The 57,671-nt window shown below is 63.6% G+C and carries 47 protein-coding genes and 1 other RNA gene (2 of these 48 running past the window's edge); 20 read left to right on the plus strand and 28 right to left on the minus strand.

The window, feature by feature from the left end; all coding sequences use genetic code 11:
- Positions 1-470 carry the 5' portion of a DUF2239 family protein gene (locus AC07O2_RS04905; RefSeq protein WP_495074610.1) on the minus strand. 190 nt of this gene lie to the left of the window's left edge, so only the first 470 of its 660 coding nucleotides appear in the window; its start codon is at positions 468-470; the stop codon falls past the left edge of the window.
- Between the two features lie 89 nt (positions 471-559).
- Entirely contained in the window at positions 560-2,974 is a 2,415-nt protein-coding gene (locus AC07O2_RS04910) for a DUF3772 domain-containing protein (protein ID WP_495074611.1), read from the minus strand.
- Between the two features lie 269 nt (positions 2,975-3,243).
- On the opposite strand from AC07O2_RS04910, the gene AC07O2_RS04915 reads away from it, so the two are divergent.
- Entirely contained in the window at positions 3,244-3,732 is a 489-nt protein-coding gene (locus AC07O2_RS04915; RefSeq protein WP_495074612.1) for a GNAT family N-acetyltransferase, read from the plus strand.
- Positions 3,733-3,741: 9 nt separating this feature from the next.
- On the opposite strand, the gene hrpA is transcribed toward AC07O2_RS04915, so the two are convergent.
- The gene (hrpA, locus tag AC07O2_RS04920; RefSeq protein WP_495074613.1) at positions 3,742-7,635 is read right to left on the minus strand and encodes an ATP-dependent RNA helicase HrpA; all 3,894 of its coding nucleotides are present in this window, start codon (positions 7,633-7,635) and stop codon (positions 3,742-3,744) included.
- 84 nt (positions 7,636-7,719) lie between these two features.
- On the opposite strand from hrpA, the gene AC07O2_RS04925 reads away from it, so the two are divergent.
- Positions 7,720-8,301, plus strand: coding sequence for a hypothetical protein (locus tag AC07O2_RS04925; RefSeq protein ID WP_495074614.1), 582 nt, complete (start codon positions 7,720-7,722; stop codon positions 8,299-8,301).
- Between the two features lie 10 nt (positions 8,302-8,311).
- On the opposite strand, the gene AC07O2_RS04930 is transcribed toward AC07O2_RS04925, so the two are convergent.
- Both AC07O2_RS04930 and AC07O2_RS04935 read right to left on the minus strand, forming a co-directional pair.
- On the minus strand, positions 8,312-8,713 hold the full coding sequence (locus AC07O2_RS04930; RefSeq protein WP_495074615.1) for a nuclear transport factor 2 family protein: 402 nt from the start codon (positions 8,711-8,713) through the stop codon (positions 8,312-8,314).
- 106 nt (positions 8,714-8,819) lie between these two features.
- Positions 8,820-10,064 (minus strand): winged helix-turn-helix domain-containing protein, encoded by a 1,245-nt coding sequence (locus tag AC07O2_RS04935; RefSeq protein ID WP_495074616.1) that lies wholly within the window; start codon positions 10,062-10,064, stop codon positions 8,820-8,822.
- A gap of 192 nt (positions 10,065-10,256) precedes the next feature.
- Between AC07O2_RS04935 and AC07O2_RS04940 the strand changes: the two genes are divergently transcribed.
- From AC07O2_RS04940 to AC07O2_RS04970, 7 genes are all read left to right on the plus strand, one after another.
- Positions 10,257-11,684: a sensor histidine kinase gene (locus AC07O2_RS04940; RefSeq protein ID WP_495074617.1), complete on the plus strand. Its 1,428-nt coding sequence runs from the start codon at positions 10,257-10,259 to the stop codon at positions 11,682-11,684.
- A complete protein-coding gene (locus tag AC07O2_RS04945) occupies positions 11,677-12,258 on the plus strand; it encodes a hypothetical protein (RefSeq protein ID WP_495074618.1) in 582 nt (193 codons plus the stop codon). The genes AC07O2_RS04940 and AC07O2_RS04945 overlap by 8 nt, the downstream gene beginning before the upstream one ends.
- Positions 12,255-13,655 carry a sigma 54-interacting transcriptional regulator gene (locus AC07O2_RS04950; protein WP_495074619.1) on the plus strand — a complete coding sequence of 467 codons (1,401 nt, stop codon included), beginning with the start codon at positions 12,255-12,257 and terminating at the stop codon, positions 13,653-13,655. The genes AC07O2_RS04945 and AC07O2_RS04950 overlap by 4 nt, the downstream gene beginning before the upstream one ends.
- Before the next feature lie 175 nt (positions 13,656-13,830).
- Positions 13,831-15,372 carry a glucan biosynthesis protein G gene (locus AC07O2_RS04955; protein WP_495074620.1) on the plus strand — a complete coding sequence of 514 codons (1,542 nt, stop codon included), beginning with the start codon at positions 13,831-13,833 and terminating at the stop codon, positions 15,370-15,372.
- The gene (gene mdoH / locus AC07O2_RS04960; RefSeq protein ID WP_495074621.1) at positions 15,369-17,501 is read left to right on the plus strand and encodes a glucans biosynthesis glucosyltransferase MdoH; all 2,133 of its coding nucleotides are present in this window, start codon (positions 15,369-15,371) and stop codon (positions 17,499-17,501) included. Before AC07O2_RS04955 ends, mdoH begins: the two co-directional genes overlap by 4 nt.
- A gap of 68 nt (positions 17,502-17,569) precedes the next feature.
- The gene (gene argA / locus AC07O2_RS04965; RefSeq protein ID WP_495074622.1) at positions 17,570-18,919 is read left to right on the plus strand and encodes an amino-acid N-acetyltransferase; all 1,350 of its coding nucleotides are present in this window, start codon (positions 17,570-17,572) and stop codon (positions 18,917-18,919) included.
- A gap of 208 nt (positions 18,920-19,127) precedes the next feature.
- Positions 19,128-21,503: a diguanylate cyclase domain-containing protein gene (locus AC07O2_RS04970; protein ID WP_495074623.1), complete on the plus strand. Its 2,376-nt coding sequence runs from the start codon at positions 19,128-19,130 to the stop codon at positions 21,501-21,503.
- On the opposite strand, the gene AC07O2_RS04975 is transcribed toward AC07O2_RS04970, so the two are convergent.
- The 6 genes from AC07O2_RS04975 to AC07O2_RS05000 form a co-directional block, all read right to left on the minus strand.
- Entirely contained in the window at positions 21,504-22,007 is a 504-nt protein-coding gene (locus tag AC07O2_RS04975) for a disulfide bond formation protein B (protein ID WP_495074624.1), read from the minus strand.
- 49 nt (positions 22,008-22,056) lie between these two features.
- Entirely contained in the window at positions 22,057-23,175 is a 1,119-nt protein-coding gene (locus AC07O2_RS04980; protein ID WP_495074625.1) for a sulfate/molybdate ABC transporter ATP-binding protein, read from the minus strand.
- Positions 23,176-23,187: 12 nt separating this feature from the next.
- Positions 23,188-24,105 carry a sulfate ABC transporter permease subunit CysW gene (cysW, locus tag AC07O2_RS04985; RefSeq protein WP_495074626.1) on the minus strand — a complete coding sequence of 306 codons (918 nt, stop codon included), beginning with the start codon at positions 24,103-24,105 and terminating at the stop codon, positions 23,188-23,190.
- A complete protein-coding gene (gene cysT, locus AC07O2_RS04990) occupies positions 24,102-24,953 on the minus strand; it encodes a sulfate ABC transporter permease subunit CysT (protein ID WP_495074627.1) in 852 nt (283 codons plus the stop codon). The genes cysW and cysT overlap by 4 nt, the downstream gene beginning before the upstream one ends.
- Positions 24,950-25,990 carry a sulfate ABC transporter substrate-binding protein gene (locus AC07O2_RS04995; protein ID WP_495074628.1) on the minus strand — a complete coding sequence of 347 codons (1,041 nt, stop codon included), beginning with the start codon at positions 25,988-25,990 and terminating at the stop codon, positions 24,950-24,952. Before AC07O2_RS04995 ends, cysT begins: the two co-directional genes overlap by 4 nt.
- A 128-nt stretch (positions 25,991-26,118) precedes the next feature.
- Entirely contained in the window at positions 26,119-26,313 is a 195-nt protein-coding gene (locus AC07O2_RS05000) for a hypothetical protein (protein WP_495074629.1), read from the minus strand.
- A 183-nt stretch (positions 26,314-26,496) separates the two neighbouring features.
- On the opposite strand from AC07O2_RS05000, the gene AC07O2_RS05005 reads away from it, so the two are divergent.
- The gene (locus AC07O2_RS05005) at positions 26,497-26,769 is read left to right on the plus strand and encodes an oxidative damage protection protein (protein WP_495074630.1); all 273 of its coding nucleotides are present in this window, start codon (positions 26,497-26,499) and stop codon (positions 26,767-26,769) included.
- A 2-nt stretch (positions 26,770-26,771) separates the two neighbouring features.
- Positions 26,772-28,580 (plus strand): bifunctional tRNA (5-methylaminomethyl-2-thiouridine)(34)-methyltransferase MnmC2/FAD-dependent 5-carboxymethylaminomethyl-2-thiouridine(34) oxidoreductase MnmC1, encoded by a 1,809-nt coding sequence (gene mnmC, locus AC07O2_RS05010; RefSeq protein ID WP_495074631.1) that lies wholly within the window; start codon positions 26,772-26,774, stop codon positions 28,578-28,580.
- A gap of 117 nt (positions 28,581-28,697) precedes the next feature.
- On the opposite strand, the gene AC07O2_RS05015 is transcribed toward mnmC, so the two are convergent.
- Entirely contained in the window at positions 28,698-29,483 is a 786-nt protein-coding gene (locus tag AC07O2_RS05015) for an SDR family oxidoreductase (RefSeq protein WP_495074632.1), read from the minus strand.
- A gap of 145 nt (positions 29,484-29,628) precedes the next feature.
- Here AC07O2_RS05015 and AC07O2_RS05020 point away from each other — a divergent pair, with 145 nt between their 5' ends.
- The gene (locus tag AC07O2_RS05020) at positions 29,629-31,326 is read left to right on the plus strand and encodes an electron transfer flavoprotein-ubiquinone oxidoreductase (RefSeq protein WP_495074633.1); all 1,698 of its coding nucleotides are present in this window, start codon (positions 29,629-29,631) and stop codon (positions 31,324-31,326) included.
- A gap of 82 nt (positions 31,327-31,408) precedes the next feature.
- The gene (locus AC07O2_RS05025) at positions 31,409-32,407 is read left to right on the plus strand and encodes an alpha/beta hydrolase family protein (protein ID WP_495074634.1); all 999 of its coding nucleotides are present in this window, start codon (positions 31,409-31,411) and stop codon (positions 32,405-32,407) included.
- Between the two features lie 106 nt (positions 32,408-32,513).
- Here AC07O2_RS05025 and AC07O2_RS05030 read toward each other — a convergent pair whose 3' ends face one another.
- From AC07O2_RS05030 to AC07O2_RS05060, 7 genes are all read right to left on the minus strand, one after another.
- Entirely contained in the window at positions 32,514-33,440 is a 927-nt protein-coding gene (locus AC07O2_RS05030; RefSeq protein WP_495074731.1) for a branched-chain amino acid ABC transporter permease, read from the minus strand.
- 75 nt (positions 33,441-33,515) lie between these two features.
- A complete protein-coding gene (locus tag AC07O2_RS05035) occupies positions 33,516-34,400 on the minus strand; it encodes a branched-chain amino acid ABC transporter permease (RefSeq protein ID WP_495074635.1) in 885 nt (294 codons plus the stop codon).
- Between the two features lie 63 nt (positions 34,401-34,463).
- Positions 34,464-35,690 (minus strand): ABC transporter substrate-binding protein, encoded by a 1,227-nt coding sequence (locus AC07O2_RS05040; protein ID WP_495074636.1) that lies wholly within the window; start codon positions 35,688-35,690, stop codon positions 34,464-34,466.
- Positions 35,691-35,731: 41 nt separating this feature from the next.
- Positions 35,732-36,448: an ABC transporter ATP-binding protein gene (locus AC07O2_RS05045; protein ID WP_495074637.1), complete on the minus strand. Its 717-nt coding sequence runs from the start codon at positions 36,446-36,448 to the stop codon at positions 35,732-35,734.
- On the minus strand, positions 36,445-37,197 hold the full coding sequence (locus tag AC07O2_RS05050) for an ABC transporter ATP-binding protein (protein ID WP_495074638.1): 753 nt from the start codon (positions 37,195-37,197) through the stop codon (positions 36,445-36,447). The genes AC07O2_RS05045 and AC07O2_RS05050 overlap by 4 nt, the downstream gene beginning before the upstream one ends.
- 71 nt (positions 37,198-37,268) lie before the next feature.
- Positions 37,269-38,918: an acyl-CoA synthetase gene (locus AC07O2_RS05055; RefSeq protein ID WP_495074639.1), complete on the minus strand. Its 1,650-nt coding sequence runs from the start codon at positions 38,916-38,918 to the stop codon at positions 37,269-37,271.
- A 179-nt stretch (positions 38,919-39,097) separates the two neighbouring features.
- Entirely contained in the window at positions 39,098-39,967 is an 870-nt protein-coding gene (locus AC07O2_RS05060; RefSeq protein WP_495074640.1) for a LysR substrate-binding domain-containing protein, read from the minus strand.
- 105 nt (positions 39,968-40,072) lie between these two features.
- Between AC07O2_RS05060 and AC07O2_RS05065 the strand changes: the two genes are divergently transcribed.
- Positions 40,073-40,789: a haloacid dehalogenase type II gene (locus AC07O2_RS05065; protein WP_495074641.1), complete on the plus strand. Its 717-nt coding sequence runs from the start codon at positions 40,073-40,075 to the stop codon at positions 40,787-40,789.
- Positions 40,790-40,848: 59 nt separating this feature from the next.
- On the opposite strand, the gene AC07O2_RS05070 is transcribed toward AC07O2_RS05065, so the two are convergent.
- The 4 genes from AC07O2_RS05070 to AC07O2_RS05085 all read right to left on the minus strand — a co-directional run bounded on the left by AC07O2_RS05070 (position 40,849) and on the right by AC07O2_RS05085 (position 44,744).
- Positions 40,849-41,976, minus strand: coding sequence for an extracellular catalytic domain type 1 short-chain-length polyhydroxyalkanoate depolymerase (locus AC07O2_RS05070; protein WP_495074642.1), 1,128 nt, complete (start codon positions 41,974-41,976; stop codon positions 40,849-40,851).
- Between the two features lie 9 nt (positions 41,977-41,985).
- The gene (gene sbcB / locus AC07O2_RS05075) at positions 41,986-43,443 is read right to left on the minus strand and encodes an exodeoxyribonuclease I (RefSeq protein ID WP_495074643.1); all 1,458 of its coding nucleotides are present in this window, start codon (positions 43,441-43,443) and stop codon (positions 41,986-41,988) included.
- A gap of 7 nt (positions 43,444-43,450) precedes the next feature.
- Positions 43,451-43,900 carry a ribonuclease HI gene (gene rnhA, locus AC07O2_RS05080; protein WP_495074644.1) on the minus strand — a complete coding sequence of 150 codons (450 nt, stop codon included), beginning with the start codon at positions 43,898-43,900 and terminating at the stop codon, positions 43,451-43,453.
- A gap of 61 nt (positions 43,901-43,961) precedes the next feature.
- A complete protein-coding gene (locus tag AC07O2_RS05085; protein ID WP_495074645.1) occupies positions 43,962-44,744 on the minus strand; it encodes a methyltransferase domain-containing protein in 783 nt (260 codons plus the stop codon).
- Here AC07O2_RS05085 and gloB point away from each other — a divergent pair.
- Complete coding sequence (gene gloB / locus AC07O2_RS05090) at positions 44,743-45,510, plus strand: hydroxyacylglutathione hydrolase (protein ID WP_495074646.1); 768 nt, start codon at positions 44,743-44,745, stop codon at positions 45,508-45,510. The two genes, AC07O2_RS05085 and gloB, sit on opposite strands and share 2 nt — an antisense overlap.
- Complete coding sequence (locus tag AC07O2_RS05095; protein ID WP_495074647.1) at positions 45,510-47,057, plus strand: transglycosylase SLT domain-containing protein; 1,548 nt, start codon at positions 45,510-45,512, stop codon at positions 47,055-47,057. The genes gloB and AC07O2_RS05095 overlap by 1 nt, the downstream gene beginning before the upstream one ends.
- 24 nt (positions 47,058-47,081) lie before the next feature.
- Here the strand turns inward: AC07O2_RS05095 and AC07O2_RS05100 are convergent, their stop codons facing one another.
- The 4 genes from AC07O2_RS05100 to dnaX all read right to left on the minus strand — a co-directional run bounded on the left by AC07O2_RS05100 (position 47,082) and on the right by dnaX (position 51,499).
- A complete protein-coding gene (locus tag AC07O2_RS05100) occupies positions 47,082-48,128 on the minus strand; it encodes an ABC transporter substrate-binding protein (protein WP_495074648.1) in 1,047 nt (348 codons plus the stop codon).
- A 361-nt stretch (positions 48,129-48,489) separates the two neighbouring features.
- Positions 48,490-49,080, minus strand: coding sequence for a recombination mediator RecR (gene recR, locus AC07O2_RS05105; RefSeq protein ID WP_495074649.1), 591 nt, complete (start codon positions 49,078-49,080; stop codon positions 48,490-48,492).
- A gap of 78 nt (positions 49,081-49,158) precedes the next feature.
- Positions 49,159-49,491, minus strand: a complete 333-nt coding sequence (locus AC07O2_RS05110) for a YbaB/EbfC family nucleoid-associated protein (RefSeq protein ID WP_315204821.1) — start codon at positions 49,489-49,491, stop codon at positions 49,159-49,161.
- Positions 49,492-49,669: 178 nt separating this feature from the next.
- On the minus strand, positions 49,670-51,499 hold the full coding sequence (gene dnaX / locus AC07O2_RS05115; protein ID WP_495074650.1) for a DNA polymerase III subunit gamma/tau: 1,830 nt from the start codon (positions 51,497-51,499) through the stop codon (positions 49,670-49,672).
- Between the two features lie 119 nt (positions 51,500-51,618).
- Here dnaX and ffs point away from each other — a divergent pair.
- Positions 51,619-51,715: signal recognition particle sRNA small type (gene ffs, locus AC07O2_RS05120), an RNA gene on the plus strand.
- A 46-nt stretch (positions 51,716-51,761) separates the two neighbouring features.
- Here ffs and AC07O2_RS05125 read toward each other — a convergent pair.
- Positions 51,762-52,205: a VOC family protein gene (locus AC07O2_RS05125; protein WP_495074651.1), complete on the minus strand. Its 444-nt coding sequence runs from the start codon at positions 52,203-52,205 to the stop codon at positions 51,762-51,764.
- A gap of 220 nt (positions 52,206-52,425) precedes the next feature.
- Here AC07O2_RS05125 and AC07O2_RS05130 point away from each other — a divergent pair, with 220 nt between their 5' ends.
- The 3 genes from AC07O2_RS05130 to AC07O2_RS05140 all read left to right on the plus strand — a co-directional run.
- Entirely contained in the window at positions 52,426-53,967 is a 1,542-nt protein-coding gene (locus AC07O2_RS05130) for an MdtA/MuxA family multidrug efflux RND transporter periplasmic adaptor subunit (RefSeq protein WP_495074652.1), read from the plus strand.
- Between the two features lie 12 nt (positions 53,968-53,979).
- Complete coding sequence (locus AC07O2_RS05135) at positions 53,980-57,129, plus strand: MdtB/MuxB family multidrug efflux RND transporter permease subunit (protein ID WP_495074653.1); 3,150 nt, start codon at positions 53,980-53,982, stop codon at positions 57,127-57,129.
- Positions 57,130-57,235: 106 nt separating this feature from the next.
- Positions 57,236-57,671 carry the start of a multidrug efflux RND transporter permease subunit gene (locus tag AC07O2_RS05140; RefSeq protein WP_495074654.1) on the plus strand. It continues 2,672 nt past the right edge of the window, so only the first 436 of its 3,108 coding nucleotides appear in the window; its start codon is at positions 57,236-57,238; its stop codon lies beyond the right edge, outside the window.

Genomic DNA, 57,671 nt, shown 5'->3' on the forward strand with positions numbered 1-57,671 from the left:
ACGGCGCTGCAGCGGGTCACCTCGTCCTTGCGCTCGGACGCAAGCCGCGCCACTTCCACCAGCTTGCGCAGCGCCACCGAGGCACCACCAGGCTGGGTGGCCAACCATTCCCAATGGCGGGGCAGCAGGGTCACCTCGCGCGCCACCACGCCCAGCTTGGGCCGACCCGGCCCGCGCGGCGCCCGGCCGGAGGCACTGTCTTCCGCCGGCAGCGGCGCAGGCTCGGCCATGGCATCCACCGCCTGTGCCTGCTGCACCAACTGCACCGCGAACTCCTCCACCGTGCCACGCCAGTCCAGCTCCAGCACTTCGCTGGTGGCGTCGTCAAACACCCAAACCGACGCAGGGGTGGCACTGTCAGCGCCGGCGTCCACCGCCATCTTGGCGCGCATGGCCACATCGCGCAGCGCCCCCGCTGCAATGCAGTTGCCGCCTTCGAAGGCGGTGCAAGAAGTATCCAACCAAGCCATATTTTTACCCGGATTTAATCAATCCGCGGATTCTACCCGGATTTAATACCCAGGTAATTTATACCCGGGTAAAAAATTGCAAACCCGGCTTACGCGGGCTTTTCAACCGGCACGACCGGATGGGTCGGCTGGATCGACTGCATGGGCACATCGCGCAACACCATGGTGGACGGGTTGGACAACGGCAGCCCGGCTGCGCGCAACTCCTTCAGCACCACCAGCAACACGTCGCTGCGCACGCTGTATGAACGCCGAGGCGACGGCACATAGGCTGTGGCGTTGAACATCAGCTTGCCATTGCTGTCTATGCCCTCCAGCGCCACGCTGGGCGCAGGCGTGGGCTGCACCTCGGGGTGGTTGGTGAAAGCCGCCAACAACACGTCCTGCACGCGCTGCACATCGGTATCCAGCGGCATGGGCAGCTTGATCTGTACCAGACCCAGCGGGCTGGCGTGGGTGATGTTGCGTACCGTCTTGGTGATGAACTCCGAGTTCGGCACGATCACCGTGGAGCGGTCGCTCATCTGGATCTCGGTGGCGCGCACATTGATGCGGCGGATATCGCCTTCCACCGTGCCCAGCACCACCCAGTCACCCACCTTCACCGGCCGCTCGGCCAGCAGAATCAGGCCGGAAACAAAGTTCTGCACCACCGCCTGCAGGCCAAAACCGATACCCACCGACAAGGCACTGGCCACCCAGGCCACCCGCTCCAGCCCAATGCCCACGGCCGACATGGCCATGGCCACCACCGTCACGCTGCCGGCATAGCCAAACAGGGTGCTGGCCGACATCTGCATGCCCGCGTCCAGCGTGGTGGTGGGCAGGAAATGGTCTTTCAGCCAGCGCTTGAGCGTACGCACACCCAACAGCCCGCCCACCACGACCGCCAGGGCCAGCAGCACCGCCGTAGGCCGCAGCTGGATTTCACCAATCGCCAGGCCGTCGCCCAGCGCCGAGGCACGGTGCATCAGCTCGGGCGGCCCATCACCAAACGGCGACAGCACCAGCAGCAAGGCCACCAGCGCCACCGTGGCACGCACCACGCCAGACAGCAGCACGGCCGCCTGGTCGCGCAGGCGCCAGACTTCGGGCTCGGGTGTTTCCACCGGGGCCGATGCCAGCCAGCCCATACACATATCGTCCACCAACATCATCAGCAAATAGGCCGTGCCCGAGACGATGGTGCACCAGGCCACCTGGCGCAATACAAAGCTGCCCAGCGCCACATAGCCCAGCAGCAAGCCCACCACGCTGGTCGCCAGCACCAGCCAGAGCAGAAATGCCAAGCTGCTCAGCCACAGCGGCCGGGCCGGCACCTGGTCGGCGCCCGGCCCTTCGAGCTGGCGGCGCAGCCGCTCGCCACGCATCACCGCCATCACCATGCTCAGGCCCAAGGCCAAGGCCAGAATGCAGTTCAGGGCGACGGCGGTAGCCAGGCTGGCATTCACCAGGCTGTAGAGCTGCTCGGCCAGCCAGCCCGCCGTGGTCACCAGCGCCAGCACCAACGGAAACCGGCGCAGGCCAACCGCCACCGTATCCGGCATGGCCGACAAGCGCCAAGTGGGCCGGTTGGGCGACAGCAAGGCCTGGCCCAGGCCTGCCACGTAGCCGCCAAAACAGGCCAGGCCCACGCTGCGCACCAGCAAGGCATGGGGCAGCTCGGACAGATCGCTATTCCACTCCAGCCCGGTGCGTACCACCAAGGCCACCAGCCCCCAGGACAGCACCGACAGCAGCACCCGCAGCACGGCATACAGCGAGCGACGCAAGCGCCCACCCGGCACCTTGTGGCTGACCAGGTACAGCACCGCCACCTCCAGCCGATTCCGCACCAGCGCCAGCACGGCCAAGGCAGCCGCCATGCCCAGCCACACGCCCACGGTGGCAGCCCGCAAGGCCTTCACCAGTTCGCCCACCAGATCGGCAGAGCGGCCTGCATCGGACACGAAGTTGTCGCGCAGTTCGTTCCAGAACGGCGGCGCCAGGATGGACGCCGTGCGCTGACCCAGCTGGGCCTGGAACTGCGCGCGCCGCTGCGCGGAAATCTGCGACGCCAGTTGCTCGCTCTCCACCACCAGCAGGCGCGCCAGCTTGAGCTGCGCATCCAGCGCATTGCGGCTCTTGTCCAGCTCGCTACGCATGGAGCTGATGTCGCTGGCCTCTTTTTTGTCGGCCGGCGCGGCGCCCAGCTCGCTCAGCCGGGCCTGCACGCTATCCAGCTGCGGCGCCAGTTCGTCTGCGGCTTTTTGCGCTTGCGCCTCGGCTGCTATGGCAGTGCTGCGCCAGGCCATCAGATCGGTCTCGGCATCCGCATCGGGCAGGTTCTTCTGCATGGTCTCGATCTGCTGGCGCAGCTTGTCCAGCGAGTCGTCCAGCGCCCCCGGCTGCGCCCAGGCCGGCACGCCAACACAGGCCAGGCATAGCAGCATGCTGGCAAAAACCTTGGATAAAAACTGGCCTCTTACGCTCATCGGTATTGGTTTGTCTGCTATGAATTTCATAAATTTATGGGCTGGCTGGCGAGCCCCCCGGTACACCGCGGTACTTCCTGGGGGTATCCGCCCGGCCTGCAGCTGCAGCACCGTCGGAGCTACAGGTAAAGCAGTGACGGTACCATTGATGCACCCACCCCCAGTAATGCCGCCGGCGAATTCAAACCGCCGAGCTGCGGAATTGCCGGCACGCTCTCGCAGGAGACTCGCCACCTGGCCTGCGGGATATCTGAGGCGAACCTCGCGCCTGGGCCACCACCCGCCACACACTGAAAACCATGCACTCTTCCAAGCTGACCATTCGAGCCGCACAGGCCAGCGACGTTCCCCACATCCTCGCAATGATCCACGAGATGGCGGAATTCGAGCATCTGACCCATCTGCTGAATGCGTCTGAAGAACAATTGAAGAACGATCTGTTCGGCCCCCAGCCAGCCGCCGAATGCGCAGTCGCCACGGTGGACGCGCAGCCCGTAGGCTACGCCTTGTTTTTCCACAACTACTCCACCTTTCTGACGCGCAGAGGCCTGTACCTGGAAGACCTGTACGTCAAGGCCGACGCGCGCAGCCTGGGCGTGGGCAAGGCCCTGCTGAAGCACCTGGCCAAGCTGGCCTGCGAGCGCCAGTGCGCACGTTTCGAATGGAGCGTGCTGGACTGGAACACCGCGGCCATCCAGTTCTATGAAAAGCTGGGTGCCAGCGTGCTGCCCGACTGGCGCACCTGCCGCGTCACAGGCGACGCGCTGCAGGCCATGGCACAGGACTAAAACGGCCTCTCAAGCCCCCAGCTGCGCCCAGGCCTTGTCCAGCCGCTTGGCACTGACTGGCTGCGGGGTCTTCAGTTCTTGCGCGAAGAAGCTGACGCGCAGCTCCTCCAGCAGCCAGCGGAACTCCTGCATGCGCGCATCCGCCACGCCCTTGCGCTCGGCCACCAGGCGCCAGTAGCGCTGCTCTTGCGGGCGCAGCTCGGCCAGGCGGGCGGCGTCGCGGGCCGGGTCGGCGCGGTATTTGTCCAGCCGTGCGGTGATGGCCTTCAGGTAGCGGGCGTAGTGCTGCAGCGGGCCCCAGGACGTGTTCGCCAGGAAGCGCTTGGGCATCAGCCGCGCCAGCTGCTGGGCGGCGTCGGCGGTGGCGTCGGGCGCGTTCTTCGTGTCCTTGATCTTGCGGGCCGCCGTGGCGTATTCGGTCAAGATCGTCAGCGACAGGCGCGCCACTTCGTTGGCGATCAGTGTCAGGCGACCCCGGCCTTCGTCGATGCGGCGCTTGAAGTCGAATTCGTCGGTGGGCAGCGGGTCGAGCAGAAAGGCCCGGTCCAGCGCCACGTCGATGATCTGGGCGCGCAGCTCCTCAATGGTTCCTCCGCCCGAGCCGTCGGCATTCTTGCCCACCTGCATGAAGACCACGGCCATTTTCTGCAGGTCGGGAATGTTCTTTTCCAGGTACTTCAGCGCGTCCTTGATCTGCAGCGAGAACAGGCGGCGCAGGCCGGCGCGGTGCTTGGCGGCAGCCACTTCGGGCTCGTCGAAGACCTCGATGGTCACCGCATCACCCGCATCGATGAGGCCGGGGTAGCCGATCAGCGTCTGGCCACCCTTCTGGATTTCCAGCAGCTCTGGCAGCTCGCCAAAGGTCCAGGCGGTATAGCGCTGGTTCGCCGGCGTGGCTGGCTTTGCTGCGTTTTTTGTAGCTGCTTGCGCAGGTGCTGCCTGCGCTGCAGGCTGATTTTCCTTAGAGACTGGTTGAGCAGCGGCGTTACTCGCCATCTTCAAACCGGCGAGCGCCTGGAAGGCCCCACGCGCCTGCGCGCCCAGCTCGGACTTGAGCGCGCCCAGGTTGCGGCCCGTGCCCAGTTGGCGGCCATGCTCGTCGACCACGCGGAAGTTCATGAACATGTGCGGGCTGAGCATGTCGGCCTTGATGTCGGCCCGTACCACGTCCAGCGAGGTGGCGGCGCGCACCAGCTTCAGCACCGCATCCACCAGCGTGCCTTGGCCGAACAGCGCGGGCGCGTTCAGCGTCTCGGCCATCTTGGCGGCAGTGTCGGGCAGCGGCACCAGGCGGGAGCGCGGGCGCTGGTGCAGGGTTTTGATCAGGGCCTGGATCTTGTCTTTCAGCATGCCCGGCACCAGCCATTCGCAGCGCTCGTCGTTCACCTGGTTCAGAACGAACAGCGGCACGGTGACGGTCAGGCCGTCTTTGGCGTCGCCGGGTTCGTGCAGATAGGTGGCCAGGCAGTCCACACCGCCGAGGCGTATGGTCTTGGGAAAGGATTGCGTGGTGATGCCAGCGGCCTCGTGGCGCATCAGCTCCTCGCGGGTCAGCATCAGCAGCTTGGGGTTGATCTGCTGCGCGTCACGGTACCAGCGCTCGAAGCTGGCGCCGCCATATACGTCAGCGGGCAGTTGCTGGTCGTAGAAGGCGTAGATCAGCTCGTCGTCCACCAGCACGTCCTGCCGGCGCGCCTTGTGCTCCAGGTCCTCCACCTGCTTGATCAGCTTGAGGTTGGCCGCCAGGAACGGGAATTTGCAGTCCCACTGCCCGCCCACCAGCGCTTCGCGGATGAAGATTTCCCGCGCACCCACTGGGTCCACCCGGCCAAAGTTGGCACGGCGGCCGCTGTAGATGACGATGCCGTACAGCGTGGCCCGCTCCAGCGCGGTGACCTCGCTGGCCTTCTTTTCCCAATGCGGGTCCAGCAGCTGCTTCTTCAGCAAATGGCCGGCCACCTGCTCGACCCACTGCGGCTCGATGGCGGCAATGCCGCGGCCGAACAGGCGCGTGGTTTCCACCAGCTCGGCCACCACGATCCAGCGGCCCGGCTTCTTGCGCAGATGCGCGCCCGGATGGCGGTGGAACTTGATGCCGCGCGCGCCCAGGTATTCGGTCTGCGCCACCTCGTCGCCCTCGGTCTTCCAGCCGATATTGCCCAGCAGGCCGGACAGCATGGACAGGTGGATCTGCTCGTAACTGGCCGGCGCGGCATTGAGACGCCATTTGTGCTCGGCCACCACGGTGTGGAGCTGGCTGTAGATGTCGCGCCACTCGCGCACCCGGCGGATGTTGACGAAGTTCTGCCGCAGCAGTTGCTCGTACTGGCGGTTGCTCAACTTGTGTGCGCCCTCCCCACCCCTGGCATCGTTGATCCACTTCCACAGGTTCAGGTAGCCGCTGAACTCGCTGCGGTCGTCGTCAAACTTGGCATGCGCCTGGTCGGCCTGGGCCTGCAGGTCCATGGGCCGATCCCGCACGTCCTGCACGCTCAGGGCCGATGCAATCACCAGCACTTCGTCGAGCGCGCTGCGGTCGCGGGCTTCCAGAATCATGCGGCCGACGCGTGGGTCCAGCGGCAACTTGGCGAGCTCTTTGCCGGTGCCGGTCAGCTCGTTCGCGTCGTCCACTGCGCCCAGTTCGGCCAGCAGTTGGTAGCCGTCGGCAATGGCGCGGCCCTGGGGTTTTTCCAGGAACGGAAAGTCTTCGACGATGCCCAGGTGCAGCGACTTCATGCGCAAGATCACGCCGGCCAGCGAGCTGCGCAGAATTTCAGGGTCGGTAAAGCGCGGGCGGCCGTTGAAGTCCTGCTCGTCATACAGGCGGATGCAGATGCCGTTGGCGACCCGGCCGCAGCGGCCGGCGCGCTGGTTGGCGGAAGACTGGCTGATCGGTTCGACCAGCAGCTGCTCCACCTTGCTACGGAAAGAATAGCGCTTCACGCGCGCCGTACCTGCGTCAATCACGTATCTAATGCCTGGCACTGTGAGCGATGTCTCGGCCACGTTGGTGGCCAGCACGATGCGCCGGCCACCCGCATGGTTGTCGAAAATCCGGTCCTGCTCGGCCGGGCTCAGGCGCGCAAACAGCGGCAGCACCTCGGCGCTGCGGAACACCGGCTGGTGGCTCACATGCTTGCGCAGATGGTCGGCAGCCTCGCGGATTTCGCGCTCGCCGGGCAGGAAGATCAGGATGTCGCCGGCGTTGTGCGGGTCGCGCCAGAGCTCGTCCACGCCGTCGGCGATGGCCTCGTTCAGCCCGTAGTCGCGGCTTTCCTCGAACGGGCGGTAGCGCTGCTCCACCGGGAACATGCGGCCGGACACCATGATGACCGGGGCCGGGCCTTTCTTGGACTCGAAATGCTTGGCGAAGCGGTCGGCGTCGATGGTTGCCGAGGTGACGATGATCTTCAAATCCGGCCGGCGCGGCAGGATTTGGCGCAGGTAGCCCAGCAGAAAGTCGATGTTCAGGCTGCGCTCGTGCGCCTCGTCGATGATGATGGTGTCGTAGGCGTTCAGCAGCGGGTCGGTCTGCGTCTCGGCCAGCAAGATGCCGTCGGTCATCAGCTTCACCGAGGCATCGCGCCCCAGGCGGTCCTGGAAGCGCACCTTGAAGCCGACCACATCGCCCAGCGGCGTCTTCAGCTCTTCGGCAATCCGTTTCGCCACACTGCTCGCCGCAATCCGCCGCGGCTGGGTGTGGCCGATCAGCTTGCCGCGCTGGCCTTCGGGGTAGTTCAGTTTGCCGCGGCCCATGGCCAGGGCGATCTTGGGCAGCTGGGTGGTTTTGCCGGAGCCGGTTTCGCCGCAGATGATGACCACCTGGTGGGCGGCAATGGCGGCTTCTATCTCTTCGCGGCGCTCGGAAACGGGCAGCGACGCGGGGAATTCAATTTTCAACATAGGGGGCGATTATCCCGGTGCGCTGGTGCCCGCCCGCTACCCCGCATGCTAGAGGCGATACTTCTCTGAACAACGGTCCACACAATGCCCCTGATCGACCAACTCCTGCCCCGCTACCAGTTCTCAGAGAAGCACCAGTTGCTGACCAGCGCCGCGCCAGCCGCCCTGCTGGACGCCGCACTCCGGCCCGAGATCAGCGACGACCCGTGGACCCGCCGCTTCATCCAGCTGCGCGAGTTGCCGGACCGCATATGGGGCACTCTGGGTGGCAGCAGTGGGCTGCAGCGGCAGCCCGCGTTTGGCATCCACAACTTCACGCCGCTGGGCCGCGACGGCGATCAGGAAGTCGCCATAGGCCTGGTGGGGAAATTCTGGCAGGCCGACTACGGCCAGGCCCGGATCGCCAACGCCGATGCCTTTACCCAGTTTGCCGAGCCTGGTGTTGCCAAATTGGTGTTGAACTTCAGCACCGAAGCCGCGGGCGATGGCCGCACCTGGCTGCGCACCGAAACACGGGTGTTTTGCAACGACCGGGCTTCCTTGCGGCGGTTTACACCGTACTGGTGGTTAATTCGGCCGGTGAGTGGGTTGATACGGATGCGGCTGCTGGCGCGGATTCGGGATACGGCGCGCTCCGATCAAAAGGATCAGAAAATTCCCAATTAGTGGCGATGCATCAATGCACCTTGTGCCCCGCTTCCACCGGGGTTTCCGTATGCATCACACACTGCCAACCCTTGCCCTTTTGCACCCAGGTCGACGTGTCGTGCATTTCCTGCGCGGTGGTCTTGGTTTTGCCTCTGGGGGCGACGGCCTGTTTGACATGGTAGGTCAGGATGGCGGTGGCGGCGTTGGGAAACACGACTTCCATATCGCTTAACTCGAAGGACTTGATCACCATCGACCCTTGCTCGGCCATCTTGCGATAACTGGCGTGGTCGAACTTCATCGCTCCGTGCGCGCCGACCAACAACGAGGGTTCGCTGAGCATCTCCAGCGCGGTTTCAGTGTCCTGATCGACCATGGACTGCCAGAACTTATTTTCAAGGTCGATGAGGGTCTTGTGGGGTGTCGACATAGCGGACTCCTGTGGTTGAAAGTGTCTATCCTGCTACGGTGAGCGTCAGACACTATCGGACAGAGGGGAATCCTCCGGTAAGTCCTTTCCTACGCAGAGAAAAGCGCTAATTAACCCAAGCCCCACACAGCCGCTGCCTCAGGCCCTCCGGTTCCGCCCTCCCCAGCCGCACCTCCGGAGTCCCATGCCAATCCGCACAACGCTGGATGACCTCTGCCACCGCCCGCACCGCCGCGTCGCTGAGCTTGACGCCGTCTTCCAGAAACACCGCCTTCACCTCGAACACGCCCTGTGCGCGGTGGGCCTTGGCGTCCAGCCGGCCGATGAGTGCGCCCTTGTGCAGGATGGGCAGCACGAAGTAGCCGTAAGTGCGCTTGTCTTCCGGCGTGTAGCACTCGATGCGGTAGTCGAAACCGAACATCGCCAAGGCGCGCTCGCGGTCCCAGACCAACGGGTCGAAGGGCGACAGCAAGGCTGTGTGGATGGCGCGCAGCTTGCCAGCCTGGGCGGTTTGCAGCAGCTCGAAGTGTTGCTGGTGCACATAGCCGGGCAGAGTCCAGCCCTGCACTTGCACGCGCTGCACCACGCCTTGCTCCACCAGCACATCCAGGTCGGCATCTTTCAGGCGTGGCTTCTGGCGGAAGTAGTCGTGCACCCAGCGGGCCTGTGTGATGCCCAGCGCCAGGATGGCTTTCTCGGTGAAATGGCGGTGCACGGCAGCGGCTTCGGGCAGTTGGGCGTTGGCCAGGTGTGGGTGCACGCGGTGCGCCAGGTCGTAGACGCGCTGGAAGCTGTCGCGGCGCTTGACCATCAGCTCGCCGCTGGCGAACAAGGCCTCGAGCCAGCGCTTTTCGTCCTTGCGGTCCCACCAGCCATTGCCGGTTTTGCCGTCCTGCCGGGTGAAGTCGGCAGAACGGACCGGGCCTTTGCTGTCGATATGCGCAAGCAAGGCGTCCAGATGCGCACGTTGGCTGGCCTGCACGGCCTGCCCGTTCAGCAGGCCCCAGTGGCGGCGCGCTTGCTGGTTGTAGCTGCGGTGCAGAAGCAGGTGGTCGACCGGCGCAAAGCAGGCTTCGTGGGCCCAGGTTTCAAACAGATGACCGTCAGCCAGCGCCGAGTCCAGCCACGCCTGCGGATAGGCACCGAGCCGAGAGAACAACACCAGATAGGGGCTGCGCGCCACCACGCTGATGGTGTCGATCTGCAGCAGCTGCATCTGGGCAATGCACTGGCGCAGCGCCAGGGGTGTGGCCTTGCGGCGCGGTGCAGCCAGCAGGCCCTGGGCGGCCAGTTGCAGATTGCGCGCCTGGGCCAGCGCCAGGGGTTTGGAAGATGGTGAGTCGTGCGGCATGGCCAACAGTCTAGACAGCTACTAATTCCATAGCTGCTTGCGCAGGCAATACCTGCGCCAGAGGCCTAAAGGGCTTGAAACTCCAAAAGCACCACAACAGCGGCTACAGCCCATTACATCTTCAGATGCTGCAGTGCAGCACCGGCTTTTATACTGAAGCCACCCCTTGTTGCCTGGCTTGTTGCCCCTGCCGTGACCCTACGCGCCTCTTTTCGCCAACTGTTGTTGCTCGCCTTTGTGCTGATTGCCGCCCTGCTGGGCGCGGTGTCGCTCAGCGGCCTGCAGGCGCTGCAAGGCGTGTTGGCGCAAAGCCGCGCGGCCGGGCAGCAAAGCATCCAGCTGAACCTGTCCACCCGGGGCCTGGCCGAGCGCAGCACCGATATGGAACGCGCTGCCCGCCAGTACCTGGTACTGGGCGATGACGCCCTGCGCCAGCGCTTCGACGATGCCGCCAACCAGGCCCAGGCCCTGCTGCTGCCGCTAGGCCAGTACCCGCCCACCGCCGCTCTGGCCCAGCAGTGGCTGGCGTCGGCCGTGCGCATCCGCAGCCAACTGGCCGATACCCGCGTGCCGCGCCCCAGCCGGGGCAATGCGGTGGCGGCCGAGTTCCAGACCCTGGACGGCATCTCGCGTGGACTGTCGCAGCAGGTGCAGCAAAGCATTGCCGAGCACAACCAACAGGTGCAAAACGCATTGGAAGAACAGCGTAACCGCCAGGTGCAGCAGGTGCTGGTGGCCATCGTGGCGGCAGCGGTGGCAGCCCTGGCGTTTGGCCTGTGGCTGACACGCCCGCTGCGCCAGCTGGGCAAGGCCATCGTGGCGCTGGGCGAAGGCCGGCTGCAGCAGGCCATACAGATACACGGCCCGGCCGACCTAGCCAGCCTGGGCCGCCAGCTGGACTGGCTGCGCCTGCGCCTGACCGAGCTGGACGAGGACAAGGCACGCTTTCTGCGCCACACCTCGCACGAACTGAAGACCCCACTGGCCGCGCTGCGCGAAGGAGTGGCCCTGCTGCAAGAAGGCGTGGGTGGTGCGCTGGGCGCCGAGCAGGCCGAGATCGTGGCCATACTGCAGCACAACACTGGCGTGCTGCAACAACAAATCGAAGACCTGCTGCGCTACAACGCCGCCGCCTTCGACGCGCGGCAGCTGCAGCGCCGCCCCACGGTGCTGCGCACATTGCTGGAGGGCGTGGCCCAGGCCCAGCGCCTGAGCTGGCAGGCACGTGGACTGAACGTGGTGGTGGAAGGCGACGCCACACTCAGCCACCCGGTGGACCCGGAGCGCCTGGGCATGGCGCTGGGCAATCTGCTGTCCAACGCTGTGCGCTTCAGTCCGCCTGGCGGACGTATCCGCTGGTGGGTGGGCACATTGAACGGCCAGGTGGTGCTGGAGATCAGCGACAACGGGCCGGGCATACCCGAGGGTGAGCGCGAACACATCTTCGACCCCTTCTACCGTGGCCATGTGCAGCCGCTGAATCTGCCGCGTGGCAGCGGCATTGGTCTGGCCATCGTGCGCGAACAAGTGGCCGCCCACGGCGGGCAGGTACGCCTGGTGGCACGCGCCGACGGCGCCTGCTTTCAAATCCTTTTGCCTTTGGACACCTCACATGTTTAAGTTACTGATCCGAAATTTGGGACTCTGGAGCCTATGCGCACTGGTCGCCTGCAGCACAGGCCCTGTGGCGGAGCCCCCACCGGCCAGCGCCATCAGCAATGAAGCCACGTCGTCACCTGTCATCAAGCTGGTGCCGGTGCCCTCGCCACTGAGCCCCGTGGACGAAGCAGGCCGCCTGCTGCAGCAATGGCAAGACAGCCTGCGCCAGGCAACGCCCGAATCACTCAACGCCCTGGCCGCCGGGCTGGCGGCAGAGCCCGCCACACCTGCCGGCATGGTGCATCTGGCCTTGGTATGGCTGCATACACATAACCCAGGCGACTCAGCGCGCGCGCTGGCGCAGCTGGAAGGGCTCAACAATGGCAATGACCCGGCAGTAGCCGCATGGACCGGTTGGTTACCGCTGTTGATGGCAAGGGCCGCCGAGCAAAAGCGGCTCGAGGAACAGATCGTTCGGCAAAACCAGCAGCTGCGCGACAACCAGCGCCGCATAGACCAGTTGACTGAGCAATTGGAAGCGCTGAAGGCCATCGAGCGGTCACTGGCGCCACGCAGCATGGGCAAGACGCCATGAGCGCCAAGCTGCAGATCCTGGTGGTGGACGACGACCCCGACATGCTGCGCCTGCTGTCGCTGCGCCTGGGCGCCGCCGGCTATGCCGTCACCGCCGAAGTCGATGCCGAGGCCGCCCTGGCCCGGCTGGAGGTGCTGCGCCCGCAGCTGGTGCTGAGCGATGTACGCCTGCCGGGCATGGACGGCATGGGACTGTTCGACGCCGTGCAGACACGCTTCCCCGGCCTGCCGGTGATCCTGCTCACCGCCCACGGCAGCATCCCCGACGCGGTGGACGCCACGCTGCGCGGCGTGTTCAGCTACCTGACCAAACCCTTTGATGGCAAGGAACTGCTGGCCGCCGTAAGCCGGGCACTGGTTTTGTCCGCCGCCAGCCGCCCGGTGGCGGGCTCGGCCGGCGAGGCCTGGCGCGCCGAAATTGTGAGCCGCTCGGCGGTGATGGACGAGGTACTGGCCGAGGCACGGTTGGTTGCACCCAGCGATGCATCGGTGCTGATACGCGGCGAAAGCGGCAGCGGCAAGGAGTTGCTGGCGCGCGCCATCCACCGCGCCAGCCCACGCGCCCACGGTGCCTTTGTGGCGGTAAACTGCAGCGCCATCCCCGAGGCGCTGCTGGAGTCCGAGCTGTTTGGCCACGTCAAAGGCGCATTCACCGGCGCGGTGGCCCACCACCGGGGCCTGTTCCAGAGCGCCAACGGCGGCACCCTGTTCCTGGATGAAATTGGCGACATGCCGCCTACCCTGCAGGTCAAGCTGCTGCGCGTGCTGCAGGAGCGCCAGATACGGCCTGTGGGCGCCCAGCAGTCGGTGGACGTAGACGTGCGCATACTCTCAGCCACCCACCGCGATCTGGAAGCCGCGCTGACCCAAGGTGACTTTCGCGAAGACCTGTATTACCGGCTGAACGTAGTCACCCTGACCCTGCCCCCGCTGGCCGACCGGCGCGAAGACATTGCGCTGCTGGCACAGCATTTTCTGCAGCGCCTGGCCAGCAAGTACCACAAGCCGGTGAAAGGCTTTGCCCCCGATGCACTGAGCCTGCTGGCCACAGCCGCCTGGCCCGGCAATGTGCGGCAGCTGCACAACGTGGTGGAGCAGGTCTGCGCCCTGGCCACCACGCCGCTGGTGCCGCTGGCCCTGGTGCAGCGCGCTCTGCGCGTGCCCACCGTGGAGGTGCTGGGCTTTACCGAAGCCCGCAACCGCTTTGAACGCAGCTACCTGGTGGACCTGCTGAAGCTGACCGACGGCCAGGTGGCTGACGCCGCACGGCTGGCCGACAAAAACCGCACCGAGTTCTACCGGCTGCTGCAAAAACACGGGCTGACGCCCGGCCTGTTCCGCGCCGAACCGTCCGACGGCGAACCGGAAAGCGGCCTGTCGCCAGCTGGCGACAGCTGATTTATCGTTATAAATCAATAGCTTGCAAAGACAAGATGAACGCATGCGTGCAGGACTGTCGCTGATCAGCGACGCTTTTCCTGCAAAAAATAAGGGGGAATTCTTTAAAAATAACGTAAGCATTTGATTTTTAAAGGTTTATTTACATGGCATAGGGTTTGCACCAGTACTGGCAATGACCTGTACACCACGCATACCTCCATCCGCCATGCTGGCTTTGTCGTCGCTGGTGACGCTGGCCTCTCCCACCGCCTTTGCAGTACTGCCGCTGCGCACCGACTTCGACACCCTGGCCGAACGCGCCCAGGCCCTGGCTGCCCAGCCCTATAGCCCAGTACCCAGCCGCACCCCTGCAGCACTGCGCCAACTGAGCTACGACCAGATGCGCGACATCCGCTTCAAGCCCGAGCGCGCTGCCTGGCGTGCCGAGCAGTTGCCGTTCGAACTGATGTTCTTCCACCTGGGTAAGTACCAAACCGAACCGGTACGCCTGCATGAACTCACGCCCGAGGGTGAACGCCCATTCAGCTTCAACCCACAAGACTTCAGCTACGGTGCCAACAAGCTGAACCCGCAGAGCTGGGAAGACATAGGCTACGCAGGCTTTCGCGTGCACTACCCGCTGAACACCCCAGCCTACAAGGACGAGCTGGTGGTGTTCCAGGGTGCGAGTTACTTCCGGGTACTGAGCAAAGGCCTGCACTACGGCCTGTCGGCCCGTGGCCTGGCTGTGGACAGCGCGGGCGGCGGGCCGGAGGAGTTCCCCCGCTTCACCGACTTCTGGATCGAACGACCCGACGCCAAAGCCCAGACCCTGACCATCCTGGCCCTGCTGGACTCGCCCCGCGTGTCCGGTGCCTACCGCTTCGAGATCCAGCCCGGCAGCACTACCAGCGTAACGGTCAAGGCCCGGCTGTTCCTGCGCGCGTCGCCGCAAAACCCAATACGTACCCTGGGCATTGCGCCGCTGACCAGCATGTTCTCCTTTGGCGAAAACCAGCCCAGCCGCGACGACTTCCGCCCAGAGGTGCATGACTCGGACGGCTTGATGGTCGCCAGCGGTGAAGGTGAATGGCTGTGGCGCCCGCTGCAGAACCCGCGCAAGCCGCTGGTCACGTCCCTCACTACCCAATCGCCCAAGGGTTTTGGCCTGATGCAGCGCGACCGTAACTTCAGCAGCTACGAGGACAGCGAAGCCAGCTATGAGCGCCGGCCGTCCGCCTGGATCACCCCGCTGGGTGACTGGGGCAAGGGCCGGGTGGAGCTGATGCAGCTGTCTACACCGGACGAAACCCACGACAACATCGTCGCCTACTGGGTGCCGGCCACCCTGCCGGCACCTGGCCAACCGCTGGACGTGTCCTGGCGCGTGGACTGGCAGGGCGAGGCCCAGCAGCGTCCGCCCCAGGCCTGGGTCGCACAGACCCGGGTGGGCCGCAGCTATGCCACCCTGGCGCCCAACGAGCAGCAGTTCATTGTGGACTTCGAAGGCCCCACCTTGCCCAGCAACGACGAACTGAAGTCCGTGGTGAGCGCCAACGGCAACGGCCGCATTACCGAGCAAGCCGTCTACCGCGTGGAAGCCACCGGCGCCTGGCGCCTGGCCCTGCGCGTCAAGACCCTGGACCCCGCGCGCCCCGTGGAACTGCGCGCCTACCTCACCGCCGGCCCTGACACGGTCAGCGAAACCTGGACTTACATCCTGCCTGCCCTATGACCACACCTGCACACACCTCTGGCATGCCTCCCACCCAGCGCGGCTCCATGCCCGCCCAGCCCTGGTTGGGCTTCGCAGCCCTCCTGCGTGGCGAACGAGCCCCTGGCAACGCCCCCTGGCGCGCCAGTGCCGCTCAATTGCAGCAACAAATTCCAGCCTGGGAAACGGCAGCCCAACAGCGCCGCAACTGGCTGCTGTTCTGGATTGCCGGTGCCACGGCCTTTGCCACCGCCCTGCTATGGCGTGCCCAGCCCGGTGCGGGCAGTGACTGGCTGCTGGCGACGCAGCTAGGCCTGTTCGCGCTGCTGTTTGCCTGGGTATCGGCCGGCACGGTGACCGCCGTGATGGGCTTCTGGGTCACGCTGCGCGGTGACCGCCATGCACTCTCGGCCCGCAGCGCGGACGGCATCACCTTGTCGGCCGACGCACGCACCGCCGTCATCATGCCGATCTGCAACGAAGACGTGGCCACGGTGTTTGCCGGGCTGCGCGCCACTTGCGAGTCGCTGGTGAACGCCGGGGCCGAGCGCTTGTTTGACGTGTTTGTGCTGTCCGACACCAGCGACCCCGACCTGCGTGTGGCCGAGATGACCGCCTGGCAGGACTTGCGTAGCCAGATGCAAGCCCATGGCAGCAAGCTGCAGGTGCACTACCGCTGGCGCCAGCACCGTACCCGTCGCAAAGCCGGCAATGTGGCCGACTTTTGCCGCCGCTGGGGCCGCAGCTACCGCTATATGGTGGTAATGGACGCCGACAGTGTGATGAGCGGCGACACCCTGGTCACCCTGGCCCGCCTGATGGAGGCCAACCCGCGTGCCGGCATCTTGCAAACCGCGCCGCGCGCCTGCGGTCACGCCACCCTGCATGCACGGGCACAACAATTTGGCAGCCGCGTGACCGGCCGCCTGTTTACCGCCGGCATGCAGTTTTGGCAGCTGGGCGAAGCCCACTACTGGGGCCACAACGCCATCATCCGCGTGGAGCCCTTCATGCAACACTGCGCATTGGCCACCCTGCCCGGCACCGGCGCCCTGGCAGGCGAAATCCTGTCACACGACTTTGTAGAAGCAGCCCTGATGCGCCGCGCAGGCTACGAGGTCTGGCTGGTGAACGACCTGGAAGGCAGCTACGAGCAGCAACCGCCACACTTGCTGGCCGAGCTGCAACGCGACCGCCGCTGGTGCCAGGGCAATCTGCAAAACTCTCGCCTGCTGGCCGAGCCCGGCCTGCGCCCGGTCCACCGCGCCATGCTGGCCACCGGCGCCATGGCCTATGTATCGGCACCGCTGTGGCTGCTGTATGTAATGCTGGGTGCCTGCCTGTGGCTGCATGACAGCGAATTCCAGCCGTGGTCCCACCACAGCGTAGTGACGCTCTGGGCCTCCACCGCGCTGATGCTGGCCCTGCCCCGGGTACTGGGCCTGGCCGCCGTGCTGCTGCGTGGAGAACAAGCACGCTTTGGCGGTAGCCTGGCCCTGGTGGGCAGCACCATACTGGAAGCAGGCCTGTCGATGCTCCAGGCGCCGCTGCGTATGGCGGCGCACAGCCTGTTCGTGCTGGGTGCCCTGACCGGCTGGCGCCTGGAATGGACCTCGCCTCCCCGCGAAGCCAATGACCTGCCCTGGGCCGATGCGGCGCGGCGCTTTGGCCCCCTGGGCCTGGGCGTGCTGTGCCTGCTGGCCAGCATTGCCTTTATCTCGCCCGCTACGGCACTATGGCTGCTGCCCATGGGTCTGCCCCTGCTGCTGGCCGTGCCGTTCACCGTGCTCAGCAGCCAAAGTGCACTCGGCCAGCGCTTGCGCAATGCCGGCTGGCTGCTGGTGCCCGAGGAAACCCAGTCTCCGTCGGTCCTGAAGCAGGCCTGGGCCTATGCCAAGGACAGCAATGTACGCATCTCCGCTGGCAGCTGGCTGGCCGACCTGCCACGCCTGGCCAGCCTGGCCCTGCAAGCCCTGGGCCCCCGCCACACCGGCCTGGGCCTGCGCGGCGAGCACCGTCGCCAACGCGTGCGCCAACTGGGCCGCCAGGGCCACACCGTGCCGCAAGCCGCGGAAAAAATGCGCTTTCTGAGCGAACCGCATAGCCTGCGCATGCTGCATGCCGCGCTGGTAGGTGCCCGCACGCGCTGATCGCCAAAAAGCAGCGGGGCAAGCCCCGCTGGCACAGAGGCTTTCATGCACAATCACGCGCCATGACCATGACCTCTGTTTTCAACTTCACCTTCGTGCCCTGGTTCCGTTCCGTGGCACCGTATATCCACAAGTTTCGGAACCAGACCTTTGTGGTGGGCATCGCGGGTGAGGCGATTGCGGCAGGCAAGCTGCCCAACCTGGCGCAAGACCTGGCCATGATCCAGAGCATGGGCGTGAAGATCGTGCTGGTGCACGGCTTCCGTCCGCAGGTCAATGAACAGCTCAAGGCCAAGGGTCACCCCCCCAAATACGCCAACGGTATCCGCATCACCGACGAAGTGGCGCTGGACTGCGCACAAGAAGCCGCCGGTCAGCTGCGCTACGAGATCGAGGCGGCGTTCAGCCAGGGCCTGCCCAATACGCCCATGGCAGGCGCCACCATCCGCGTGATTTCAGGCAATTTCATCACCGCCCGCCCGGTCGGCATTGTGGATGGCATCGACTTCCAGCATTCCGGCCTGGTGCGCAAAGTGGATATCGCCGGCATCACCCGTGTGCTGGATATGGGAGCCATGCTGCTGCTGTCACCATTCGGCTTCTCGCCCACAGGCGAAGCCTTCAACCTGACCATGGAAGAGGTGGCTACCTCGGTCGCCAGCGCCCTGCAGGCCGACAAGCTGATCTTCCTGACCGAGGTGCCCGGCATCCGTATGCATCCGGGCGAACCCGAGAGCGAAGACAACCCTATCGACACCGAGCTGCCCCTGGCCATGGCCGAAAAACTGCTGGCCGAACTCCCCCCGGCGAATGTGCCCACCGACACGGGTTTCTACCTGCAGCATTGCGTGACGGCCTGCAAATCCGGCGTGGAGCGCAGCCACATCATCCCGTTCTCGGTCGATGGCGCCATCCTGCTGGAGGTCTATGTGCATGACGGCATAGGCACCATGGTGGTGGACGAAAAGCTGGAAAGCCTGCGCGAGGCCCTGGTGGACGATGTGGGCGGTATCTTGCAACTGATTGAACCGTTTGAGAAAGACGGCACCCTGGTCAAGCGCAGCCGCACCGAGATCGAACGCGACGCCCATATGTACACCGTGGTCGAGCATGACGGCGTGATCTTCGCCTGCGCCGCCCTCTACCCCTACCCCGAAGCCCACACCGGCGAGATGGCCGCGCTGACGGTATCGCCCCAGGTGCAAGGCCAGGGCGACGGCGAAAAAGTGCTAAAGCGCATCGAGCAGCGTGCCCGTGCAGCCGGTCTGCAGAGCATTTTTGTGCTGACCACTCGCACCATGCACTGGTTCATCAAGCGCGGCTTTGTGCAGGTAGACCCGGAATGGCTGCCCGAAGCCCGTAAGCGCAAGTACAACTGGGACCGCAAAAGCCAGGTGCTGGTCAAAAAACTGAACTAGCGCGCCAGAGGGGACGAGTCGGCGGCACGTGGCCGCCTATGGCGCCCAATGCCCCCCGAGGCGTCGGAAATAGATAGAAATTCGGTGCATTTAGGTGTGCGCCGAGGCGGGTGCGGGTACACAATGTATCGGCATACACTCCTAAAGCCTGTTCACGATCTATGCGCCGCTACGCACACCGCGACATGCATGCAATGGGCCTCTCTCCATGAGGCAAGCGGCTCCGCATTCCCCGGTGACGGACGTCCGCCTGAAACGCCGCCATACCCAGGAATGGTGGGCCATGGCACTGGTGCTGCTGGTTTTGCTGGGCACCGTGGCCTGCAAACTCTGGCGGGAACACGGACTGAACCGGGAAAAGGAATTCGACCGCCTGCAAACCCAGGCCCGCGTGGTGGGCGAAAACCTGATCCGCCAGCTGCAGGGAGTGAACCGGGCCCTGGCCGGTCTGCGTTACGACCTGTACTACAGCGACCACCCGGGTGACGCGCCCAATATGGGACGGCGCCTGCAGCTGCTGGCCGATGCCATGCCCGGCGTGCGGGACCTGTCCATACTGGACAAATCCGGCATCGTCATCGGCAGCAACAACAAGAACGCCTTGGGCGCCGACCTGCACCAAAGCCCGTATTTCGAAATTCCCCAAGCCAACCCAGACTACGAGGCGCTCTATGTGTCGCCCAACTACATCCCCAGCTCTGGCTTCTATGCGGTGGGGGCCAGCAAGGCCGTATCTGCGGTGGATGGGCAATTCATAGGCCTAATCAGCGCCACGCTGGAGCCGAACTATTTCGACATCGTGATGCAGTCGGTGCTGTACGCGCCCGACATGACGGTCGGCATCACGCACCACGATGGGCGGGTGTTCATCATGATTCCGCCCAATGCGAAATCCCTGAACACCAATATCAACGTGCCGGGAGCCATGTTCCACCAGCATGTCCAGTCGGGACAGGCCGTAAGCCGTTTGATTGGCCAGTCAAGGGTATTGGGCGACCAGCGCATGCTGGTTTTTCGCAATATCCAGCCCGCCGAGCTGCACATGCATACGCCACTGACCATCTCTGTGAGCCGAAACCTGGCAGCGGTAGACGCCATCTGGTGGAACGAAGCCCTGCTGAACCTGGGGCTGCTGGCGGTATTCGGCCTGATTGCCTGCATAGGCCTGGCTTACATCCATAAGCACCGAAGGGCCATGCACCTGGCCCATACCGAGATACAGGATGCCTTGAAAGAAACCGCCCAGCGCTTTGAATTCGGCCTCAAGGGCGCGGACCTGGGTCTGTGGGACTGGAATATGGCCAAGAACACCATGGTTTTCAGCGACCGTCTCTGGCAGATGCTGGGCTACCAGCCCAATGAAATCTTGCTACGCGGCGGCCTGTGGTGGCAACTGCTGCACCCGCAGGAGCTGCCCATGCTGCGTACTGCGTTCATCGCCCACATCAAGGGCCATAGCTCGTCGTACAAGCTGGAGCACCGCGTGCGCCACAAGGACGGCCACTGGATCTGGGTGCTGGACCACGCCATGGTCGCGGCGCGCGATGAGAACGGCCGCGTCACCCGCGTACTGGGTACGCATATGGATGTGTCAGAACGCAAGCAGGCAGAAGCGCACCTGGCGGCCGCCACGGCCTTGCAACGGCGCACCGGCGAGATCGCCAAGATCGGAGGCTGGGAACTGGACCTGTCGAACATGCTGCAGACCTGGACGCCCGAGGTTTTCCTGATCCACGACCTGCCGGTAGGCATGCCACTGTCCCTGGACGAATCCCTGACCTGCTACCCGCCAGAGGCACGCCAAAAGCTGGAGCAGGCAATGGCCGAAGCCATACGCTACGGCACGCCCTGGGCACTGGAGCTGCAGATGACCACCGCCGCCGCACGCCAGGTCTGGGTACATTCGCATGGCGAGGCCATCGTGCAGGAGGGCCACACTGTGCGTCTGGAAGGCACTTTGCAGGACATCACGGAACGCATGCAGTTCCAGGCCGAGCTACAGCGCGCCAACGAACAACTGGCCGAACTCAGCGTGACCGACGGATTGACGGGCGTGGGGAACCGGCGTTTTTTCGACCAGTGTCTGGCCTCCGAGTGGGCGCGCAGCATGCGCCAGGAACAGTCGCTGGCCCTGCTGATGATAGACATAGACCATTTCAAGCGCTACAACGACGCTTATGGCCACCTGAACGGCGACGACTGCCTGCGCGAAGTGGCGCGCATTCTGAACACCTGCATTTGCCGTCCTGGCGAATTGCTGATGCGCTATGGGGGCGAAGAGTTTGCGGTGCTGCTGCTAGATACCGATATCGCCGGCGCCACGGTGGTTGCGCAACGCTGCCTTGAGCGCATACGGCATGCCGGCCATCCGCACAAGGACTCACCTACGGCCAGCCACGTGACCCTGAGCGTAGGTATTGCCAGCGTCATACCGCACAAGGACATTTCCGAACAAGACCTGCTGGAGCAGGCCGACGCAGCCCTGTACGAGGCCAAGCGACAAGGCCGCGACCGCTACGTGTGCGCAACCCAGGGACCACCACCCGCTCCCGGCCCCAGCCAGTCCGAGTTCTATCTGGGGTGATCAGGCCTTGAGCTTGCGGCCCAGGAACACCAGAGCCAGCAGAATGATGGCGACAAAGCAGACAAACGACCAGTTGGCGATCGAGCCGCCCAGAAAGGTCCAGTCCACCACCGTGCAATCGCCGCCGCCCTTGAAGATCATGGGAATGGCGCGCTGCAGCGGGAAGGTTTCAATCATTCCGTAGAGGTCGCGACCGCAGGTGGCCACCTCGGGCGGATACCACTGCAGCCAGCTTTGGCGCGCAGCCACAAACGCCCCGAAACCAGCCACCAGCAGCACCAGAAATACGCCCGAAACTTGCAAGCTTTTCTTGCCACTGGCGCTGGTGATACCTGCGATGATTGCTACTAAAACAAGAGCATAGCGCTGCACGATGCACATGGGGCAAGGCTCCAGGCCCACCACGTGCTGCAAATACAGGCCAAAGGCCAGCAGGCCGATACACACCACGCTGATCCCCAACAGCACACGGCGTGGGGCGGCATCAATCCAGGACAACAACATGCATAGCTTTCAAAAAATGCGCCCTGCGGACGCACCCCCGGGGACTACATCACACTGGCGCGGACTCCACAAACACTTTGGCGCGACGCGGTGTCACCACCAGCGTGTCGCCCTCTTGCAAACCTAGAACCCGGAACTGCTCCGCAGGCAACTGCGCTTCCACCAGGTTATCCAGCGTATTGTCCACGGCTTGGTGCTGCTCCAGCGGCGTTAGTTCCAAACGGGCGATAGGACCGATCACCAATGCACGGGTCAGCGTCACCACCATACCCAGAGGTTGGCCGGTGGCGTCCAGGCCCTCACCCTTCACATAGCGCTGCACCTGGATGTCGTGGGGACGCACGTAGGCAAAAGCCTTGGCGTCTTGCGCATCGGGGTGCTCGGGGGCCTGGATCTTGATACCTTCAAGCTGTACCTCGCCCTCGTGGGCGCGGCCATGGAACAGGTTCACATCGCCCAGGAAGCCATACACAAAGGGGCTGGCCGGGTGGTCCCACACGTCTTGTGGCGAGCCGATCTGCTCGACCTTGCCCTTGTTCATTACCACCACGCGGTCGGCCACCTCCAGCGCTTCTTCCTGGTCGTGGGTCACGAAGATACTGGTCACATTCAGGTCATCATGCAGACGGCGCAACCAGCGGCGCAGCTCCTTGCGCACTTTGGCGTCCAGCGCACCAAAGGGCTCGTCCAACAGCAGCACCTTGGGCTCCACCGCCAGCGCGCGCGCCAGGGCGATACGCTGGCGCTGACCGCCAGACAACTGGCTGGGGTAGCGGTTGGCCAACCAGTCCAGTTGCACCAGGCCCAACAGTTCATGCACCTTGGCCTTGATCGCCGACTCGCTGGGGCGCTGGCCACGCGGCTTGACACGCAGGCCAAAGGCCACGTTCTCGAACACCGTCATATGGCGGAACAGCGCATAGTGCTGGAACACAAAGCCCACCTGGCGCTCGCGCACATGCACGTCGGTGGTGTCTTCGCCGGAGAAGTGGATGCTGCCAGCGTCCGGCGTTTCCAGCCCGGCGATGATGCGCAGCAGCGTGGTCTTGCCGCAGCCCGAGGGGCCGAGCAGAGCCACCAGCTCGCCCGACTGGATGTCCAGGCTGACGTCGCCCAGGGCGGTGAAGCTGCCAAACTGCTTATGGATATTGCGGATTTCGATGCTCATAAGAGGCCTCTTTCAATGGGCGGCGGCAAGCTGTGCCGCAGGTGTATCGGTACGTGGCGCTTCGGGTGGCATTTCGGCGATGGAGCGCAGCTCGCGCTCGATACGCCACTCGGCCACCGACTTGATCACCAGCGTCACCAGCGCCAGGATGGCCAGCAAAGACGCCACGGCAAACGCCGCCACGGATTGGTATTCGTTGTACAGAATCTCGACGTGCAGCGGCAGCGTATTGGTCTGCCCCCGGATATGGCCAGACACCACCGACACCGCGCCAAACTCGCCCATGGCACGCGCGTTGGTCAGGATCACGCCGTACAGCAGGCCCCATTTAATGTTCGGCAGAGTCACATGCCAGAAGGTCTGCCAGCCCGTTGCACCCAACACGATGGCCGCCTGCTCCTCGTCATTGCCCTGGGCCTGCATCAGCGGAATCAGCTCGCGGGCCACAAAGGGGAAGGTCACGAACACGGTAGCCAGCACAATGCCCGGCACCGCAAACACAATCTTCATATCGTGCGCCTGCAGCCAGGGGCCGAACCAGCCGCTGGCGCCAAACAACAGCACATAAACCAGGCCCGCCACCACTGGCGACACCGAGAATGGCAGGTCCACCAGTGTGGTCAGAAAAGATTTGCCCCAGAAGTCGAACTTGGCAATCGCCCAGGACGCGGCGATGCCAAACACCAGGTTCAGCGGCACGGCGATCACGGCCGTCAGCAAAGTCAGCTTGATAGCGGACCAGGCATCGGGCTCCTGCAGGGCTTCCAGGTAGGCACCCAAGCCTTTGCGCAAGGCCTCGGTAAAAACCGCGGCCAGCGGTAGTACTAGAAACAGCAGTAGAAACACCAGCGCCACGGTCAGCAGCGTGTAGCGGACCCAGGCGGACTCGGTGGTGCCGGCCTGGGCGCGGCGTACGGTATTGGCACTCATGCCGTGGCTCCGGTTTGGCGGCGCTGCCAGGCCTGCAAGGCGTTGATCAGCAGCAACAGAATGAAGGATATGGTCAACATCACCACGGCCACCGCTGTAGCACCAGCGTAGTCGTACTGCTCCAGCTTGCCAATGATGATCAGCGGAGTGATCTCGGACACCATGGGCATATTGCCGGCGATGAAAATCACCGAGCCGTATTCACCAATGGCGCGCGCGAAAGCCATGGCAAAACCGGTCAACAGTGCTGGTGCGATATGCGGCAGGATCACCCGAGTGAAGATCTGCAGCCGGGTTGCGCCCAGCGAGGTGGCGGCCTCTTCCAGCTCTTTCTCGGCATCTTCCAGCACCGGCTGCACCGTACGCACCACGAAGGGTAGGCCAATGAAGATCAGCGCAATCACCACCCCGGCCGGCGTAAACGCCAGCTTGATGCCCAATGGTTCCAGGTACTGGCCCAGCCAGCCGTTACCCGCCAGTAGCGCAGTCAACGAAATGCCGGCAACGGCCGTGGGCAGTGCGAAAGGCAGGTCCACCAAGGCGTCCACAATCTTCTTGCCGGGAAAGCTGTAGCGCACCAGCACCCAGGCTACCAGCAACCCAAACACCAGGTTCACCAAGGCCGCCAGCAAAGACGCGCCAAAGGTCAGTCGGTACGAGGCCAGCACGCGCGGTCCCGTCACGGCGTCCACGAACTGGTCCCAGCTCAGGGTAAAGGTCTTCAGAAACAGGGCCGACAAGGGCACCAGCACGATGATGCTCAAGTAGAGCACGGTATAGCCCAGGGTCAGGCCAAAACCGGGCAAGACGCGTTTAGCCTTGCCGGACGGAGCGCGCGCAACGCTCATTTGGCACCTGGGGTGTAGATCTTGTCGAACTGGCCGCCGTCGTTGAAGTGCACCTTCTGCGCTTCACCCAGGCTGCCAAACAGCTCGTTCACGGTAAACAACTGGATAGGCTTGAACACCGCAGCGTATTTCTTCAGGATGGCTTCGTTGCGGGGGCGCAGTGCGTGCTTTGCCGCAATCTCCTGCGCTTCATCGGAGTACAGATAGTCCAGGTATTCCTTGGCCAGCACGGCCGTGCCCTTTTTAGCTACGGTACGCTCTACCACGGCCACCGGGTTCTCGGCGACAACGCTGATGCTGGGGTGGATCGCATCCACCTTGCCCTCACCAAACTCGCGGTCGATCGACACCACTTCGGACTCGAAGGTGATCAGCACATCGCCGATATTGCGCTGCAGAAAGGTCGTGGTGGCCGCCCGGCCGCCTTGGGCCAGCACGGGTACGTTCTTGTACAGCTTGCCCACAAACTCGGCCGCCTGGGCGTCGTTGCCGCCCTTCTTCTTCACATAGCCCCAAGCCGCCAGATAGGCGTAGCGACCGTTGCCGCCGGTCTTGGGGTTCACCACCACCACCTGGATGCCGGGCTTGACCAGGTCATCCCAGTCCTTGATGCCCTTGGGGTTGCCATTGCGCACCAGAAACAACATGGTGGACGTGGTGGGCGATGCATTGCCCGGGAACCTCTTGTTCCAGTCCTTCGCAACCACACCCTTATCGGCCAGAAAGTCGATGTCGGTCGATGTGTTCATGGTCACCACGTCGGCATCCAGACCTTCGGCCACCGAGCGCGCAATGGCGCTGGAGCCGGCATGCGACTGGTCTACCTTCACATCCTTGCCGGTGGTCTTCTTGATATGCGCGACGAAAGCGGCGTTGTAGTCCTTGTAGAACTCACGCGCCACGTCATATGAGCCGTTCAGCAGCGTGGTTTGCTGCGCAGATGCCAGGCCTGTCGCGGCCAAAAACAGGCCGGCGAACACTGTGCGCACCACGCTGGATGAACGGCTAGACGGAGAAATGCTATAAAAAAAGCGCATGCATGGCCCTGGCAATAAAGTTGTAAGCAATATTGTCTGGCCAAAGCTTTAGGCCTCAAACGACTGTTTTCTTGTTTGTATAGCGTTATTAAGAATATAGAACCCTGTACACCGACTACAGCCGCAACTTAGCGCCAGCCCATATGGCCGCGCCAATAGGGGTTGCCATAGTAATAAGGCCGGGGCGCCACGTAAACCGAAGGCTGCACCACCACCGCCGGCGCCTCATAGTATCCAGGACCGTAGGCCCGTGGGCCATAAGGAGCAACCACGCAGCCACTCAAGGTACAGGCTAGCAACACGGCAGAAATCACGATACGCATGGCGAGGCTCCTAAAATACAGTACTACTGCAACGCGACAGCGGCCCCGTTTGCCGACGCCCGTACGCGAAGTTCTGTAAAGTCCAGCCGACGCCAGGGCGTTGCAAACATTGCTACAGTCGCCCCCTGCAATGCGAATCACAACCGGTTTGCGCACCCCACACAACACATTACAAGGCTTTTTATGGCACGCATGGTCCACTGCATCAAACTCGACAAGGAAGCTGAAGGCCTGGATTTCCCGCCCTACCCCGGTGACCTGGGCAAGCGCATCTGGGAAAACGTCAGCAAGGAAGCCTGGGCCGCTTGGCTCAAGCACCAGACCATGCTGGTAAACGAAAACCGCCTGAACCTGGCCGACCTGCGTGCGCGCCAGTACCTGGCGCGCCAGATGGAAAACCATTTCTTCGGTTCGGGCGCAGATGCCGCCCAAGGCTACGTACCGCCTGCAGCCTGATCTTGTCGGAGCCTATCCAATGGCTGCCTGATGGAACCCCGTTCAGCCCGCGCTTTGGCGACCGCTACCGCAGCGAGTCCGGCGGGCTGAGCCAGGCGCAAGAGGTCTTCTTCCACGGTTGTGGCTTGCCTGCAGCCTGGGCACAACAGCCCCAGTGGTGCATTCTGGAAACCGGTTTTGGCCTGGGGCTGAACTTTCTGGTGACCTGGGCAGCCTGGAAGGCCGACCCGCTGCGCCCATCGCTGCTGCATTTTGTTTCCATCGAAGCCTGGCCCTCCAGTGCCGACGACCTGCTGCGCAGCTTTGACGCCCACCCTGCGCTGCTGCCCCTGGCGCAGCAACTGCACGCCCAATGGTGGGGCCTGTCACCGGGTTTCCATCGTCTGGTGTTTGAAGGCGGCCAAGTACAGCTCACCCTGTGCATAGGCGACGCACAAGCCATGCTGCGCGAAATGGCGCTGCAAGCAGACAGCGTGTATCTGGATGGATTCAGCCCCCAGCGCAACCCCGATATCTGGAGCCCGCACACGCTGAAGGCCGTGTCGCGCTGTTGCAAACGCGGCACGCGCATCGCCACCTGGACCATCGCCCGCGCAGTGCGCGATGCGCTGGAGCAGTGCGGCTTCTCGGTGCAAAAAACCCCGGGCGTGCCACCTAAGCGTGACAACCTGCAAGGCCGCTTCGACCCGCGCTGGGAACCCCGCCCCGCGGTGCAGCCCGCGCCCACACCCAGCCACTGCGTGGTCATAGGCTCTGGCCTGGCCGGGGCCGGCGTAGCCGACAGCCTGGCACGGCGCGGCTGGCAGGTACTGGTGCTGGACGCTGCTGCAGCCCCGGCCGCAGGCGCTTCCGGCCTGCCCACGGGCATCTTCTCGCCGCTGATTTCACGCGACCACAATGTGCAGTCGCGTCTATCGGCCAGCGGTGTACGCGCCACACTGCAGCTGGCCCAAACCCGGCTGCAAGCGGGCCAAGACTGGCAAGCCACCAGCGTGCTGGAATGGCTGGGCGATAGCCCTGCCGCCGAATACCCAGCCCACACGGCCGCCAGTACGGAAGCGTTGGACCAGGCAGGCCTGCCTGCCGACACGCATGCGCTGTGGCACGCCCGCGCTGGCTGGATCAAACCCGCGCAACTGGTGCAGGCACTGCTGGACCACCCAGCCATCCGCGTGCGCGGCCACAGCCCAGTAGACCGGCTACAGCCCTGCGACCAGGGCTGGCAGGCACTGGACGCGCAAGGCCATGTCTTGGCGCAAGCGCCGCTGGTCGTGGTTGCAGCCGGCTTTGCCAGCCGACAGGTGGCAGCGGCAGACATTCCGGTGCAGGCCGTACGGGGCCAAATTTCCTGGGGCTTGCGCGGTGATGCGGCCCTGCCGCCTTTCCCGGTTAACGGCCAGGGCCATTGCATACCCGACTTCCCCAGCGCGGCCGGCCGCGCCTGGCTGATCGGCGCCAGCTACGAACGCGACAGCGTACACGGCGATAGCCGCGAGGCGGACCGCATCGGCAACCTGGAACGCCTGCGCAGCCTGCTACCCACAGCTGCCGAGGCGCTGACTCCCTGCTTTGTTGAAGGCCGCGTGCAAGACTGGGCCGGCGTGCGCTGCACCTCGCCAGACCGCTTGCCCATGGTGGGCACACTGGCGCCCGGCCTATGGGTCAGCACCGCCATGGGCTCGCGCGGACTCAGCTTTGCCCACCTGTGCGCTGAGCTGCTGGCGGCCCGGCTGCATGGCGAGCCACTGCCCTTGGAGAAAAAGCTGGCGGCGGCGCTGGATGTGCAACGCTTCTTCGACGCGCGTTCATAGACGGCGCCAAGTCAGTCAAGACACTCTTGGACCGCTACAAATAAAATAGCTGCCAGCGCACGATTTATCTGCGCTAGCAGCTATTTTCATGCCCTAAAAATGCCTCTGCTGCGGTCCTCAGCCCGCGCCAAACCCGTCATCCGCAGCAATCACCGCGCCGTTCACAAAATGGCTTTGACCGCAGGCCAGCATGACCAGCAGCGCGTCCAGGTCTTCGGGCTTGCCTACGCGCTTGCGTGGCAACATCTGCACCAGCTTCTGGCCCTGCTCGGTTTCCCAGTGGTGGTGGTTGATGTCGGTGTCGATATACCCGGGGCAGATGGCGTTCACGTTGATGCCGTGTTTGCCCCACTCCACCGCCATGGCCTTGGTCATCTGGATCACCGCCGACTTGCTCATGCAGTACACGCCGATCTGCGGCAGCACCTTGAGCCCGGCCATGCTGGCGATATTGATGATGCGCCCGCCAGTGAAGCTGCCCGGCGCCGAGCCGTTGGCGCGCGCCAGCATGCGCTTGCCCACCTCTTGCGCCACAAAGAAAGCGCCGCGCACATTGGTGTTGAAGATGAAGTCAAAGTCGTCCTCGGTCACGTCCTGCAGACGCTGGGTGGTGCTCACACCCGAGTTGTTGACCAGGATGTCGATGGAGCCCACCTCGGTCTCTGCGTGGGCCACGGCCGATTTGATGGAATCCATATCGCTCACGTCCAACTCGACCACATGGGCATCACCACCCTCGCCCTCGATGCGGGCGCGCAAGTCCTTGAGCTTGTCAACTTGGCGACTGGCCAGCACTACAGCAGCCCCTGCACGCGACAAAGTTCGGGCAAACTGCGCCCCCAAGCCGCCCGAGGCCCCGGTAACCAAAGCCACCCGGCCTGAAAGATCCATGCTGTATGCCATCACAAGCCTCTTCGCTGTTCGTTAAGTGGACTCTGGATTGTGACAGTGCAGCCGTCCCATCCACATAAAATGCCTTGCGATTTTGTAAGCCACGTAACTGCAGCATAAGCATCGCGCAGTAATAGCCCCCCACAGGAAAACGCCCATGACGAACGAAGAGATTCTTGCCCAGTTTGGCCCCCGCGAAGCCATGGAATATGACGTGGTCGTCGTTGGCGGCGGCCCTGGCGGGCTTTCCACAGCCATCCGCCTGAAACAACTGGCAGCGGAAAAAGGCACGGACATCTCGGTCGTGGTGCTGGAGAAAGGCTCCGAGCCCGGTGCCCACATCCTCAGCGGCGCCATCATGGACCCGATCGCGCTGAGCGAACTCTTCCCCGACTGGAAGGCCATGGGCGCGCCGCTAAACCAGCCGGTGACCGATGACGCGATGATCTTCCTTGGCGAAAAGTCGTCCTTTCGCACACCCAACTTCCTGCTGCCAGGCTGCTTCCAAAACCACGGCAACTACATCGTCAGCCTGGGTGCCGTCACCAAGTGGCTGGGCGAGCAGGCCGAAGCCCTGGGCGTGGAAATCTTCCCCGGTTTCGCCGCCGCCGAAGTGCTGTACAACGATGACGGCTCGGTCAAAGGTGTCGCTACCGGCAATATGGGCGTGAGCAAGGAAGGCGAGCCCACGGCCGACTTCCAGATCGGCATGGAGTTGCACGCCAAGTACACGGTGTTCGCCGAAGGCGCACGCGGCCACCTGGGCAAGCAGCTGATCGCCAAGTTCAAGCTCGACGATGGCAAAGACCCGCAAACCTACGGCCTGGGCATCAAGGAAGTCTGGGAGATCGACCCCAAGCGCCACCAGCCCGGTTTCGTCATGCACACCGCCGGCTGGCCCATGGACAACAGTACCTACGGCGGTGCCTTTCTGTACCACATGGAAGGCAACAAGGTCACCCTGGGCTTCATCACCGGACTGGACTACGCCAACCCCTACCTGAGCCCGTTTGAAGAATTCCAGCGCTGGAAAACCCACCCCAATGTGCGTTGGTATCTGGAAGGCGACGCAGAGCACGGCGTCAATCCGGCCAAGCGCCTGGGCTACGGCGCACGCGCCATCACCGCTGGTGGCCTAATGAGCCTGCCCAAGACCGTATTCCCCGGCGGCGCGCTGGTGGGCTGCGACGCCGGCTACCTGAACGTGAGCCGCATCAAGGGCAGCCACGCCGCCATCAAGACCGGCATGCTGGCCGCCGAGGCCGCTTATGACGCCATCACCAGCGGCCGCCAGCACGACGAACTCAGCGCCTACCCCGAGGCCTTCGAGAAAAGCTGGCTGCACACCGAGCTGCACAAGGCGCGCAACTTCAAGGCCTGGTTCAAGAAGGGCCTGGTCACGGCCACGCTGATGAACGGCATCGAACAATTCGCACTGCGCGGCCACATCCCATGGACACTGCGCCGCGACAAGCCCGACCACGCCTACTTGAAGCCCGCAGCCGAGTGCAAGCCCATCGCCTACCCCAAGCCCGATGGCAAGCTGACCTTTGACCGGCTCAGCAGCGTCTTCATCAGCAACACAAACCATGCGGAAAACCAGCCCGCCCATCTGACGCTGAAAAACGCCTCGGTGCCAGTGGACGTAAACCTGCACAAGTACGCGGGCCCCGAAGCCCGCTACTGCCCGGCTGGCGTGTACGAGTTCATCAAAACCGACAGCGGCCAGGACAAGCTGCAGATCAACGCGCAGAACTGCGTGCACTGCAAGACCTGCGACATCAAAGACCCGACGCAGAACATCGTCTGGGTCACACCCGAAGGCGGTGGCGGGCCAAACTACGCGGGCATGTAATGTAAGCACACATCACCTTGCCAGGGCCTTTGAACACATGCTTATGGCGACAAGAGAAAGTGAACATGTTATGAGAGCACACATGACTTTTCAGCAGCTTCTTTCCGTCGCCATGCTCTGCCTTACCTCCGCTCTGGCGCAGGCGGCAGGCTTCAGCTTCATCGAGGTACCAGCAGACGCGAACGGCCCGGCATTACACGGTGCCGTATGGTCGCCCTGCGCTGCGCCCGCGGGCAAGATTGCGCTCGATCGCCTGGTCATCGACGGCGTCCAGAACTGCCCGGTATCGGGCACACAGCTGCCCCTGGTCGTGGTTTCGCATGGCTATGGCGGCTCTTTCTTTGACCAACGCGACACGGCGGATGCACTGGCCAATGCAGGGTTTGTGGTGGCCGCCATCAACCACTCGCAAGACAACCACCTGATTCGCGGCGGCCCGAACGACTCCATTTCAGCGCTGGCAACGCGACCGACCGATATCCAACGGCTGATCGACTTCATGCTCGGTCCGTGGGAAGGCCACGCAACACTGGCCGCCAACAAAATCGGCTTCTACGGTTTTTCCAGGGGCGGCTACACCGGTCTTGTGCTGGGTGGAGCTAGTCCGGACTTCCAACTTCTCCCTCCGCCACCCTCCTCGCCCTGCGCATCGGAGCCTGAAAGCCCGGCGTGTAAACGCATGCGGCAAAGATTCCAGGAGCTGCTCGCTTTACCTCTGGTCCATGACAGCCGCATCCAAGCGGCGGTCATCGCCGACCCGCTGAGCATGGTCTTCAGCGCCGAGGGCTTGAAGAACGTGACTATTCCCATCCAGCTCTGGGCCTCGGCCTACGGTGGCGACGGCGTCACGCCCGAAAGCGTGGCCGCGGTGCGCAGGAATCTGCCTGTGGCACCTGAATGGCGGGTGGTAGACAATGCCACGCACTTCGGTTTTCTTATGCCCTGCTCACCCGCTTTGCGCCAATCGAAGCCAGAAATCTGCGGCGATTCACCCGGTTTCGATCGCCTCGCTTTTCACCAAGATTTCAACGCTAAGGTGCTTGCATTCTTCCAGCATCACCTTGCCCAGCCGCAGCCTTGAATAGTTGAAAAAAAGCCATTTTTCAGGCATCAAATCCACCTCTAGCGCAGATAAATACTGCGCAAAGCGCTCCTATTTTTAACATCAAAAATAGGAACACCTGGCTTTAATGCCCGGCGGGCCCCGCGGCCGGCTTCTTGCCGAACAGCGCGCTGATCTCACCGACCACGCCACGGCGGAACACCATCACGCAGACCACGAAGATCACGCCCATGATCACCGTGACCCAGGAGCCCACCTTGTCGGCCAGCAGATCCTCCAGGCTGACGATGGTGATAGCGCCAGCCACCGGGCCGAGGATGGTGCCCAGGCCGCCCAGCAGCGTCATCAGCACCACCTGGCCCGAGGTATGCCAGTGCACATCGGCCAGCGAGGCCAGTTGGAACACCAGCGCCTTCATGGAGCCCGCCAGACCCGACAGCGTGGCCGAGATGACGAAGGCTAGCAGCTTGTAGCGCGCCACGTCATAGCCGAGCGAGGTGGCCCGCGCCTCGTTGTCGCGTATGGCCTTCAGGATCTGGCCGAACGGGGAATGGATGGTGCGGTGCACCAGCCAAAAACCGCCCATGAACACCGCAAACACGAAGAAGTACATGGCAATGTTGTCCGACATGTCCACCAGCCCAAACAACTTGCCGCGCGGAATGCCCTGCATGCCGTCCTCGCCTCCGGTAAAGCCCATTTGCAGCGCCACAAAGTACACAAGCTGGGCTAAGCCCAATGTGATCATGGTCAGGTAGATGCCGCTGCGGCGTATCGCCAGCATGCCAAAGATGGCACCCAACACCGCACCAAACGCAGCGCCGGCCAGCAGGCCCAGCTCGGGCGACCAGCCCAGGTCGCGGCACAGGTAACCGGTGATATAGGCCGAGCCGCCAAAGAAGGCCGCATGCCCGAACGACAACAGCCCCGCAAAGCCCAGCAGCAGGTTAAACGCGCAGGCAAACAACGCAAAGCACAGCACCTTCATCAGGAACGTGGGGTACAGCACAAAGGGCGCGATGCTGCCCACCACGACCAGAGCCACAAACATCCACAGCGTACGCTGGCGCTCGTTCTTGCTGGCGACGCCGGATGGAACAGATTGAACAGATTGCATCGTTCTTCCTCAGGCTTGCTTGCCAAACAGGCCTGCGGGTTTGACCAGCAGCACCAACACCATGACTAGAAAGATCACCACGGCCGAGGCTTCGGGGTAAAACACCTTGGTCAGCCCCTCCACCACGCCCAGGCCCAGGCCGGTGACGATGGAGCCCATGATGGAGCCCATGCCGCCAATCACCACCACGGCAAACACCACGATGATGAGGTTGGAGCCCATCACCGGGTTGACCTGCACGATGGGCGCGGCCAGCACGCCAGCAAAGGCCGCCAGCGCCGCCCCCACCGCATAGGTGGCCGTCAGCAGCACCGGCACATTGATGCCCAGGGCCTGCACCAGATCTGGCCGCTGGGTGGCCGCACGCAGTGTGGCGCCCAGACGCGTGCGCTCAATGGCGTACCACGCGACAAAGCACACGCTCAATGCCGCCACCACCACCCAGGCGCGGTAGATCGGCAGGTACATGAAGCCCAGGTTCACACCGCCCTGCAGCAGCTCCGGCACCTCGTAGGACGAGCCCGATACGCCAAAGAAATTCTTGAACACCCCCTCGGCAATCAGCGCCAGACCAAAAGTCAAAAGCAGGCCGTACAGGTGGTCCAGCTTGTACAGGTAGCGCAGCATGGCGCGCTCTATCACCACGGCCACGACGCCGACCACCAGGGGCGACAAAATCAGGGCCCACCAATAGTTGATGCCCAGGTAGCTGAAGCCCAGCCAGGCGACGAAAGCCCCCACCATGTACTGTGCACCATGGGCAAAGTTGATGATGTTGAGCAAGCCAAAAATGATGGCCAGGCCCAGGCTCAAGATGGCATAAAACGAGCCGTTGATCAGCCCCAGCAGCAACTGCCCGAAAAAGGCCGGTGACGGTATGCCAAAAATATCCATAGCGGGATTCCCTCGTAGCGCAGACAAACCCCAAGGCCGTACGCGGCCCCGGGGACAGGGGGTTTACTTTTTGACCAAGGGGCAGCGCGATGCCGACAGCGGCTGGAAGGCTTCGGCCGCTGGGATGGTGGCGCGCACGTTGTAGTAGTCCCACGGCGTCTTCGACTCGGCCGGGGTCTTGACCTGCATGAGGTACATGTCGTGCACCATGCGGCCGTCTTCACGGATGGTGCCGTTCTTGGCGAAGAAGTCGTTCACCGGCATCTTCTTCATCTGCGCCATGACCTTGGCGGTGTCGTCGCTGTTGGCGGCCTTCACAGCCTTCAGGTAGTGCATGGTGGACGAGTACTGCCCTGCCTGCACCATGGTCGGCATACGCTTGTGCTGATCGAAGAAGCGCTTGGACCAGGCCCGGGTCTGGTCGTTCAGGTCCCAGTAGAAACCTTCGGTGAGGTACATGTTCTGGGTGGTCTTCAGGCCCAGGGAATGGATGTCGGTGATGAACATCAGCAGCCCGGCCAGCTGCTGCTTGCCGGTGATGCCGAACTCGGCCGCCTGCTTGATGGAGTTAACGGTATCGCCACCTGCATTCGCCAGGCCGATGATCTGCGCGCCCGAGGACTGCGCCTTCAGCAGAAAGGACGAAAAGTCCGAGGTGGGAAACGGGTGGCGCACGCCGCCCACCACTTCGCCACCGTTGGCCTTGACCACGTCAGACGCATCTTTTTCCAGCGCATGGCCAAACGCGTAGTCGGCCGTCAGGAAGAACCATTTCTTGCCGCCGGCCTTGGTCACCGCCTTGGCCGTGCCATTGGCCACGGCATAGGTGTCGTAGGCCCAGTGCACGGTCACGTCGTTACAGGCTTCGTTGGTGATGGAGGTGGCGCCCGCACCGTTGATCAGCACGATCTTGTTCTTCTCCTTGCCGATCTTCTGCACCGCCAGCGCGGTGGAGCTGGTGACCAGTTCGGTCAGCACGTCCACCTTGTCGCGCTCCACCCATTCACGGGCCTTGTTGGCGGCGATATCGCCCTTGTTCTGGTGGTCGGCGGCCACCATTTCGACCTTGAAACTGGGCTTTTCGGCGGCCACAAAATCATCGATCGCCATCTTGGTGGCGAGCACCGCACCGGGCCCGGCCAGATCGGAGTAAGTGCCCGACAGATCGGTCAGCACACCGATCTTGACGACACCGTCGGACACCTGTGCCTGGGCCCCCGTGGCCAACAAAAGGGAAAAGCCTGCAGCCATAACAAGTGATGTGGCAAGCGGTGTGGGCTTGAATTTCATGGGGTGTCTCCTCTGATCAACAATAAAAGGGGTATCCCGGCTTACACGCCGAGCAAGGCTTGCATGTCGCTGGTCTTGGCTGCCAGCTCGTCTTTCTGTACCACCATGGCCACCAGGCCATGCTCCAGCACGTAATGCCTGTCCGCCAGGGGTGCGGCAAATCGGAAGTTCTGCTCCACCAAGACGATGGTGTAGCCACGTGTTTTCAACAGCCGTATCACCTCGCCCAGCTTCTTCACGATCACCGGGGCCAGGCCTTCGGTGATCTCGTCCAGCAGCAGCATCTTGGCGCCGGTGCGCAAAATGCGAGCCATGGCCAGCATCTGCTGCTCGCCACCCGACAGGCGGGTGCCGGGGCTGTTGCGGCGCTCATGCAGATTGGGAAACAGCGCATAGATTTCGTCCAGCGTCATGCCGCCACTGGCCACCACCGGGGGCAGCATCAGGTTTTCTTCGGTGGACAGGCCAGCAAAGATGCCGCGCTCTTCAGGGCAAAACCCCACGCCCAGGCGCGCGATGTGGTGCGGCGCCATGCCAATGATTTCCTGCCCATTGAACTGGATGGAACCGGTGCGCTTGCCCACCAGGCCCAGTATGGCTTTCAGCGTGGTTGAGCGACCCGCGCCATTGCGGCCCAGCAGAGTGATCAGCTCACCCTGGTGCACATGCAGGTCCATGCCGTGCAGGATGTGGGATTCACCGTAGTAGGCATGCAGGCCCTGCACCCGCAGCATGGCCGCGCCGGCCACCGCACTCATGCCTCCACCCCCACATAGGCTTCGAGCACGCGCGGGTCTTTGGATACGGTGGCGTAGTTGCCCTCGGCCAGCACGCTGCCGCGCTGCAAGACGGTGAGCGTGTCGCACAGCGACTCGACCACCGACAGGTTGTGCTCCACCATCAGGATGGTGCGCCCCTTGGACACCTTGCGGATCAGCTCCACGACACGGCCCACGTCCTCGTGGCCCATGCCCTGGGTGGGTTCGTCCAGCAACATCAGCTCGGGCTCCAGGGCCAGCGTGGTGGCGATCTCCAGGGCGCGCTTGCGGCCATAGGGCATCTCTACCGCCACGGTGTCGGCAAAGCCTTGCAGGTCCACCTGCTCCAGCAGCTCCATGGCCCGGCCATTCAGCGCGTCCAGCCGCTTCACCGAGGACCAGAAGTTGAAGGAATCGGTACGCTTGCGCTGCAGGGCCACGCGCACGTTTTCCAGCGCCGTCAAGTGGGCGAATGTGGCGGAGATCTGGAACGAACGCACCATGCCACGCCGCGCCACCTGGATGGGTGTTTCACGCGTGATGTCGATGCCGTTGAACTGGATCTGCCCCTTGGTGGGCTGGATGAATTTGGTGAGCAGGTTGAAGACAGTGGTCTTGCCCGCGCCGTTGGGGCCGATCAGCGCGTGGATGCTGCCGCGTTGCACCTGCAGATTGACGCAGGCCACTGCGGCAAAGCCAAGAAATTCCTTGGTCAAGCCTTCCGTCTGGAGAATGATGTCGCTGGGCAAATCGAGTCCTTTACTGCAGGTTCATCGGACAGGCCCGCTACACAACGCTGTGCGCGGCAGGCGGAGAGGCATCACGTGTCTGCGTTCGACTTTACTTGCTCGCGCAGCACAAATTTTTGGATTTTCCCGGTTGACGTTTTCGGCAATTTGCAGAAGACCACCTGCTTCGGTACCTTGAAGCGTGCCATATGGCTTCGGCAGAAGTCAATAATGTCCTGGGCGCTGGCCTGCACATCACCCTTCAATTCGATGAAGGCGCAGGGCACTTCGCCCCATTTTTCGTCCGGCTGGGCCACCACGGCGGCCAGCATCACCGCCGGATGGCGGTGCAACACGTCCTCCACCTCGATAGACGAGATGTTTTCACCACCCGAAATGATGATGTCCTTGCTGCGGTCCTTGATCTGGGCATAGCCGTCGGGGTGCATCACCGCCAGGTCGCCGGTGTGGAACCAGCCACCGGCAAACGCCGCTTCGGTGGCGACTGGGTTCTTTAGATAGCCCTTCATCACCACATTGCCACGGAAGAAGATTTCGCCCATGGTCGTGCCATCGGCAGGCACCGGCTGCAGGGTGTCCGGGTCCAGCACGGCCACCGCTTGCTGCAATGGGTAGGGCACGCCTTGGCGGCTGTTCAGGCGGGCGCGCTCGGCTATCGGTAGGCCGGCCCAGGACTCTTGCGGCGCACACACGGCCGCCGGGCCATACACCTCGGTCAGGCCATAAACGTGCGTGATGTGGATGCCCGCGTTCTCGCAGCCCTCGATCACCGCCGCCGGTGGCGCCGCACCGGCCACCAGGCCCTGGATGGTGTGGGTGATGCCTTCACGCAGGGCGGCGGGCGCATGGATCAACATGCTGAACACAATCGGCGCGCCGCACAGGTGGGTGATGTGGTGCTCGCGTATCAGCGGGTAGATCAGCGCCGGGTCCACGCGCCGCAGGCACACGCTGGTACCGGCGATCAAGGCCATGGTCCAGGGGAAGCACCAGCCGTTGCAGTGGAACATGGGCAGGGTCCACAAATACACGGCGTGGTGCGGTATCTGCCAGGACAGCACGTTGTTGGCTGCGTTCAGGTAGGCGCCGCGGTGGTGGGTGACCACGCCCTTGGGGTTGCCGGTGGTACCCGAGGTGTAGTTCAGCGCAATCGCGTCCCACTCGTCGGCCGGCAGCTGCCAGGCAAAGTCGGGCTTGCCCGCGGCGATGAAGCTCTCGTAGTCGGTATCGCCTTGGTATTTGCCCTCGGGCGCCAAGGCGTCCTCCACCTCGATCACATAGGGCCGCTGGTCGCCCAGCAGGGCCAGGGCCTTTTCGACCACGGAAGCAAACTCCCTATCCACCAGCAGCACCTTGGCTTCGCCGTGCTGCAGCATGAAAGCGATGGCTTCGCCGTCCAGCCGGGTATTCAGGGTATTGAGCACGGCGCCCGACATGGGTACGCCAAAATGGACCTCTAGCATGGCCGGCACATTGGGCAGCATCACGGCCACGGTGTCACCCTCGCCTATGCCCCGCGCCTGCAAGGCGCTGGCCAGCTGGCGGCAGCGGGTGTAGGTCTGGGCCCAGGTTTGGCGGCGCTCACCGTAGATCACAGCCAGCCGGTCCGGATAGACCTTGGCCGATCGCTCAATAAAGCTCAGCGGCGACAAGGCCACAAAGTTCGCGGGGTTCTTGTCCAGGCCTTGCTGGTAAGCGTTGTGGGCTTGCTTATTGCGCATGCTTGTCTCCGGTTCCCGTGCACGGCGTGCCGGGGTTTGTTTTATTCGCCGCATTGTGGCCACGCAAATTGACGGTTTGCTGACGAAAATGGGCTTTCGGCGCCATTACGCACTTATAGGTCAAATCGCCCGTTTGCGCATAATTTATCTGCGCTAGCAGCTACGAAAAATATAGCAATTCAAACCTGCATACCAGCACCATCGGCCGCCATCGCGCGGACCAGATAATCGGCCAGACTGCGCTGGGCCGCGCTCAAGGGCTGGGCTGCGGCGATCAGGGCCAGCTCGGCCTGTGGCAGCCCGGGGTAGCCGTCCGCCGGGCCCAGCACGCGGTGTTCGGGCAGCAAGGCGCTGGTCGGCAGCACGCTGAGCGCCAGGCCGGCTGCCACCGCCGCCTGAATACCCGCCAGGCTATGGCTGCCAAAGGCCACGCGCCAGCGTTTGCCGGCCTGCTCCAGCGCACGGATGGCCCGCAGCCGGTAGATGCAACCCTGCGGGAACAAGGCCAACGGCACCTCGGCCGCATCCGGCACAGGCTGCTGACCAGCGGCCCACACCAGGGTCTCAGGCCAGGCGGCAATACAGGGACCGCTGCCCGGTTCGCGCTTAAGCAAAGCCATGTCCAACGCTCCGGCGGCCAGGTCGCGCTGCAAATTGCTGCTCATGCCGCTGCTGGTTTCCAGCCGCACCGCAGGGGCAACCGCCAGATAGCCAGACAACATGGTCGCCAGACGGCGGGCGTCGAAGTCCTCCGGCAGACCGATGCGTACAGCGGCAGGTGCGGCCGGGCTGTCCAGCGCGGTCTCTGCCTCCTGGGCGATCGCCAGCAGGCGGCGTGCGTAGGCGGCCAGCATCTCGCCACGCTCCGTGGCCACAACATTCTTGCCCGTGCGGTCGCGCAGCAGCAAGGCGTGGCCCACGCTCTGCTCCAGCCGCAAGATCTGCTGGCTGACGGTGGACTGGGTGCGGTGCACGCGCTCGGCCGCACGGGTAAAGCTGCGCTCATCCACCACGCAGACCAGGGTCTTCAACAAATCAAGGTCCAGCATGTCTTTGTTAGTGGATATTCGACTTAAAAATCAATAATAAATCAATTTGCAAATATTCAAGCCAACGCGCACAGTGCGGGCTTCGCTTTCAACACGCTCCGCACCATGTCCCTGCTCCATACCCCGCGCCCACTGTGGCTGACTTTTGATTGCTACGGCACCTTGATCCAGTGGGACGAAGGACTGCAAGCGGTTTTCGCCGACATCCTGCAGCAAAAAAATGCCGGCCACATCGACCCAGACCAACTCATCGCCATCCATGACCGCTATGAGCACACGCTCGAACAGACGCCGCCGCACCTCAGCTTTCGCGAAGTCTCTGGCCAGGCGCTGCGCCTGGCTCTGACCGAACTGGGCCTGCCCAGCCACACGGACGACGCACGCCGCCTGACCGACCGTATCGGCGCCATGCCGCCCTTCCCCGAAGTGGTGGGCGCGCTGCAGCAGCTCAAGGCGCGCGGCTACAAGCTGTGCATCATCTCCAACACGGATGACGACATCATTGCCGGCAACGTAGCCCAGCTGGAAGGCTGCATAGACCGCGTCATCACCGCGCAGCAGGGCGGCGCCTACAAACCGGCGCGGCAGCTGTTCGACCACGCCTACCAGCAACTGGGTGTCAGCAAGGACGACGTCGTGCACATCTGCGCCAGCCCCCACCTGGACCACGCCGCCGCGCGCGACATGGGCTTTCGCTGCGTCTGGATAGACCGGGGCCGCCGCACCCCGCTGCCCGACTACACACCCGACGCCACACTGCCCACGCTGGAGGGCGTGCCGGCACTGTTCGACTCGCTAGGCTGGTCTACCCGTAGCTTATGAATAAAAAGTGCCTCTAGCGCAGAATTTACCTGCGCCAGCAGCTATCCAAACAATAGCAATTAAATACCCCGGCCAGGACGCCGGTGCTTCTCGAAAAACGCCCACAGCAGCGCGCTGGCGTCGGGCCCCAGCTTGCTGTTGAAACGCAAGGCGGCGTCGCCACCGCTCCAGGCGTGGTCCAGCCCGGCGATGCGGCATACGGACACCAGGGTTTTGCGGCCCAGCCGGTAGTCCAGGCGCTCCAGCGCGTGGCGCGGGCTACGGCCACCGCTGCGGGCCGGCTGGCGGGTGGTCACTGGCACATGCGTGGCTGGCAGGTGGTTAAGCAGGCAGAACTGGCGCGCCACCTGATGCAAGTTCACCGGGCGCACCACCTTGTCGGCATCACCATGCAGCAGCATGGCCGGCATGCCCGGAAAGCCCGGGTCGCTGGCCAGGGCCTGCACGGCCGGCTCCCCGCCCTGCAAGGCGCCATGCTGCATCACGGCAAACGCCGCCAACCGGTTGTCTGCCATGCCGAACACCGGGCCGGAGTGCATGCCAACGGCGGCAATGAAATGGGGATAGCGCAGCGCAATGACCTCAGCCAGCGCCGCACCGGCCGACAGACCCGCCAGGTAGACCCGGGTCGCGTCCAAGCCCTGTTTACCCACCACATGGGCCAGCAGGCCGACCACGCTGGCGGCATCACCCCCGCCCTGCTGGGTGGCGCTGCGGTACCACTGCCAGCAACGGTTGGCGTCGCTCGTCAGCAGTTGCTGGGGATAGAGCACCGCAAAGCCTTTGCGCTGCGCCAGCGCATTCATGCGCGTGCCTTGGGCAAAGTCGGGGGCCGTTTGGCCGCAGCCGTGCAGCATGACCACCAGGGGCAAGGGCGGTTGCAGGGCCAATTTGTTGCGCGGCGGCAGGTACAACCAGTAGGCCATACGTGGCCCGCCGGGCACGGCGAAGAAGGAACGCGTCCAAGAGCCCGCAAGCGGGGCCGCAAGTGAGGTCGGCAACGGTTGCACCCTGGGTTTGAGGGCCTTGGGTTTGGCCGTTTTTGCGGGTAGTACTGGTATCGCGGGCTTGCTCGCCCGCTTGACCACCGCAGACAGGCTTTTGACCAGCTTTTTCTGCTGGCGTTGCTGGGCTTTACCGATGCGCTTGAGGCTGCTGAACAGAATGCTGCCGAGGCTTTTGCGCATCGCTAATACCTAGTCTCGCTCGGGCGCTATGGCCTCGGCGTAGTCGTACAGCGCGCCCAGGATTTCCTCGCCGCGCTCGTCGGCGGTTTCCGACAGGGTGTCGATCTCGCTGAACAGGCTGTCTATGGTGCGGGCACCGCCCTCCCCGTCAAACAGGCGTGCGGCGCGGTGTTCCTCCCAACGCTGCAGCTCTTCGGGCGACAGGCTGGCCGGGAAGTTGCGCGCACGGTAGCGGAACAGCAACTCGTCCAGCCGGCTGTCGTCAAAACTGCTGCGCACCTGGGCCAGCTTCTCGGGCGATAGCGTACGCAGATCGTTGAGGCGGCGGCGGTCATGGTCGTCCACAAAGCCTCCGTACAGGTCTTCGTCCACATCGCGCGCGGGCTCCGCCGGGCGCTCAAACACTGCGGGCCAGATGCCACTCATATCCGGCAAGGCCCGCGCCTCGGCTGCGTGGGCGCGCAACACGTCGCCATCCAAGCCCCAGCGTTTGGCCAATTCGGGCGACAGGGTTTTCAAATTGGCCACCACCATGGGCGACTTGTTCAGGTGGATAGTCTTGATGGGCAGGCGGCTGATGCCCTCGGGCAAATCACTGGCCTTGCTGAACAGGCGCAGGCGGATGTCTTCCACATTCATCTGGCTGAATTCCGCCGGACTGTGCGACAAGTCCCAGGCAATCAGCTCATTGCGGTTGGTCGGATGCATGGCCAGCGGCCACATCACGGCCAGGCAACCGCGTTCGGCCGGGAACATGCCAGAGATATGCAAAAACGGCCGCGCGGCTTGCAGCGTGGTGGGCAGGCCCAGCTCGGCGGCCACGCGTTCCTTCTTGTGCAGGCCCAGGCAGAAGTCGAACAGGCGCGGCTGCGCGGTGCGTATCAGGCGCGCCAAGGCAATGGTGGCGCGCACGTCGGACAAAGCGTCGTGCGCGGCCTCGTGCAGCAGGCCGTTTTCACGGCTCAGGTCTTCCAGCCGGAAGCTGGGGCCGCCTTCGGGTTTGCTGGGCCACGCTATGCCCTCGGGGCGCAGCGCGTAGGTGGTGCGCACCACGTCCAGCAGGTCCCAGCGGCCACAGCCGTTTTGCCATTCGCGCGCGTACGGGTCGATCAAGTTGCGCCAGAACATGAAGCGCGTGATCTCGTCGTCAAAGCGAATGGTGTTGTAGCCCACGCCTATGGTGCCGGGCTGGCTGAAAGCCTGCTCGATCGCATTCGCAAACGCGGCTTCGGGCACGCCGCGCTGCAGACACAGCTGCGGGGTGATGCCGGTGATCAGACAGGACTGCGGGTCGGGCAGAAAGTCGGGCGCGGGCTGGCAGTACAGCATCATCGGCTCGCCGATTTCGTTCAGGTCCGCATCGGTGCGGATGGCGGCGAACTGGGCGGGCCGGTCGCGCCGCGCGTTGGCACCAAAGGTCTCATAGTCGTGCCAGAGGAAGGTGTGCTGCGCGGGCGCGTCTGTCATGGTGGCTTCAGCGTTTGCCCAGGGCCAGGTCCACGCCACGGTTGGCCAGCATGTCAGCACGCTCGTTGCCGGGGTGGCCGGCATGGCCCTTGACCCAGCGCCATTCGATCTTGTGGCCGGCGGTGTTCACCAGCGTGTCGAGCCGCTGCCACAGGTCGACGTTCTTTACAGGCTCTTTGGATGCGGTCATCCAGCCACGGGACTTCCAGCCCTTCAGCCATTCGGTCATGCCCTTGAGCACGTACTGGCTGTCGATATACAGGGTGATGCTGCAAGGCTGTTTGAGCGCGCTCAGGCCTTCGATCACGGCCATCATTTCCATGCGGTTATTGGTGGTGACCAGCTCGCCGCCAAACATTTCTTTTTCAGTACCGCCCCAGGTCAGCAAAACGCCCCAACCGCCTGGGCCAGGGTTGCCCTTGCAGGCGCCATCAGTATACATGTCAACGTGGTTCAAACACAGCTTTCTAATAAGGATTCGGGAACGTCGTTTTTACCAGATGAACCTTGAACAGGTTCTACCCATGGCGGTTGGCATCCCGGTTGGCAATCGGCACGGGGGCGTTGGCCAGCGCCTTGGGGACCTTCCAGCGCGGCCCCATCAAGCGCATGCCGCGCACCCGCTTGACGGCCACCACGAAGTACACCGCGCCCAGGATGGGCGCAAACCGCTCACCCGTGCGGTCCATCCAGGCGAAGCGGTTCAGCCAGGCCTCGCTGCGCACCGAGGGGCGGTAACAACCAAACTGCACCGACTCCACCTCGAAGCTCAGCAAGCGCAACCAGTCACGTAGGCGCCAGTAACCAATCATGCCGCCCATCTCGGGCAAGTAGCTACCGCCTATGCCCATGCGGCGGTACAGGTGACCACGGCTTTGCCGCAGGCCCCAAAGGCTCATCGGGTTGAAGCCGGAAATCACCACCTTGCCCTCGGGCACCAGCACCCGCTCTACCTCGCGCAAGGTGGCATGGGGGTCGGGGCTGTGGTCCAGGGCATGCGGCAGCAGCAGCAGATCCAGGCTACTTTCAGAAAACGGCAGCGCTGCAAAATCGGTGACCAAGGTAGCCCGCTCGGCATGGGCGTCTGTAGCCTGCGGCTCGGCAAAAGCATGGGCCGCAAGCCAACGATGCGGTATGCGGTTATTCTGCAGCCCTGGCAGTTCCGCTAGCCCGAGCTGGAGGGCGTGGTAACCAAATATGTCCGCGACTGCCTCATCGAAGCGCCCGCGCTCCCAATCCAGCAGGTAGCGGCCGGGCGGGGTCTTCAACCAATCGTGCAAACCTATAATTTCGCTGCCCATGAACTTGCTTGCCCTACCTGCTTTTGCCGATAACTACATCTGGATGTTGCACGACGGCCGCCGCGCAGTGGTGGTGGACCCGGGCGACGCACAGCCGGTATTTCACGCGCTGCAACAGCATGGCTTGCAGCTAGAGGCCATTCTAGTCACGCACCACCATGCGGACCATGTCGGTGGTGTCGATGCATTGCGTACGGCAACCGGCGCAAGCGTCTACGGCCCGGCCCGCGAGCGCATTCCCGAACCGCTGCACAGGCTGGCCCAGGGCGACCGCATCACGGTATTGGACACCACGTTTGAGGTCATCGACGTGCCCGGCCACACCGCCGGGCATATCGCTTTCTATACCCCGCAGTGGCAAGGCGCGCCCCTGGTGTTTTGTGGCGATACGCTGTTTTCGGGTGGCTGCGGCCGCCTGTTTGAAGGCACACCGGCGCAGATGCTCGCGTCCCTGTCCGCGCTGGCAGCATTGCCGGGCAATACCCGTGTGTGCTGCACCCATGAATACACTTTAAGCAACCTGAAATTTGCGCGTGTGGTGGAACCCGACAACTCCGCCCTGCTCCAATACCAGCTCGCATGCATGGCCAAGCGTGAGGCGAATGAGCCCACGCTACCCTCCAACATGGCGTTAGAACTGCAGATCAACCCTTTTTTGCGCACCCGCCAGCCCACGGTACAACAGGCCGCACGGGCGTTCGATGCCACCACCTTTGATGAAGCCAGCGTATTAGGCGCACTTCGCACCTGGAAAAATCAGTTTTAATGAAACTTCTCTCTCTTCTCAGCCTGTCCGTCATGGTGTGGCTGACAGGCTGCGCCAACATCGCCCCCAAGGCCGATGGCAGCCCGGCAAGCACAACCCCGGATGCCGGTTTGGCCACGGCCAAATCGACAGCGGGTACACCCGCAAACACCGCCATCTATCCCCGCGCCAGCCTGCAGCCGATTACCGCCGCAGAAGCCAGTTCGCGCGGCGTGGCCCAACTCAAGCCCCCCGCAGACCTGTGGGAACGCATACGCCGTGGCTTTGCCATGCCCAACCTGGAAAGCAACCTGGTGGTAGACCGCGAGCAGTGGTACACCACCCGGCCCGACTACATCCAGCGCATGACCGAGCGCTCCAGCAAATACCTGTTCTATGTGGTGGAAGAACTGGAACGCCGGGGCATGCCAACCGAGCTGGCCCTGCTGCCGTACATTGAAAGCGCCTTCAACCCGCAGGCCGTATCCAGCGCCAAGGCGGCCGGCATGTGGCAGTTCATGCCGTCCACCGGCAGCTACTTTGAACTGAAGCAAAACCTGTTTCGCGACGACCGGCGCGACGTGCTGGCTTCGACCCGGGCCGCGCTCGACTATCTGCAAAAGCTGTACAACATGTTTGGCGATTGGCAGCTGGCATTGGCCGCCTACAACTGGGGCGAAGGCAGCGTCAGCCGCGCCATTGCGCGCAACCAGAAAGCCGGCCTGGGCATCAGCTACAGCGAGCTGAACATGCCCGCCGAGACCCGGCTGTATGTGCCCAAGCTGCAGGCGGTGAAAAACATCATTGCCAACCCCGACCTGTACCGCACCGACCTGCCGCTGATCGAAAACCACCCCTACTTCCAGAGCGTGGACATCACGCGCGACATCGACGTGGCCCTGGCCGCCAAGCTGGCCGATGTGAAGCTGGATGACTTCAAGGCGCTCAACCCCTCCTCGCACCGGCCGGTGATCCTGGCGGCGGGCACGCCGCAGATTCTGCTGCCCTGGGACAACGCCACCATCTTCACCCGCAATCTGGAAGCCTATACGCAGGGCCAGTACGCCAGCTGGACGGCCTGGACGGCACCCAGCACCATGAGCGTCAGCGCCGCCGCACAGCAGGTTGGTATGAGCGAATACGACCTGCGCAGCGTCAACAACATCCCGCCGCGCATGCTGATCAAGGCCGGTTCTTCGCTGATCGTGCCGCGCTCGGCCCTGATGCAGGACGTGAGCGAACACGTGGCCGACACCGCCCACCTCAGCCTGGCGCCCGAAATCGTCAACCGCAAGACATCGGTCAAGGCGGGCAAGCGCGATACCGTCGCCAGCATCGCCAAAAAGTATGGCGTCAGCGCCAGCAATGTGGCGGACTGGAATGACATCAAAGCCAGCGCAGCCCTCAAGGCGGGCCAGCAGGTGGTGCTGTTCCTGCCCGTCAAATTGACCGGCAGCCGCTCTGCGGCTACCGAGCGCTCGGGGCAACACTCACGCAGCACGGCCAATAACAAGACCAGCGGCACCAGCAAGCAACCGGTGATCGTCAAGAAGCCACGCAAACGCTAACGGGCTGGCGATGCCCCTGTGGCGTCAAGCCTTGAAACGCTCCTTGGCGTTACGGGCAAATTCGTTGGTATAGGTTTTCGACAGATCGATGCGGGCGTTGCCCATGCTGATGTCAAAACTACCCAGCGCCTTCAGTGCCAGCCTGGCGCCGTCTTCGGCCAGCATGCCATCCAGCGAGATGGCCTCGCGCCCCTTGTTGAAAGATGCCAGGTACAGGGCGCGATCACCCAGAAAATAGCTCTCGGGCACGATCTTGATGATGTCGCTCGGGCCGGCGGTCTGCAGCCATTTCAGGCCATGCACCATGCCATTGGCCAGCGCCTGCACGGTGTTGGGGTTCTTCTGGATGAAGTCCAGCGGTGCATACAAGCAGGCTGCGGGCATGCCGCCACCCATGGCGTCGCGGGTACCGCGGAGTGTGCGCGCATCGGCCACCACCCGGATATCGCCCTTTTGCTCCAGCATGGCCATGACCGGGTCGCTGTTGCTGATTGCATCAATTTGCCCAGAGCGCAGCGCCTGCACCGCAATCCACGCCGCCCCTACGGCCACGAACTGCACGTCGCCCGGATGAATACCCGCCCTGGCAAGCACCACATTTGCCACCGTATGGCCCGGCGAACCCAACGCCGATACACCTATGCGCTTGCCCTTCAGATCGGCCAGCGTACGGTAGTCAGGCAGGCTGCGAATCGATATGCCCAGTGCAATCTGGGGGGCCCGGCATTGCAGCACGAATGCCTGGAAATACTGGTTGCGCGCCTGCAAAGTCAGGGTCTGCTCGAACGCGCCAGCGTACACATCCACCGGGCCGCCAGACACTGCCTGTGGCGAGCGCGCGCCGCCCACTACATCGCTGATATCCAGGTCCAGCCCCTCGCTCTTGAAGTAGCCCAACTGATCGGCAATGGTCAGCGGCAGGTGGTAGAGCGCGGCCTCGCCGTCCACCACCAAGGAAACTTTGCTGCGCTCCAGACGGCCCTGGGCGCGCAGCACCGGAACTGCCATGCTCGTAGCGAAAGCAGCCATGGAAGCGGTGAAAGTGCGGCGGCGAATGGATGTAAGGTGCATGATGGTATGCACCCAGCTTAAAGACCGCCAGCCCGTTTCCTATTGGGGCCATCCCCGTGCGGGTTTGCCCGTAACGCTTCGAGTTAGGAACGTGTTCACGGTCTCTTTGGGGTCGCGTTGGGGTGCAATCGGGATGAGTTGGTCGTCGTAGACCGCAGCATGGGCTCTCTGCCCATGCAAGGGCTATGGCGGACAAATCGCCCGATTTCACCCCAACCCGAAGGGCAGGTGCCTTGTCGGGCGCTCTGCGTCGTTACAAAACCAGGCAAGGCAGCAGCCTTGCCTTGGGTTTTGCGCCTAGCAGTGCATCCCGACAAGGCACCTGCGCAACCCCAAAGAGACCGTGAACACGTTCCTAGGGTTAACGTCTATCCACAAAGGCGTGGGCAATCGTGCCCAGGTCCACATACTCCAGCTCGCTGCCCACCGGCACGCCACGGGCCAAGCGCGTGACCTGCAGCCCACGGGCCTTCAAGGCCACGCTGATCACATGGGCAGTGGTCTCGCCCTCGGCGGTGAAGTTGGTGGCCAGAATCACCTCTTGCACGATGCCATTGCTGGCGCGGTCCAGCAGTTTCTGCAGACCAATGTCTTTGGGACCCACGCCATCCAGCGGGCTGATCTTGCCCATCAACACAAAGTACAGGCCCTTGTAGGCGGCGGTACGCTCCACCGCAGACTGGTCGGCAGGGTTCTCCACCACGCACAGCTTGGACGCATCGCGCGCCTCATCCTGGCAGGTATCGCAGATAGCGTCCTCGGTAAAGGTGTGACACAACTCACAGTGCCGCACATTGCCCACCGCCTGGGCCAAGGCCTGCGACAACATTTGCGCGCCCTCTCGGTCATGCTGCAGCAAATGAAACGCCATGCGCGAGGCGGACTTCACCCCCACACCCGGCAAGCGGCGCAGGCCTTGTATCAAGGCAGTCAACGCACTGGTGTCAGACATGCAAGCCCTTTGCTACATTTCCGATAGCTTCCCACGCATATTTCATCAGCGCTAGCAGCCCGAAAAGCGTAAATTCGATCAGAACGGGAATTTCATGCCGCCAGGTAAGCCAGGCATGCCAGCGGTCAGCTTGCCCATTTTTTCCTGGGTGGTTTCTTCGGCCTTGCGCACCGCCGCGTTGAAGGCGGCAGCCACCAGGTCTTCCAGCATGTCCTTGTCGTCGGCCAGCAGGCTGGGGTCGATAGTGATGCGTTTGACATCGTGCTTGCAGGTCATCAGCACCTTGACCAGACCAGCACCGGATTCGCCCGTGACTTCGATGAAAGCCAGCTCGTCCTGGGCCTTCTTCATGTTGTCCTGCATGGCCTGGGCTTGCTTCATCAGGCCGGCGAGTTGTCCTTTGTTGAACATATTTTTTCCTAGTTTAGTAAGTTGAGGTGAAAAGAGTTTTTCATAGATCACCATCGCTAAAGACGCAACATACACCTTCCAGTAACACCGCAGAACTGGCTTTGCCAGGCTGCAGGTGTTGCCCCCTGCAAGGGGGTTGGCGAAAGATGCGCAGCATCTGTAGCCTGGGGGTGAGCCATCACAGAGGTTTGAGCGTACCGGGCACGATTTTCGCGCCGTAGTCTCGCATCAGGGATTGCACCAGCGGATCACCCAGGATGATCTCTTCCGCGATGCGTTGCTTTTCTGCGGTCGCCGCCGCGTTGCGCCGGCCAGGGCTGTCCACCACCTGGCCGACCTCCACGTCCAGGCTGGCTCCGGGGTTAATGGCGTCAAGAGCAACGCGCAGACGTTCGCGGCTCATGGGCTGGTTCAGCGACTCACGCTCTATGCGTATGACCCAACGGCTGTCCGCATGGGATACCAGTTGCGACTGCAGGGCCAGCTCACGCGACAAGCCGGTGACGGCATCGGTCGCCACCAGTTGTTGCACCGTGCTGTGCCAGAAGTCACCCTCCTCCGTATGCACAAGGGCAGCGGCGGCCCGGACCGGACCTGCCGACGCAGCTTGCTGCGGTGGCTCCACGGCTGCGACAGGAACGGATAGCTTGGGCGATGCTTCAGGAACGGCAATAGGCGCAGGTACGGGCGCTATCTGGATGACTGGGGCAACCGACACAGGCGGCGGAGCAGGCACCACGGGGGCTGCCACAGCTTGTGGCAACGGCACGGGTGCAGCAGGTGCCACAGGCACAGGTACAGGTACAGCAGCAGGCGCTGCGGCTACTGGTGTCGGTGCTGCCTGCGCAACACGCGGCGCAGCTTCAATCAGAGTTTTTTTTTCCGCTGCGGCTTTGGAGTGGCCAGGTTTGAAGGCCAGCAGGCGCAGCAGCACCATGGTCAGTGCGGCGTATTCGTCCGGGGCCAGGCCCAGCTCGGCGCGGCCATGCAGGCACATGCTGTAGAGCAGCTGGGTTTCGTCGGCCGGCATGGCTGCGGCCAGGCGGGCGGTATCGGCGGCTTCGGGGTCGGTGTCGTCTGCGACCTGGGCTTTTTCAGGCACGGCCTGGATCACGGCCATGCGTTGCAGCACGCTGGTCATTTCTTCCAGCGTGGATGCCGCGCTCAGGCCATTCAGGCGCAGGGCTTCGGTCGTTTCCACCACCGTCTTGCCATCGGCCAGTGCCAGCGCTTCGATCAGTCGGAACACATAGCTGCGGTCCACGCTGCCCAGCATCTGGCGCACCGTGGCTTCTTCCAGCTGGCCACTGCCAAAGGCAATCGCCTGGTCGGTCAGCGACAAGGCATCGCGCATGGAGCCGCGCGCGGCGCGCGACAATAGGCGCAAAGCACTAGTCTCGGCCTGCACGCCCTCGGCCTGCAGCACCTGGGTCAGATGCGACAGCACGGTTTCGGGCGCCATGGGGCGCAGATTGAACTGCAGGCAGCGCGACAACACGGTGACGGGTACTTTTTGCGGGTCGGTTGTAGCCAGCACGAACTTCAGGTATTCGGGCGGCTCTTCCAGCGTCTTCAGCATCGCGTTGAACGCGGTGTTGGTCAGCATGTGCACTTCGTCGATCATGAAGACCTTGAAGCGGCCCTGCACCGGCTTGTACACGGCCTGCTCCAGCAGGGCCTGCACCTCGTCCACGCCACGGTTCGATGCCGCATCCAGCTCGGTGTAATCGACAAACCGGCCGGCATCGATATCACGGCAGGCCTGGCACACGCCGCAGGGGCTGGCCGTGATGCCGCCGGTGCCGTCCGGCCCTTGGCAGTTCAGCGACTTGGCCAGGATGCGCGAGACCGTGGTCTTGCCCACACCGCGGGTGCCGGTGAACAGGTAGGCATGGTGCAGCCGCTGGGTGGTCAGCGCGTTGCTGAGAGCCTGCACCACGTGCTCCTGCCCCACCATTTCAGTGAAACTGCGCGGACGGTATTTGCGGGCAAGCACGAGATAAGACATGGCTGGATTCTAAGGGGGAGCGTCACCCCGTTTTTCAGCCGCAGCGCTCGCCACAGGCGGCCCAGCTTTTCATACACCTCGAAACAGAAAGGCCATGCCCTTGGCTTACAATATGCCTTGACGGGCCTTCCCGCATGGTAAAGCGGCCAACCGAGTCAGGTGGGGAACCAAGCAGCTCTAACTGTGGAGCCAGTGCCGGGGTCAAGGCTCGTCAACCTTCTTTTTTGCGGCAGCATCTGCATGCTGCCCCACACATTCCCCTCTATTCCAACGCATCCCAGTGCGCGGAGCGATCGCGGCGCTCCTGACGGTAGTTGGTCACCTCTAGGCGCACACCGTCGGGGTCGCTGAAAAACGTGGCCGTGTAGTCGGGCGCGTATTCGGGGTATAACTTGGCCTCGCTGGCGTCTATGCCGGCGCTGCGCAGCTGGTCGGCCACGGCGTGCACCTCGGCAATGCTGTCCACCCGCAGGCAAAAATGGTGCAAGCCCGGGGCATAGGCATCGTGCAGACTTTGGCTGCGTGCCGGACGCAGCACAAAGCCGAAGTGGCGGTTGAAATACTGGATGTGCGGGTCGCCCGCCAGTGTGAAGCTGCTCTTGCGAAATCCCAGGGCCTGCACCAGCACCTGGTCGTAAAACGGCTCGGAGCACTGTAAGTCCGACACACTGATATAGATATGGTCTATGCCTACCACTTCTGCCATGGGCTCCCTCTCACTGGTTTGAATTAAAAAGGCTTTCAGCGCAGATAACACCTGTGCCAGCAGCTATCTATTGCATAGCGCTCAGAACTTTGCCAGCGCTGCCAAGGTAAACCGGGCGTAAAAGCTGGCGACTTCATATGGGCTTCACATGCGGCGATACTTCTACATCGTAGTATGCGCACATTCTGCGGTTTGACCCTCTTCTTCTGCACACTGCCCCATGACCCACTCCCTCTTGACTGACAACGGCGCAACACAGCAACAGGGGCGCTCCAGCATCCGCTTTGCGGGTGTGTTGGTACTGGTGGCCGCGGCGGCGGGTGGGGGCTGGTGGTGGGGGCAGCGCAGCAACCCGGCGCTTAGCAACGCCGCCGGGCCAGCAAGCGCCGCCAGCGCGCCCGCAGGTGCTGCCAGCGGCGCCCGGCGCTTCACGGGCAACAACCGGGTACAGCCGGTGTCGGTAGCCACGGTGCGAACCCAGGACGTGCGGGTACTGGTGCCGGCCATTGGCAGTATCAGCGCGCTGAATACGGCCGTCGTGCGGGTACAGGTGTCGGGCGTGCTGCAGTCGGTACGCTTCCAGGAAGGCCAGATGGTCAAGGCCGGCCAGGTGCTGGCGCAGATCGACCCGCGCAGCTACCAGATCCAGCTAGCGCAGATGCAGGGCCAGCTGGTGCGCGACCAGGCCCAGCTGCGCAACGCCCAGCTCGACATGGAGCGCTACAAAGACCTGCTGGCCAAGGACTCCATTGCCAAGCAGCAGGTGGACACGCAGGACGCGCTGGTGCGCCAGCTGCAGGGCACGGTACAGACCGACCAGGCCCAGGTGGACAACGCCAAGCTGCAGCTCTCCTACACCCAGGTAACCGCGCCGATCAGCGGGCGGCTGGGCTTCCGCCAGGTGGACGTGGGCAATATGGTGCAGACCAGCGATACCAACGGCCTGGTCAGCATCACCCAGACGCAGCCGCTGAACGTGGTGTTTGCGGTGCCTGAAACCCATCTGCCCGCCATCAACCGCCGCCTGAGAACCCAGACGCCGCTGCAGGTCGAGGCCTGGGACCGCGAGCAGAAAAACCTGCTCGGCCAGGGCCAGGTCACCAGCACCGACAACGCCATCGACACCACCACCGGCACCATCAAGCTCAAGGCCGCGTTTGCGAATGCCGACGGCAAGCTGTTTCCCAACCAGTTCGTCAATGTGCGCCTGCAGCTGGACGTGCTGAGCGGCGCCATGGTGGTGCCCAGCAGCGCCATCCAGCGCGGTGCCCAGGGCACTTTTGTCTACGCCGTAAAGGACGACGGCACGGTCAACGTGCGCAAGGTGCGCATGGGCACCACCGACGGCGATGTGGTCAGCGTGCAGGGTGACGTGTCTGTGGGCGACAAGGTCATCGTCGACGGCGCCGACCGCCTGCGTGACGGCGCCAAGGTCGAGGTGATTGCCGCCCCAGCCTCCAACGCCAATAACGACACCGGCAGGCCGCGCCGCAAGAACGCATCAACCCCTGCGGATGCTACATCATCCTCTATACAAAATACGCCTCCAGCGCAGGTAAACTCTGCGCAGGCAGCTACAAAAACAGAAGCATCCGCCAGTGCCGCTTCCGGCGCCGCCAGCAGTGCAGAGCGCCCACGCTGGCTGGACCGGCTGCCGCCCGAGGAGCAGGAAAAGTTCCTGAAAATGACGCCCGAGGAACGCAAGGATTTCATCGACAAAGCCCGCGAACGCCGTCGCCAGCGCGAATCCAGCGGCGGATAAAGCCGGGGCACCATGAACCTGTCCCGCATATTTATCCTGCGTCCGGTCGCTACATCGCTCTTGATGGTGGCGATCTTGATCGCCGGTCTGCTGTCCTACCGCCTGCTACCGGTATCGGCCCTGCCCGAAGTGGACTACCCCACCATCCAGGTCACCACGCTCTACCCCGGTGCCAGCCCGGACGTGATGACATCCTCCGTCACCGCACCGCTGGAGCGCCAGTTCGGCCAGATGCCGGGGCTGGCGCAGATGTCCTCGGCCAGCTCGGGAGGGGCCTCGGTCATCACGCTGCGGTTTTCGCTGGATGTGTCGCTGGACGTGGGTGAGCAGCAGGTACAGGCCGCCATCAATGCCGGCAGCAATCTGCTGCCCAGCGACCTGCCCATGCCGCCCACCTACAGCAAAGTGAACCCGGCGGATGCGCCCATCCTGACGCTGGCCATCACCTCGCCCTCGCTGCCCATCACGCGGGTCCACGACCTGGTGGAAAACCGGCTGGCGCCCAAGCTGTCGCAGGTGCCCGGCGTGGGCCTGGTGGCGCTGGCCGGTGGCGGGCGCCCCGCCGTGCGCATCCAGGCCAACCCGGGCGCGCTGGCCGCCGCCGGCCTGGCGCTGGACGATGTGCGTACCGCCATCACCAATGCCAACAACAACCAGGCCAAGGGCAGCTTTGACGGCCCGCAGCGCGCATCCACCATCGATGCCAACGACCAACTGCGCTCCGCCGCCGAATACCAGAACCTGATCCTGGCCTACAAGAACGGCTCGCCGATCCGCCTGCGCGACATCGCCAGCGTGGTGGACGGCGCCGAGAACAACCGCCTGGCCGCCTGGGCCGGTGTCTGCCCGGCGGACACGGCGGTATCGGCTGGCGCCTGCCAAGCATCGCAACGCCAGTCGCTGCCCGGCATCATCCTGAACATCCAGCGCCAGCCCGGCGCCAATGTGATCGACACGGCCAACCGCATCAAGGCCCTGCTGCCCCAACTGCAAACCACCCTGCCCGCCTCGCTGGACGTGCAGATACTGACCGACCGCACGGTGACCATACGCGCATCGGTGGAAGACACGCAGGTCGAGCTGCTGCTGGCGATTGCGCTGGTGGTGGCGGTGATCTTTGTGTTCCTGCGCAGCGGCTCGGCCACGCTGATCCCCAGCCTGGCCGTGCCGCTGTCGCTGGTGGGCACCTTTGGCGTGATGCACCTGGCCGGCTTTTCCATCAACAACCTGACGCTGATGGCGCTGACCATCTCCACCGGCTTCGTGGTGGACGACGCCATCGTTATGATCGAGAACATCGCCCGCTTCGTGGAACAAGGCGAAAAACCCATGGCCGCCGCGCTGAAGGGGGCCAAGCAGATTGGCTTCACCATCATCTCGCTGACGATTTCGCTGATCGCGGTGCTGATACCGCTGCTGTTCATGGGCGACGTGGTGGGCCGTTTGTTCCATGAATTCGCCATCACGCTGGCGGTGTCCATCCTGATCTCGGCCGTGGTGTCGCTGACCTTCACGCCCATGCTGTGCGCGCGCCTGCTCAAGCACACGCCCGAGGAAAGCCATGGCCGCATCTACCAGGCCACGGGGCGCTTTTTTGACCGGCTGATCCACGGCTACGGTCGCGCTCTGGACTGGGTGCTGGCACGCCAGGCCGCGACCTTGATTGTGTTCGTGCTGACGGCCGCTTTGACCGGCCTGCTCTACTTCGTGGTGCCCAAGGGCTTCTTCCCCCTGCAGGACACGGGCGTGATCCAGGCCATGACCGAGACGGCGCAAAGCACCTCCTTCGCCGGCATGGCGGATCGCCAGCAGGCGCTGGCGGAAGAGATTTTGAAAGACCATGCGGTGCAAAGCGTCTCCTCCTTCATCGGCGTGGACGGTGCCAACACCACGCTGAACCAGGGCCGCATGCTGATCAATCTGCTGCCCAAGGCGCAGCGCGGCGAGTCGGCTGCGGCGGTGTTGCAGCGCCTGTCGCAGGCCAGCCGCAAGGTGGCCGGCATCGAGCTGTATCTGCAGCCGGTGCAGGACCTCACCATCGAGGACCGCATCGCCAAGACGCAGTACCAGTTCCTGATGTCTGGCCCCAACTTTGACGAACTCAACAGCAACGCCGCCGAGCTGCTGCGCCGCCTGCGCGGCCTGCCGCAGCTGGCCGATGTGGGCAGCGACGTGCAGGACCAGGGCCTGCAGGCCTATGTAGAAATAGACCGCGCCGCCGCCAGCCAACTTGGTGTAAGCGTGGCCACCATCGACACCGCCCTGTACAACGCCTTTGGCCAGCGCCTGGTGTCCACCATCTACACCCAGTCCAACCAATACCGCGTGGTGCTGGAGGTGCCGCCGCACGACAAGCTGGGGCCGCAGGCCCTGGCCGGCCTGTATGTGCCGGGCGCAACCGCCGGCGTGCAGGTGCCCTTGTCTGCCGTGGCGCGGGTGATTGAAAAGCCAGCCGCGCTGGCGGTGAACCATGCCAGCCAGTTCCCTTCGGCCACGCTGTCCTTCAATGCCGCGCCGGGCCATTCGCTGGGTGAGGCGGTCAGCGCCATCCAGGCCGAGCTGACCACGCTGCAACTGCCGGCCAGCATAGAGACCAGCTTCCAGGGTGCGGCGCTGGCCTTCCAGGCATCGCTGAACAACACCTTGCTGCTGATACTAGCGGCCATCGTCACCATGTACATCGTGCTGGGTGTGCTGTATGAGAGCTTCATCCACCCGGTGACGATTCTGTCCACCCTACCCTCGGCCGCGCTGGGCGCGCTGCTGGCGCTGCTGCTGTTCGGGCTGGACCTGGACATCATCGCCATCATCGGCATCGTGCTGCTGATCGGCATCGTGAAGAAGAACGCCATCATGATGATCGACTTCGCGCTGGACGCCGAGCGCGAACAGGGCCTGAGCCCACGCGCCGCCATCCACCAGGCCTGCCTGCTGCGCTTCCGCCCGATTCTGATGACCACGCTGGCGGCCCTGCTGGGCGCACTGCCGCTGATGCTGGGCACCGGCGTGGGCAGCGAGCTGCGCCATCCGCTGGGCGTGACCATGGTGGGCGGCTTGATCGTCAGCCAGCTGCTGACGCTGTTCACCACGCCGGTGATCTACCTGGGCTTTACCGGCCTGGCGCAGCGCTGGCGCGCCTGGCGAGGCACCGGAGTGGCGTGATGCAGGCCATACCACACGCACCCACTTGCTATGGAATAAATAGCTTCCTGCGCAGGTACTACTTGCGCCAGAGGCCTATTTCTTATAAATCGCAGGGGGCATGGGCATGAACTTCTCAGCCCCCTTCATCCAGCGCCCCATCGCCACCATTTTGCTGACGTTGGGCATCGCCATCGCCGGCATCCTCAGCTTCTTTCTGCTGCCGGTGGCGCCGCTGCCGCAGGTGGACTTTCCGACCATTTCGGTATCGGCATCCCTGCCCGGCGCCAGCCCGGAGACCATGGCCGCCACCGTGGCCACGCCGCTGGAGCGGGCGCTGGGCGCAATTGCCGGGGTGACGGAAATAACGTCCAGCTCGTCGCTGGGCAGCACCCGCGTCACGCTGCAGTTTGACCTGGACCGCGACATCAACGGCGCGGCGCGCGATGTGCAGGCCGGTATCAACGCATCCCGCAGCCTGCTGCCCACAGGCATGCCCAGCAACCCGTCCTACCGCAAGGTGAACCCGGCGGATGCGCCGGTGATGATTCTGTCTCTGACCT

This window comes from Rhodoferax sp. GW821-FHT10B06, assembly GCF_059415605.1.

Excerpts from the sequence above, each read along its gene's own strand:
- AC07O2_RS05035 (WP_495074635.1), bottom strand. The coding sequence starts at position 34,400 with ATGGATATTTTTGGCATACCGTCACCGGCCTTTTTCGGGCAGTTGCTG.
- AC07O2_RS05015 (WP_495074632.1), bottom strand. The coding sequence starts at position 29,483 with ATGGCATACAGCATGGATCTTTCAGGCCGGGTGGCTTTGGTTACCGGG.
- AC07O2_RS05030 (WP_495074731.1), bottom strand. The coding sequence starts at position 33,440 with ATGTTTGTGGCTCTGGTCGTGGTGGGCAGCATCGCGCCCTTTGTGCTG.
- recR (WP_495074649.1), bottom strand. The coding sequence starts at position 49,080 with ATGTCTGACACCAGTGCGTTGACTGCCTTGATACAAGGCCTGCGCCGC.
- gloB (WP_495074646.1), top strand. The coding sequence starts at position 44,743 with ATGAACTTGCTTGCCCTACCTGCTTTTGCCGATAACTACATCTGGATG.
- AC07O2_RS05055 (WP_495074639.1), bottom strand. The coding sequence starts at position 38,918 with ATGCGCAATAAGCAAGCCCACAACGCTTACCAGCAAGGCCTGGACAAG.
- AC07O2_RS04995 (WP_495074628.1), bottom strand. The coding sequence starts at position 25,990 with ATGCGCTTTTTTTATAGCATTTCTCCGTCTAGCCGTTCATCCAGCGTG.
- AC07O2_RS05110 (WP_315204821.1), bottom strand. The coding sequence starts at position 49,491 with ATGTTCAACAAAGGACAACTCGCCGGCCTGATGAAGCAAGCCCAGGCC.
- AC07O2_RS04970 (WP_495074623.1), top strand. The coding sequence starts at position 19,128 with ATGAGGCAAGCGGCTCCGCATTCCCCGGTGACGGACGTCCGCCTGAAA.
- cysW (WP_495074626.1), bottom strand. The coding sequence starts at position 24,105 with ATGAGTGCCAATACCGTACGCCGCGCCCAGGCCGGCACCACCGAGTCC.
- AC07O2_RS05130 (WP_495074652.1), top strand. The coding sequence starts at position 52,426 with ATGACCCACTCCCTCTTGACTGACAACGGCGCAACACAGCAACAGGGG.
- argA (WP_495074622.1), top strand. The coding sequence starts at position 17,570 with ATGACCTCTGTTTTCAACTTCACCTTCGTGCCCTGGTTCCGTTCCGTG.
- AC07O2_RS04975 (WP_495074624.1), bottom strand. The coding sequence starts at position 22,007 with ATGTTGTTGTCCTGGATTGATGCCGCCCCACGCCGTGTGCTGTTGGGG.
- AC07O2_RS05060 (WP_495074640.1), bottom strand. The coding sequence starts at position 39,967 with ATGCTGGACCTTGATTTGTTGAAGACCCTGGTCTGCGTGGTGGATGAG.
- AC07O2_RS04935 (WP_495074616.1), bottom strand. The coding sequence starts at position 10,064 with ATGCCGCACGACTCACCATCTTCCAAACCCCTGGCGCTGGCCCAGGCG.
- AC07O2_RS04930 (WP_495074615.1), bottom strand. The coding sequence starts at position 8,713 with ATGTCGACACCCCACAAGACCCTCATCGACCTTGAAAATAAGTTCTGG.
- AC07O2_RS04980 (WP_495074625.1), bottom strand. The coding sequence starts at position 23,175 with ATGAGCATCGAAATCCGCAATATCCATAAGCAGTTTGGCAGCTTCACC.
- AC07O2_RS05025 (WP_495074634.1), top strand. The coding sequence starts at position 31,409 with ATGACTTTTCAGCAGCTTCTTTCCGTCGCCATGCTCTGCCTTACCTCC.
- AC07O2_RS05125 (WP_495074651.1), bottom strand. The coding sequence starts at position 52,205 with ATGGCAGAAGTGGTAGGCATAGACCATATCTATATCAGTGTGTCGGAC.
- AC07O2_RS04915 (WP_495074612.1), top strand. The coding sequence starts at position 3,244 with ATGCACTCTTCCAAGCTGACCATTCGAGCCGCACAGGCCAGCGACGTT.
- AC07O2_RS05135 (WP_495074653.1), top strand. The coding sequence starts at position 53,980 with ATGAACCTGTCCCGCATATTTATCCTGCGTCCGGTCGCTACATCGCTC.
- AC07O2_RS05020 (WP_495074633.1), top strand. The coding sequence starts at position 29,629 with ATGACGAACGAAGAGATTCTTGCCCAGTTTGGCCCCCGCGAAGCCATG.
- AC07O2_RS04955 (WP_495074620.1), top strand. The coding sequence starts at position 13,831 with ATGACCTGTACACCACGCATACCTCCATCCGCCATGCTGGCTTTGTCG.
- AC07O2_RS04925 (WP_495074614.1), top strand. The coding sequence starts at position 7,720 with ATGCCCCTGATCGACCAACTCCTGCCCCGCTACCAGTTCTCAGAGAAG.
- mdoH (WP_495074621.1), top strand. The coding sequence starts at position 15,369 with ATGACCACACCTGCACACACCTCTGGCATGCCTCCCACCCAGCGCGGC.
- AC07O2_RS04945 (WP_495074618.1), top strand. The coding sequence starts at position 11,677 with ATGTTTAAGTTACTGATCCGAAATTTGGGACTCTGGAGCCTATGCGCA.
- AC07O2_RS05065 (WP_495074641.1), top strand. The coding sequence starts at position 40,073 with ATGTCCCTGCTCCATACCCCGCGCCCACTGTGGCTGACTTTTGATTGC.
- AC07O2_RS05070 (WP_495074642.1), bottom strand. The coding sequence starts at position 41,976 with ATGCGCAAAAGCCTCGGCAGCATTCTGTTCAGCAGCCTCAAGCGCATC.
- AC07O2_RS04950 (WP_495074619.1), top strand. The coding sequence starts at position 12,255 with ATGAGCGCCAAGCTGCAGATCCTGGTGGTGGACGACGACCCCGACATG.
- sbcB (WP_495074643.1), bottom strand. The coding sequence starts at position 43,443 with ATGACAGACGCGCCCGCGCAGCACACCTTCCTCTGGCACGACTATGAG.
- dnaX (WP_495074650.1), bottom strand. The coding sequence starts at position 51,499 with ATGTCTTATCTCGTGCTTGCCCGCAAATACCGTCCGCGCAGTTTCACT.
- AC07O2_RS05005 (WP_495074630.1), top strand. The coding sequence starts at position 26,497 with ATGGCACGCATGGTCCACTGCATCAAACTCGACAAGGAAGCTGAAGGC.
- AC07O2_RS05045 (WP_495074637.1), bottom strand. The coding sequence starts at position 36,448 with ATGAGTGCGGTGGCCGGCGCGGCCATGCTGCGGGTGCAGGGCCTGCAT.
- cysT (WP_495074627.1), bottom strand. The coding sequence starts at position 24,953 with ATGAGCGTTGCGCGCGCTCCGTCCGGCAAGGCTAAACGCGTCTTGCCC.
- hrpA (WP_495074613.1), bottom strand. The coding sequence starts at position 7,635 with ATGTTGAAAATTGAATTCCCCGCGTCGCTGCCCGTTTCCGAGCGCCGC.
- AC07O2_RS05040 (WP_495074636.1), bottom strand. The coding sequence starts at position 35,690 with ATGAAATTCAAGCCCACACCGCTTGCCACATCACTTGTTATGGCTGCA.
- AC07O2_RS05085 (WP_495074645.1), bottom strand. The coding sequence starts at position 44,744 with ATGGGCAGCGAAATTATAGGTTTGCACGATTGGTTGAAGACCCCGCCC.
- AC07O2_RS04910 (WP_495074611.1), bottom strand. The coding sequence starts at position 2,974 with ATGAAATTCATAGCAGACAAACCAATACCGATGAGCGTAAGAGGCCAG.
- AC07O2_RS05000 (WP_495074629.1), bottom strand. The coding sequence starts at position 26,313 with ATGCGTATCGTGATTTCTGCCGTGTTGCTAGCCTGTACCTTGAGTGGC.
- AC07O2_RS05100 (WP_495074648.1), bottom strand. The coding sequence starts at position 48,128 with ATGCACCTTACATCCATTCGCCGCCGCACTTTCACCGCTTCCATGGCT.
- AC07O2_RS05095 (WP_495074647.1), top strand. The coding sequence starts at position 45,510 with ATGAAACTTCTCTCTCTTCTCAGCCTGTCCGTCATGGTGTGGCTGACA.